We start from the raw sequence: 42,438 nt of genomic DNA on the forward strand, positions 1-42,438 counted from the left end.
AAAAATTTATCATTGGATATTCCCGCCGGCAAAACGATCGCGATTGTTGGTTCCACTGGTTCTGGTAAAAGCACTTTAGTCAAACTATTATTACGCTTGTATGAAGTGCAATCTGGAACAATTACCCTAGATGGCATTGATATCCAAAAGCTGCAATTTCGAGACTTACGCCGTTGCATCGGTTTGGTAAGTCAAGATGTCTTTTTATTTCATGGTACTGTAGCCGAAAATATCGCCTACGGAAGCTTTGACGCCACAGAAGCAGAAATTATCACGGCGGCGAAAGTAGCTGAAGCTCACGATTTTATTATGCGTTTACCCCAAGGCTATGAGACAATTGTCGGGGAACGAGGGCAAAAGTTATCTGGTGGACAACGCCAACGGATTGCGATCGCTCGTGCTATTCTCAAAAATCCACCGATTCTTATATTAGACGAAGCTACCTCGGCAGTGGATAATGAAACAGAAGCAGCAATTCAAAGGTCACTAGAACGGATTACCGTTAACAGAACAACAATTGCGATCGCTCACCGTCTTTCTACTATCCGCAATGCTGATCGTATCTACGTTATGGAATACGGACAATTTATTGAGTCTGGAACTCATGAACAACTGTTAGAGCAAAACGGAGTGTATGCAAGTCTCTGGCGTGTACAATCGGGTTTGAAGTAACCTAAAATCCAAAATATCCAAAATCCAAAATTGACATGATATTCGGTACTACCCAACCAGAATCACCTAACAACCAATGGCGTCGCCAACTAGATCAATTTGTCAAAGCACATCAGCGAGAATTAGCAGCACTAGCTTGGGGTTTGTGGTTAGAAAATGGTGACACTCAGGGTACTATCGGTATTGATCTACAGCCTCAACCGCGATTTGTGTATTGTCCCAAAGAAGCGATCGAAAAATTAAATGAGAGTGTGGAAAATAGACTCCAGGAAGTCCTGGGAATCATAGAACATTATCAACCAGAAGTTGAAGTTGTCATGGTTGGTATTGGCAAAGAGCAAATCAAGCTGATCCATTATGAGCCACAACCAGCACCACCAGAATGTTTTGCAGAAGTCGGAAAAGATGTGGATAGTTTATTGGATATGTTGGAACAGGGTTTAAGCGAAGAATTGCAAGGGTAGAAGGGGAGATGGGGTGATGGGGTGATGGGGTGATGAGGAGATGGGGAGATGGGGGGCTAGGGGTCCCCACTTTGTGGGTTGGGGGGCAATGGGGAGTGTGAGGAGTAAAACAACTAACAACTAACAACTAACAACTAACAACTAACAACTATTGTACAGACGCGATTAATCGCGTCTCTACCCACTAACTACTAACCGCAATTTCACTTTGTGTCTTGGTGGTGAATCACGTTTGTTTTGAACTACCATATTCATAATCAAAAACAAATCCCTACAATATTTATGACTGTAGGGATTTGCTTCTATTTGGTGGCGGGAAGTGGATTTGAACCACTGACCTTCGGGTTATGAGCCCGACGAGCTACCAGGCTGCTCTATCCCGCGTCGCTTCGTCTTCTCTACTATAACAGTAAAGACTAAAAATTGGCAACTATAAAAGTGATAATTCTCCAATGACTTCTAAACGCTTGTATTTACCGAGGTTCATAAACTTTTCTGATAAGGCTTGGGCAACGCTAGGACTAATCCAACCCATCTGCTGAAGCAAGTGAATGGCAGCAGCATATTTTGCCCGCTTGGCTCCATCTATAACTTTTATTGCCAGTCCCATACCTTCACCGAGTCTGCCAATACACTGCACTCCTTCCGCACCGGATTTACTTACCAGTTCTCCTGGAGTTAAACGCATCAGTTCGGTGTCAAATTCTCCATCTCCTGCTACCATCGTGGGGTGATGAGTCATGGCTCGGACTATCCGCTCCATATCCAAATTACTGCGAGAAGCTAGCAGAGCATACAAATACCCCATTTGCGCTAGTTGCATGAGATATGTGGGTGCGCCGCAGTCATCATGAGCGCTGATAAATTCTTCAGCTGGCATTTTTAGCAATTCTGCTATTTTGGTAATAATCAGCTGCTGTACAGGGTGTTTACGCTGTAAGTAGTTGTTTAAAGACCAATTACACTGTTGACATACGGCTAACATTCCGGCATGTTTCCCAGAGCAGTTATATTCTAGGGGGCTACGCTTGCCTTCAGGAGTTGGACATTGCAATGCTGAGGGATCAATATCAGCCCGCCAGAGAATATTGAATACTTGTCGAACTTGCTGAATCGTGCCTTTGTGGGAACTAGTGATGATTGCTAAGTCGCGATCGCTCAAATCATAGCGTTCTAGTGTCCCTGTAGTGGTGACAGCCAGAGCTTGAAATGGTTTGAGGGCAGAACGGACAAAGGTGGCGGTTTCAGCATTGCCAGCAACCGACAGCACCCGTCCCCGTTCGTCGCATACGACTGCTTGGACTATATGCTTTGATTCTATAATGCCTTCGCGCAGTAATCTAACTTCTAATGTGGCGGCTTGGGTTCGTTTTCCCATTGTCATGGGTAATTATCTATGGTGATTTTGTTATTCGTCATCTTTTGTTGGTAGTTGTTTGTTGTTTGTTGTTTGTTGTTTGTTGTTTGTTATAACAACCACCAACTAGCAACTATCAACCCTTCGGGTTCGCCAGTCCCCCATCGTGACGGGAACCGCCTTTTTGGGGGGCTGGACTCACCACCAACCACCAACCAATGACTATTTAAACTAAGTGCCAAACTATCGTACCAACAACGAAGGACACAGCCAAGCCAGCAAAGGTAATTTGTAACCGTTTGATGATTGGTTTAATTTCATAGGTGACAATTAAGCGATCGCGATTGAGTACTTCTAATGGTTTTGTCCAAGTTTGGCCGTCGTACCAGCCCGATTCTTCATAAAATATAATGGGACTGGCAAGGCGATCGCGCACATAAGACCAGCCCAAATATAACCGTAACAGTATCAGTACTACACCGATGCTTCCTCCGGCAGCACCGGAGAGAATAAACTGGAGCGTGTACTTGTGTGGAGTAAAGCTTGCTGCTGCTACTGGTGCTGCGAGTACGCAAGATAAACCCCAAATCCAAGCTATTTTTGTGATGTAGTCACGCCAGTTTAAGGTGCAATCACTAAATAACCAAGAAGATTTTAACTCTTCATACTCATTAAGTGGTTGTTGCTCAGTAGGAACCGGGCAGTTAGAGACTGAAGACTTGATCATGTTGACTTACCCCCACCATCGTCGGATGTTGGAAACTCGACACGTTCTGCATGACCCCAAAAGGCTTCTAAATTGTAAAACTCACGCTCTTTTGGCATCATAATATGGACGATAACATCGGCGTAATCTAGCACTACCCAAGTTCCTTCAGCTTTTCCTTCTACCCGTAAGGGACGTTTTTGCCACTCTTGTTGTACTTGATCTTCTACTGCCTCGGCGATCGCCCTGACTTGCACCCTGGAATAGCCAGTCATGAATGCAAAGTAGTCTGCTAGATAAGATACATCTGCTACTCTCAGTATTAAAATATCACCTGCTTTCCGGTCTGATGCTGCTTCAGCAATGGTTGCGACTACATTTTCACTAGTGTCATTGGTGTCAAATTGTGGGCTTGTGAGCGCACTTTTTTGGACAGTGAGTGATTGTAATGGAAAGTTGGCTTGGAAATAATCAGACATTAAACCTCAGCTGCTTCTTTGTTTATTGACAATTTTTTACAATTACTGACAAATGAGCATTGAACTGCAACTGTAATGAGCTGGTTTTTTTGAATACTAACAAAAAAATAGCAGTCTATACAGTTGTTGCCATAATTGGCTGTTTAGTTCTCGACTTTTGTAAAAACCAATTGCGAGTGGCGATCGCGCGTGGATGAATCAGACTAGGGCTTTCTAGCAAGAATTTGAACATGTAATCGCAGGTTAACCAAACAGCCCGTTCGAGATTTTCAAAACTTGTTTTTCTTAAAGCTTGTAATTGAGCAGAGTCACCCCGCCCTGGTTCGAGAGTATCTGCTAAAAATACGATACAAGAGAGTGGACTCATGCCTGGTCTACCCAAAGTGTGATTGGCGATCGCTTGTAATACTTCTTCATCTTGTACACCAAAAGTCTCTTTGGCAACGATGGCGCTGACATCTGCATGTAACAGATGGGGTGAGGCTACCATCACTTCGTCTATTTCCAACCCAGCTACCTCTGCCATCAGCAAAAGCTTCTTGGATGGAAAATATTTTGCCAAATCATGCATTAGCCCAGCCGTGGCAGCTTTTTCTCGATCTAATTGATAATGTTGAGCTAATTCCACCACCATCTGTTCTACTCTAAGAATGTGGTTGATCCGTGAACTCGGAACATTCTCAGCTAACCAGGCTAAGACTTTTTGGCGCATAATCACTTGACACCCAAATAAGAATTGTGGCAATAAGACGAAGACTTGTGATCAATAGATATTTCTATTGTAACGAATCACGCCAGTCTCCACTTTCAGCACCAATAAAGCAAAGCAGGCACGCTATAAAAATAGACAAAAATAAATTGTCTGCAAAACTTGCTTACAGCAAAAAATTTATGTTATATTCGCAAAAGTGCGGACGTATAGCTCAGTTGGTTAGAGCGCTACGTTGACATCGTAGAGGTCACTGGTTCGAATCCAGTTACGTCCATAAAAAACAAAGCCCGCACAAGCGGGCTGTAAAAAAACAAACAGCTAACAACTACATATAGTCTTAGTTACTACCTTTGTTGCTGTTGCTGCTGGCGTCTTACATTCTCCCGATACTGGTCTAGTTGTTTCTTTTGTTGGGGAGTTAAAACAGCTTCCATCTGCTGTTGTGAAGACACCAAAATTTGCTGCAATTGGGTTTTTTGTTGTGGGGTAAAATCTAGTGCAGCAAAAGCTTGTTGAGGAGGCTGGCCTGATTGCATCGCAGTCTTGATTTGGTCACGCTGCTTCTGTGTAAGCACCTTCTCAATGCTATTACGAGCGTTAGCACGAATTTGGGCAATCTTTTGTTGTTGTTGCTGTGATAATTGAATCCGGGGTGGTTGTAATTGTTGGTTTGCTTGTGCAAGTTGCAAGGGGACTTTCGGAGCGCTTTCTGCTTGCACAGAGCGCTGGGGCATGACTGTAAAACTGAGGGCAGCTGCTGTGGCTATCAGTGATATATTTTTGAGTTTCATTTATTGCCTCGTGGATTTCTCCCTTTCGTTTTATTAATTATAGAAACTGATTGTCCATAACTACGTCCGTAATATTCGCGCCTTCAGTAGAATCTCTTGTAAAGTCTGGCTTGAAAATTAAGGCACAGGCAGAGGACAGAGGGCAGAGGGCAGAGGGCAGAGGGCAGAGGGCAGAGGGCAGAAGAGGTAATAATTTTCATAGCAAGGTTTGTGCCAAAACAGCAGCATGAATGACTATCTTGAAAATAGGGATTGGGGATCAACTTAACAGCAAACCCATAATCCATCGCCTTGCACGGTGTGTATCCGTGTTCGTTGAAATTTCATCCCCTTGTTGTGGGCAATTGCCCGTGGGGGTATAACAAAAGGGTAAAAGCCCCCAGATTTATCTGTAGAACTAATCCGTCTTGAAAAGCTTTGAAGTTCCCTCCGGGACGCTACGTGAACGCCCCAAGCCCTAGCTCAAACTTTTCGCAAAATCCAAAATCTAAAATCTAAAATCCAAAATCAAATGGACACTCCACTAACTTGTCGTAATTATATTGATGGTAAATGGTTAACCGCTGTTGCAGCAGCTACTTTAGAAAGCCGCAATCCTGCTAACAAACGTGAAGTCATTGCTACTTTTCCCCGTTCTGCTGCCACTGACGTAGATACAGCAGTGTTTGCTGCGCGTCAAGCTTACCAAAGTTGGCGATTAGTCCCCGCCCCAGCTAGAGCAGAATATATTTTTAAAGTCGGGGAACTTTTAAGTAAGTACAAAGAAGAACTGGCACAATTAATCTGCCGGGAAATGGGTAAACCCCTAGCAGAAGCACGGGGAGATGTACAAGAAGGTATTGACTGTGCTTTTTATAGTGCAGCTGAAGGGAGACGTTTGTTTGGGCAAACCACACCATCAGAAATGCCCAACAAATTCGCGATGACGGTACGGATGCCCATCGGAGTCTGTGCTCTCATTACTCCGTGGAACTTCCCTATCGCTATTCCCTGCTGGAAAGCCATGCCAGCTTTAGTGTGCGGTAACACTGTTATTTTCAAACCAGCAGAAGATACCCCCGCCTGTGCCACAAAACTAGTAGAAATTTTTGCCGAAGCAGGTTTACCACCAGGAATCATTAATCTAGTGCATGGGGTGGGCGAAGAGGTTGGAAAAGCTTTAGTTGCTCATCCTGATGTAGATTTGGTATCTTTTACAGGTTCTTCCGAAACGGGTGCAGAAGTTGGTTCTATCTGTGGACGCACTCACAAACGCGTCTGTTTAGAAATGGGTGGTAAGAATGCTCAAATAGTCATGGAAGACGCAGACTTAGAACTCGCCCTAGATGGTGCGGTTTGGGGGGCATTTGGTACTGCCGGCCAACGCTGCACTGCTACCAGTCGTCTGATTTTGCATCGAGACATCAAAGAAAAATTTACCACTATGCTCAAAGAGCGTACCAGCAAATTACGTCTGGGTACTGGTAGTGATCCAAACACAGAAGTCGGGCCAATCATCAACGAAAGACAACTGCAACGAGTCAGCCAATATCTAGATATTGCCCGTGCAGAAGGGGCAAAAGTATTAATTGGTGGAGAAATTGCAACAGAGGGAGAACTAGAAAATGGCTACTTCTTTCAACCAACTATTCTGGACGAAGTAACGCCGCAAATGCGAGTTGCTCAAGAAGAAATATTTGGGCCAGTGGTGGCATTAATAGAAGTGAATAGTTTTGAGGAGGCGATATCAATCCTCAACAACACCAAGTACGGTCTTTCTTCCTCAATTTATACCCGTGATATCAACCGTGCCTTTACAGCCATGCGCGATATCGAAGCAGGAATCACCTACATCAATGGCCCTACCATTGGTGCAGAGGTGCATTTGCCCTTTGGTGGTGTTAAACAAACAGGTAATGGACACCGGGAAGCTGGAACTACTGCCTTGGATATTTTCACAGAATGGAAGACAGTGTATGTAGATTTTTCTGGTAGCTTGCAAAGAGCGCAGATTGACAATCGAGAATAACACTAGCTTGAAAATAGGGAACAGAGAACAGAGAACGGGGAACAGGCAACAAGTTAAGAGGTATTTTCATTGGTGTAGACAGTTCATGATGACTATTTATAACCACCAACAAATCACATCCCATTCCCAATTAAAATAAATCCTGCCCAGTAGTAGGGATGGTCGTAAATACCGTCGAGTAATGATAACTGGGCTTTTTGTAAAGCTGCAACTTTGCTAAGCTTATCTTGTTGGAGTGCAGCGTAGAAAGCATTCATAAGTGCTTGCGTACCGTCATCGGAAACTTGCCATAAAGAAGCGATCGCAGCTTTTGCACCCGCCTCTTGCATAACATAGCCAAATCCCAAAATCTCTATACCATCGCCTAACTGTCCTCCTAACCCAGTTTCGCAGGCACTCAATACTACTAAATCAGCGTTAGAAAGATTCCAAAATCGTAAATCCCGAAAACTGGCTGCATTACCGTCACCAAACAAAATAAAAGATTCATCCGGCACACCTGGGACAAAAGCAGCATGGGTGGCAAAGTGGAGAATGGGGTAGTTGCTCATCAGCTTTAAGGTTTCTTGTTCGGTAAATTCTGAGTCAATCAGCTTTGCTGAACCAGGAAAAGCTGAGGTCACATTTTCTACTTCCTTTGCCGCAAAAGGCAGTCCACCCAACTTGAAGGTACGTTTACCAACCTTGATATCGTAATTTCCTCGCGTAAAAGCACCTGCTAATATCTTCAAATTTTGTGGACGTTGTTGTAAATCGGTGAGACTAAGAGCAGTAATATTATTTACTCGATAATTCTGCACTAACCACTGTTTGCCATCATAAAGCGCTGCCAGGGGTATGTAGCGTAACTGCCCATCTGGTGCATAGATAATGGTTTTTGTATTGGCTTCCTTCAGAGCAGGTTCAATTGGTTGGATTAACCAACTATAAAGTTTCTGTCCTGGTTTTTTCGCGTCGTTTGGTGGATTCTCCAAAGCCTTGCGGAATTCCTCAATTGTCCGGTATAGTTCTTGACGCTTGACAGTCACAGAACGACGGATTGGGGGCGTATAAGGAGTAACTAACACTAGTTCCAGGCGGTCTTCTAGAATCAGGGGATAGAGCAAAACCGCATTTATATCTAGTTGCCGAATAAAGTCTTGCAGACGCCTAAGTATTTTAGGATTGAGATTTTCACCGCCAGTAGCCCGGTTGAGTTCTTGGACATGAGCCATGACTTCTGGACTATCACTAAATGCCAAGAATTCTTTTAAACTGTCTCTTTGAGCAGCTTCCAGTTCTTGCCTGCGTGTCTCTTGTTGGGGTGTGCGATCTTTTTCAGGAATCTTTTGCAATTCACTCAGTTCTTTGCCCTGTTTGACCACTAGAGAAATTTCATTGTTAAATTTATCTACAACCTGCTGTTCTGGTTGCAGATATTCCATGCCCTGGGGTGTTTTGGCTTTGTCTCGTACACTATTAAGATAACCATCTAGTTCTTGGACTTTGAGCGAGTCAACAGCTACTTGCGCTTCTACTACACGGTTTTGCTTGAGTAACAAATCAGCTAGGTGGCGATAGGTATTTGTTAACCTGCTTGTATACAACTGTTGAATTTGTTGTTGTGGGGATAGTTTGGAATCAACTTCCATACCCTCCAAAACATTAATCGCTTGCTTGTAAAAAACAATTGCTAACTCTGGCTTTTGTTGTGCTTCTAAAAGAGAAGCTATTTGGTGCAGAATTTCTGCTTGGGCTTGCATGTTATTGGTTTCTTTGCCCATCACCAAAGATTGTTGATAAAGTTCTTGTGCTTTCGCATAAACCCCAGTTTTGTAATAAATTACACCTATGTGACTGAAAATTTCCATTTCCTCAGTCTTGTTATCAGTTTCTTTAGCAATAACCAAGGCTTGCTGATAATAATCTAGGGCTTTGGGGTACTCGCGTAATTTCTCGTAAGTTTGCCCGATATATTTGAGAGTCGTTATTTCGCCTTGACGCTGGCCAGTTGCTTTAAAAATATCTAACGCCTGTGCAAAAGTTCCTAAAGCTTCGCGCAACTTACCTTGATTAAGCTGTTGCAGTCCCTGTTGTTGTAACTGCAAAGCCTCTTGTGTGCGGCGTTGTGTTGTATCTGTTGTCGGAGGCTGGAGAGTCGGGATATCACACGAAACCACGAAAATTAGGCAAAGTATGATAGGAGCAAGGCGTTGGAGAAGGTAAAGCATTGGTAAGCTCTCCAGTTAACAGGAGTGCTAATGATTTATTCAGTTATATATCCTTATTTCTCGGAATCTAAATCGGATTCACACAAAAACATTACCCAGTATTGCACAATGGCATTTTTATATCTAGATTTTGCTGCCCATCGCAATATTACATTGCTTTTATAGCAATCTTAGTTTACAGGCTTGCTCTTAATTTATACAAAATTCACCCGATTTTCTGTCACCAAAGTCAGACTCACCCATTCTCCTTTATCGTTATAGCTACGAATCATGCGTTGGCGGAGATTGGGTGTAATTAACCAACCCACTTCCAAAAATAAGGGTTGGCAAAATTGCACTTTTAATGGTGAAGTAGCAGAAGCGCCATCGGGTAACAGTAAGACTTGTATTTGCTTTTGCAAGTCTTGACTAAATCTAAGAATAGAACCGTTGATTGTAGCGGTGGAAGTAATTGTGCGATCGCCAAACGAAAGACTTTGTACTAAGCCTCCAGAACTATCTAGTTGCAAATGCATTTTGGTAGAGTAACGATCAGGCGATCGCCAATCCGGATATATCGTCACTGCTTCGCCTTGCCATTCTCCTAACAATGCTTCTACTGTTGTTAAAGCAGGGCTTTGTGTGGCTGGGGTTTCGGCTAGATGTTCGCGGATGAGGGTAAATTGTTCTAATTGACCATTTTTATCAAACAATTGCACGAGGCGCAAACGGCGATTTTCATGAATTAACCCTAATTCTGCTCCAAATTCAGAAAATGGCCCCAGCTGAATCGTACCTTGAGAGAAAGCACCATTCTCAAAAAATAATACACCCCGTCCAAGGGAACTGTATTCTAAGACTTTTTCATCTCCACCCAGACGAATAATTTGACGAATTGTTTGATTATTATTTAACCCTTCTAAAGACACAACGCTGGGTGTATCTGCGAGTATTTCCCCTTGGGGAGATACACGAGTAAATGAACCTCGCCATTCACCAAGATTTTTTAATAGAGATTCCCATTGAGTCATTTGTTGGTTGTTGGTTAGTAGTTAGTAGTTAGTGGTTAGTAGTTAATTACTAATGACAATTAACAATTGACAATTGATAATTGACAATTGACTAACTTTTCGCAAATTTTTGCACAGCAAATAAACTTCCTATTAATCCTACGGTTGCACCAAAGTTCAGAAGAATCAAGGGTAATAATAAAGTTTGTAACGGAGTCAGTTGTAAACCATTGGTGAGAAATTTGATAAATTCGGGTTGATTAGCCAGTAAATGTCCCAGAAACTGTTGAATAATGCTAATGAAACTCCAAGCGATCGCACCTCCAACCAAACCAAAAGCAATTCCCTGCAAGATAAACGGTAGGTAAATCCAAGCGGAAGTTGCTCCCACTAGCTGCATAATTTCAATTTCTCGGCGTCGCGCCATAACTATTAATCTGATAGTAGTGGTAGTAACAGCGATCGCTGTTAAAGTCAAAATTATAGTAATTGTCAGTGTCACCCAGCTTAAACCTCGATTTAACTGAGAAATCCTTCTGACTGCTTCATCTACATACTGAACTGCATCTACTCCATGCAACTTTGCTAGTTGTGTTGCTAAGGTTGGCACTACCTCAGAGTTACGTGCTTTCACCTTCAATTCATCTACAAGCGGATTTTCACCTAGCTGCTGAGTAGCACCTTCGATATTAGAAATTCCCAACTCTTTAACTAACTTCTGCCAAGCTTGTTCTTTGGTAATAACTTTTATGTCTGCAACCTCTGGCATTGTTGACACCAACGGTTCAACACTTTCAGTGCGCACACCCGGATCAAGATACACAGATACTTCCAACTGGCTACCGAATTGATAAAGTAATTTTTCTACTTGCCAGGAAGTTTGTAAACTCAAACCGAATAAAAATAGTAACACAGTAACAGTACTGATAGCAGCCCAATTCATCCAGCTACCGCGCTGCAAACCAATCAAGGTTTCTTTTAGCAGATAGTCAAGTTTGGTCAGTATTTTCAACATTATATAACCTATCGTTTATACAAAATAATCAAACTCTATTATTAGTCATTAGTCATTTGTCAATGGTCAATTGTCATTGGTTTAGTGGTTATTGGTTGTACCAGACGCGCTGTTTGAAGCGTCTGTACATTGGTTAGTGGTTGTTATTGACTTCTCACACCCCTCACACTCCCCACCTCCCCACCTCCCCACTCCCTTGGGGGAGTGGGGGCCGGTGAGTTCCCCACCTCCCCACTCTCCCAGAGATTGCTAAGATTGAATAAAGCGGAATCATTTCCAATCCATAATAGGTGAGATAAAAAAGAATGCCTTCGGAAGTCGCTGTTGAGAAGAAAAAGTTACAAAATCCGCCCTTGGAACTGCATTACCTTGGCGATCGCGTTTTGCGCCAAGGGGCCAAGCGCGTTACTAAAGTAGACGAAGAAATCCGCAAACTAGCACGGGAAATGCTACAAACCATGTACAGCCAAGATGGTATTGGTTTGGCTGCACCCCAAGTCGGAATTAATAAACAAGTTATAGTCATCGATCTTGAACCAGATAACGCGGCTAATTCCCCACTAGTCTTGATTAACCCCACTATTAAACAGGTGAGTCGGGACATCTGCGTTGCCCAAGAAGGATGTTTGAGCATTCCAGGAGTTTACATGGATGTGAAGCGTCCTGAAGTTGTAGAAATCTCCTACAAAGATGAGTATGGACGTCCTAAAACACTGAAGGCTTCAGATTTACTGGGACGCTGTATTCAGCACGAGATCGACCACCTCAACGGTGTAGTATTTGTAGACCGTGTAGAAAACTCTTTGGCTTTAGCGCAGGAGTTATCCAAGCACGGCTTCTCCTATCAAGCTGTCAAATCAGTCGTGTAGGATGGTGTGCTTGTGAACGTAATGACTCCCAAGAGTGGTTTATTTTTAGCCTGTTCTTGCATTAGTGCGATCGCAGGAGTAGGTTCTATTTTTGAGCTTACCTCAGGACAGCCTGATTTAGGTACTCAAAATACCGCGATTATTTTAGGGTTGAGCATTCCCCTAACAGCACTATTTTTCTTTGCCGCAGTCAAAGATGCTAAAGCAAATTTAAATAAGTAAACATCAAAAATTATATTTATCAGGAAAAGGAAAAGGAAAAGGAAATATTTATCCTTTTACCTTTTACCTTTTATTTTTCAAGCTTCTGTTTACTTTTTGTCGCTTCACCTATCTGTATTTTCTCAAAACAAGATAAATACTTAACTATAAGTATAATTTAGCCATCCCTATTAATGAATTTTTCTTGGTGTCTTTGTGTCTTTGTGATTCAAGGATTATCTTCTTTACCACCAAGACACCAAGAATTTAATAGTTTTTTGCGCTTGATTTGAGTTCGTTTTTCACGAATTTAAGATTTTATTTATTTTTTTAGAGCAGAATTTTTGCGAAATCAACCAGACAGTTATTGTATTCATGAATTGCGAATGAACTTAATAGTTGTACTTTGTTTACATTTAGCAGCAGATAACTATATTCGTTTGCAACGATTTTAGCTAAAAAAATTACTTGTGAAAAATTGATGCTAAAGTGACTTATCCTGCTAAAATCTTCCAGCAATTGCACTGAAATAGAGGTAAAAATGAGACACGAAAAACTTTCTCCCGGATTGCTACTAGCTTATGAAGACTATCAAAGAGAAGGACAACAAGCTTTAACAACGCACAAGCGATCGCTCGGGATAATTGCCCCGAAAAATAGTATTAAGCCTACCCGTAGTGTCGTTTTTATCTACTGTGATGAAAATGCTGATTTGAGCCATTTGTCACAATACGGTATTGAAATTAACCAAAATACAGGTAGTGTCAGGACAGCATTTTTACCCATAGATAGTTTAGATGTGTTATCTGAAGAATCTGCTGTTGAAAGGATCAAACCATCTCGTAAATTAAAATTGCGGATGGATGTAGCACCAGAGAAAGTAAAACTGCCGGAGTTTAAGAATAATACTGGATTGACTGGTAAGGGAGTAGTTATTGGTGTCATAGACAGTGGTATTGATCCAAAACACCCCGCTTTTGCAGGACGTATCTTAAGAATTTGGGATCAAACCCTACCAGGCCCAGGAGTAGCAGAAGGCGGTTATGGAGCCGAATTAACCGGAACCCAGCTGACAATTTCCCAAGACACAGATGGTCATGGTACTCACGTTGCAGGTATTGCCTCTGGCTTGGATAATACCTATGGTGGTGTAGCACCAGAAGCAGAATTAGTAGTTGTTAAAACTGATTTGCAAGATGCTCATATTGCTGATGGTGTTCGCTATATTTTCCGAGTTGCAACTGAAATGGGACGTCCAGCAGTCGTGAATCTTAGCTTAGGTGGACACGCCGACGCCCATGATGGTAGTGACTCTCTATCAAAAATTATTGATGCTGAATCTGGGCCAGGAAGAATTGTTTGCTGTGCTGCGGGTAATGAAGGTAATGACAATATTCACGGTCAGACAACTGTTAGCAGCAAAACCTTGGGAACCATGCGCTTTAGTGTTCCCTACAATCAAGTAGGTATTGTCTGGTTAAACGCTTGGTATTCCCGTGATGGTCAGTTAGAAATATCTCTACGCAGTCCCAACGGATTTGTAACTCCTTTCCAACCAATCATTTCTGAGGGTAATCCCTCAAAACAATACAACTTACCAGATGCACGGGTGGAGATTGTCACTCCAGGGCCAGATCCAGTCAACGGGGACTATAACTTCTTTGTGCAAATTCGGGGTGGAGGTTTTATATTTAACCAACCTGTAGCAGGTGGAGTTTGGCAGTTACGGGTACGCAACACCTCCGGAAATAACGTACGCCTAGACGTGTGGACATTAGATGACGCAGCGTCGGTATTTTTTACAGGTAAAAGCATATCCGACACGATGAAAATTGGTTCACCAGGTGCTGCCAGCACTGCAATCACAGTGGCTTCTTATACTAGTAAAATTAAATACACTGATATTGATGGTATTGAGCGACAAGTCGGTCTAGAGTTGGATGATATTTCTGACTTTAGTAGCGAAGGTCCACTGCGGAATGGTTCTGAAAAGCCTGATGTTGCAGCACCAGGAGCAATGATTGTTTCTGCTCTTTCGTCTACTGCCAACTTTGATCGCTCAATGATGGTGAACTCTAAATTTGCAGCCTTAGCTGGTACAAGTATGGCAACACCATTTGTTACTGGCTTGGTAGCACTGTTGCTGCAACGTGATCCTAATCTTACTCCAGAGGCTGTGAAAGATTTGCTACGTCAAAATAGTTCTATTCCTGGACAAAATGCAGGAACCTTTGATAACAAATGGGGTTATGGACTAATTAATGTGGAAAATTTGTAGCTTCAAAGGCTTAAATAATACATCTGCCAAAAAGTAGAGAATTCAGCTTTGGCTAGTAGTTTGTGTCATTGGTTTTGATGAGGTGCGAGATCCCCGACTTTTTTAAAAAGTCGGGGATCTGGCCCTCGCAACCCCTGAGAACTAATGACACAGACCAATAGTTAAACACGTTATCCATAAATTAATTCAGTTAAGAGGTAAAGGGTAAAAGGTAAGGATTTTCTCTATTCTTTTAACTCTACCCCTTTAACCTTAGCTCTTTTCACCACAAGAAGTTAAATCTCTAATTAGTTATAGAAAATCAGATCATCGAGTCTACACAAGGGTAGGCGCGTCAAACTTATAAATCTGATAAGTTGTTTTTAGGACAGGTTATTTGAACCTGCCCTTTGTCCAATAAATAAGCTTACTGTAAAAGAATTAATACACTACGAAAGGGAAAAAGGTTAAAGGGCAAAGGGAAGAATATCAATTCCTTAAACCCTTCACCCTTTCTCCAATATGGTGTTAACAGGGGATTTTCAGATGAATTATAAGAAGCTAGACGCTGCCCTTGCTATGGCGCTAAATCAAGTTCAAGATCCAGATCAGCGTAGTTTAGTAGTTTTCATCCACACCCAACCACTAGCAGATAACTCTAATGCCACTGCTATTTTGGAAAATCTTGGAATCAGTGGAATTGCGGGAAACAAAGAAGTATTTTCAGCTACTTTGTCTGTCAATGAAATTGCTAAACTCTCAGAACAGTCTTGGGTACAGTATCTAAAACTATCGCAAAAGTTGCGTTTGGTGGATAGACACTTGGGGTCGAAGAGTATCAGTGTTAACAAATATTAATATTAATTGATACATCTAATTTGATTTTGTAACACATGTCGTACCATTTATCTTCGGCAGCAGTTTGTAAAGTTGACTAAACTTAGTTTTCGATACCCCCTTACCAGCTGCCGCAGACAGTCCTAAACTGTAGTTGAGAGTTGAAAGGCAGTCGGGAGCAAACTTGTGAAAAAAGTTTTAGCAATCATTCTCGGTGGCGGTGCAGGAACCCGCCTTTATCCGCTCACCAAACTACGCGCAAAACCAGCGGTGCCCTTGGCAGGTAAGTATCGATTGATAGATATCCCTGTCAGTAATTGTATAAATTCCGAAATTTTCAAAATATACGTCCTGACACAATTCAACTCGGCTTCTCTGAATCGCCATATTGCTCGTACCTACAGCTTTGCTGGCTTTACAGAAGGGTTTGTGGAAGTCCTCGCGGCACAGCAAACCCCAGAAAACCTTAGCTGGTTCCAAGGTACAGCCGATGCGGTTCGTCAATACCTATGGCTGTTTGAAGAATGGGATGTAGATGAATATTTGATACTATCCGGCGATCACCTGTATCGCATGGACTATCGCCAATTTATCCAACGTCATCGGGAAACTGGAGCTGATATTACTCTCTCAGTTATACCCATTGATGAACGTCGCGCCTCAGACTTTGGTTTGATGAAAATCAACGAGTCTGGCAGGGTTGTTGACTTCAGCGAAAAACCCAAAGGCGAAGCTTTAAAGAAAATGCAGGTTGATACTACTGTTTTAGGCTTAAACCAAGAACAAGCCGAACAGCAGCCATACATCGCCTCAATGGGAATCTATGTCTTTAAAAAAGATGTTTTGATCAAGTTGTTGAAAGAAGCTTCCGAAAGGACTGATTTTGGCAAAGAAATTATTCCTGATGCCGCCAGCGATTACAACGTTCAAGCTTACCTATTCAATGACTATTGGGAAGACATCGGAACAATTGAAGCGTTTTATAATGCCAATCTAACTTTAACTCAGCAACCTCGCCCGCCTTTTAGTTTCTACGATGAACAAGCGCCGATTTACACTCGCGCTCGTTATTTACCTCCCAGCAAACTGTTAGATTGTCATGTCACCCAATCGATTATTGGCGAAGGTTGTATTCTCAAAAATTGCCGCATTGAAAACTCGGTGTTAGGAGTGCGATCGCGCATTGAATCTGGCTCAATCATTCAAAATTCCTTGGTGATGGGTGCAGACATGTATCAGCCATTTGCCGAACGCCAGTCCGACTGTGAACGCCGTAGTATACCTTTAGGTATCGGTGCTAACACAATTATTCGCCGCGCCATCATTGACAAAAACACTCACATCGGCTGTGATGTCCAAATTGTTAACAAAGATAATGTCCAAGAAGCTGAGCGCGAAAGTCAAGGTTTCTATATCCGTAGTGGAATTGTCGTTGTGCTGAAAAACGCCGTCATTCCTGATGGAACGATAATTTAGTATATTTAGTTGTTTGTTGGTTGTTGGTAGTTGTTTGGAATAAACAACAAATTAATTGTTTGTTGGTTGTTGGTAGTTGTTTGGAATAAACAACCAACAACAAGCAACAAACAACAAACAACAAACAACAAATGACTAATGACAAAACTCTTCTTACTAATTGGTCTTCCTGGCAGCGGTAAGTCAACCTTAGCAAAACAATTAGTGACACAATGCCCCCAGAGGCAACTGGTTTCTACCGATGCTATCCGGGGGCAATTATTTGGTAGTGAAGCAATCCAGGGGCCTTGGCTGCTGATTTGGCGAGAAACTGAGCGGCAATTTCAAAGAGCGATCGCTACAAATAGTACAGTAATTTATGATGCTACTAACGCTCAGCGACGCCACCGTCGTGAAGTCATTACCTTAGCCCGCGACATTGGTTTTACTCATATTACCGGGATTTGGGTAAAAACTCCTGTTTGGCTATGTTTAGCACGCAATCAAAGACGGGAACGTCAAGTACCAGAAGATGTGATTTTTCGGATGTATCGTCAATTGCGCGATGCTTCTCCTAGTTTAGAAGAAGGACTAGATTGCCTAATTTGCTATTCGGGGACTTCACAAAGTACGGAAATTGCCCTCACGTTTTCAGCAACAACCGAACTCGAATTTATTAAAGGTTTGTTAATTTAAAATCAGAGTTAATCTGCCTAGAATTCTGCCTAGTGTAGAATACCGAACCCTATTTTTTACAAAAAAACATAAAGGTAAATACTAGAGGAGTATTGTAGATGGCTACAACCGATTTTAAAGATTATTATGCTGTTCTGGGAGTTAGTAAAACTGCTAGTGCAGATGAAATTAAACAGGCTTTTCGGAAATTAGCTCGTAAATATCACCCAGATGTTAACCCTGGCAATAAACAGGCAGAAGCACGCTTCAAAGAAGTGAACGAAGCTTACGAGGTTTTGTCAGACCCAGACAAACGCCAAAAATATGATCAATTTGGTCAATACTGGAAACAAGTGGGTCAAGGAAACCCTTATGGTGGCGGTGTTGGCGTTGATATGGGTGGCTTTGACTTTAGTCAATACGGTAGTTTTGATGATTTTATTAATGAATTATTAGGACGCTTCGGTGGTGGTAGTACTCGCAGTACAAGGCAATCCTATAGTTACCGCACTTCCACTGGTGCTGGACCTGGTGGTTTTGGCAGTTTTAATGACTTTGGTTTCCAGGATGCTGGTGTAGGTACTGCCCAAGATACTGAAGCTATAATTTCTTTGACTTTTTCCGAAGCGTTTCATGGTGTACAAAAGCGCTTTAATCTTGGTAACGAAACTATTGATGTCCGCATTCCCGCCGGCGCTAAACCTGGTACTCGTCTACGGGTGCGGGGTAAAGGTCAAATCAGTCCTCTAACGCAACAACGAGGCGATTTGTACCTAAAAGTTGAGCTTCAGTCTCACCCCTTCTTCCAGTTTGAGGGTGATAACTTGGTGTGCGAAGTACCAATTACACCCGATGAAGCTGTTCTGGGAGCTTCAATAGAAGTACCCACTCCTGATGGTAGCGTGAATGTCAAACTACCTGCGGGAGTGCGTTCTGGTCAATCCCTGCGTCTACGTGGTAAAGGCTGGCCCCAACCCAAGAGTGGACGTAGTGATCAGTTAGTGAAAATTGCGATCGCCACTCCCAGAGACATCAGTCAACAAGAGCGGGAGTATTATGAAAAAATTCGCGCTATTCGTACCTATAACCCCCGCAGTCATTTACAAAATATTAGGCTGTAATTATTGTTGGTGGTTGGTTGTTGGTGGTTGGTAGTTCAAATAACAAACAACAATCAACAACCAACAAGCATCAACCATTAACTCCTCTGAGATTGATACTGTGCCATTAAAGCTTGCATACGAGATTTAAATGCTTCAATCGCTTCTGGGGTAGGATGGGTAGTTTGCCAAGCCGGACGCTGCATTAAGCTTTCTACCCATGCACTTAATTTGGGGTTGTCAATCAGAGAAAAACCCAATATCGGCAAAATAGGCACTGCACTGCCGGCGACAATGTCTGCTAGAGTCAATTGTTCACCACCAAAATAAGGATGATGACCTAACAAGTTTTCAAAAAATTTCAGTACTGTAGCGATTTTCTGGTTTGCCGCTTCTATTTTTTGTGAGTCATCACCACCAGCAAAACCCATCATCCGATTGATTAAAGGTGTCATTGCAGGCATTAGTTCATTAACTGTTACCATTTCCACCATACGTACCTTAGCCAAAGCTTTGGGATCTTTGGGTAACATTGTTGGGGTGGGATATTTTGCTTCTAAATAATCTAAAATTGCTAACGATTCCACCACTGTAAAGTCATCATCTAGCAAAACTGGAATGTGGTGGAATGGATTTAGTGCTAAAAATTCTGGTTGTAAGTGATCACCATCTAATCTTAATTCTACTAATTCAAATTCAAGTTGTTTCTCTAATAATGCTATCCAAACACGACGAGAATTTGCCGAAAGCGGTTGGTGATACAGTTTGAGCATAGAAAATTCTTTTTGCTATTAGCTATTGGCTATTGCATTATATTGCTCTAGCAATTTTTCTACACTAGCATTGTGGTCTAAGAACGAAAACAAGTGCTTATAACGCAGTCTACCTTCTTGATCTAAAACGAATTGTGCTGGTAAAGGCGCTCCCAAAGCTTGCCCGACATTATAGGTGCGAAACACTCGGCAGGTGGGGTCACTCAGTAACGGCATCTTTAAGCCTAAATCTCTTACAACTATTTGACTTTGCCGTTCATCTGTACTAGTAATCATCAAAACTTCTATGCCCCGATTTTGAAATTGTTCATAGTTTTCGTTTAAGGATTTGATGTGTGGAAAGCAAAGGGGACAATATTGTTTCTCTGTAAAAATTCGCGTAAAAGCAAGTAATAGTGGTTGTTTATTTCTGTAATTTGATAATTTGATTAAAGTGTTATTGGTTATATCTGGTAGTTGAAAATCTGGTGTTAAAAATCCTATTGGTATTTGATTGGCAGCAGGAATGGGTAAAAAATTTCGGAAAAAGCGCTCATTAAATAAACCGCTAAAATCATTTGAAATTAACATAATTTTATCCCCAAAAAAATCTCCAAACTATCACATAAACCAACCACAGATAAATTAGAAAATGACACCGATTAATTAATATCTGTGTGCATATCCTGTATATCTGTGGTCACTTTAACTTATTTGACTGATCTGACATCTTGCATCAGATAGATTGGGTAGGCCAGAAGCCTAACACCAATCCAAGCCGGAATAGACATTCCGAATGTCAAATTGTTGATCTGGGAAATCCCGTTATCTAGACAGCAGCAAAGTAAACTTTAGACTTGACAGGATCGGGAACCATTGTCTGATCACCAGGCTGCCAACCAGCAGGACAAACTTCATCGGGGTGAGACTGTACGTACTGAATAGCTTGTAGTGTCCGCAGAGTTTCATCTACGTTACGACCGAAGGCGAGGTTGTTGATGGTCGCGTGTTGGATTACACCATCTTTGTCAATAATGAACAGACCACGCAAAGCTATACCAGCTGCTGGATCAAGGACGTTGTAAGCAGTGCTAATCTCTTTCTTAATGTCGGACACAAGGGGATAGTTAAGATCACCAACACCTCCAGACTTGCGATCGGTCTGAATCCATGCTAGGTGTGAAAATTCGCTATCAACGGACACACCGAGGATTTCTGTGTTAATCTTTTTAAATTCTTCGTAGCGATCGCTAAAAGCTGTGATTTCTGTTGGACAAACAAAGGTAAAGTCTAGGGGATAGAAAAACAAAACAACATACTTACCGCGATAGTCGGAAAGTTTAATTGTTTTGAATTCTTGATCTACCACAGCAGTTGCTGTAAAGTCAGGAGCTGATTGACCAACACGGAGGCATCCTTCTGTAGACATATACTAATTCTCCTTGGAAATTATTTTCGTCTAGTAGTCCGCCAAAGTTTTTTTGGCGGATGGGAAAAGAACATTGGTAATGAGGATTTTTACCCTCTAACCTTTAGCCTTTACCCGACCAATACCCTAAATTTTGGGTTGGCTAAGTACTAGCTGCCCGCTCATTTTAGGTGTACAGGTAAGACTTACCTGTCTACGCCCTGACAGCTTAATTACGAACTGTTACAACTATATCATACTCATAACGATTTTGAGTAGCAAATGGCCGATTTAGATACAAGAGAATGGTTGCTCACGAATGGCTTGGGAAGTTTTGCCAGTGGTACGGTTTCTGATGTCCGCACTCGTACTTATCATGGTTGGTTATTTGCTGCGACTAACTCGCCTTCTGGACGTACCCTACTGTTTTCGCATCTCGAAGCTAGCCTGGAACTACCAAAGCAAGTTATAGCATTGGGGACAAATTTTTGGGGTAGTGGTCAGATTGATCCGACAGGTTACGAACTGCTACGTAATTTTGATACTAATCCGGTTCCTAAATGGGTGTGGGGTGAAGATGACTGGCAGCTAACAAGACAGTTGGTAATGCCCCACTTTTGTGGAGGAGATAGGGAGGTGGGGATTAGGGGCAGTGGGGAGAAAAACTTCACCCCTACCCTACGGGAAGCTGCTGGCGCGTCTACACCCCACCACCCCATCACCCCATCTTCTTGTAATCGCCTTTTAATTCAATATCGTTATGAAGGCAAGGATGAGGGCATTTTGAGGTTACGACTGTTGATCGCCGATCGCGATTTTCACGACCAGCAAAAAGCCACTCCACAGTTACAGTTCTCACAATTACTAGGTCAGGGACAAGTCTGTTTGCAAGGGATCAACTCAGGAGTGTTTGGCACACCTTGGCACTTGCGCTGGACACGAGGCAATTATCAACCAGACGGATTTTGGTATTGGAATTATCATTTACCAGAAGAGACACGGCGAGGATTAAGCGATCGCGAAGATCTCTACAGTCCTGGTTATTTAACAGTTACGCTTTTACCAGGAGATGTAGTCACTCTAGAAGCCAAGGTAGGTTTTCCCGATCTCTTACAAAGCCCCCTCACTGACGATACCTTTGCAGAAGTTGTTGAAGCAGAACAAGAACGGCTCTCTTTAGTGTTTGGATGGGAACAGGAAGAAGTAGGGGGGTGGGGAGAACCAGAGATAGGCAAAACTGGAGGTGGGGAGAACCGGAGGTGGGGAGAAAAAAGCACCCCATCATCTTTCCCTATTTGGCAGCAATTACTAAAGGCAAGCGATCAGTTTGTTGTTTCCCGCTTCTCTACTGCTGAACCTACTGTAATAGCTGGTTATCATTGGTTTAATGACAGGGGACGTGATACCTTGATTGCTTTACCAGGTTTAGCGTTGCGGACTCAGCGGTTTGAGTTGGCAAAAGGGATTTTACAAGGTCTTGGACGTTACTGTCGCCACGGTTTGATCCCCAATATATTTCCTAGTCTAGAAAATGAACCTGTTTACAATAGCATTGATACGGCTCTGTGGTGGATTGAAACCTTAGGGCTATACCTAGAAGCCACACAAGATTGGCTGTTTTTAGCAGAACAATACTCAGTAATACAGCAAATTTATAAAGCTTTCATTGGTGGTACACGCTACAACATTCAAGTAGATTCTACGGATGGTTTAATTGGTTGGGATGCTCGTGGTGTTGCCTTAACTTGGATGGATGCAGTAGTTGATGGACAACCAGTAACACCCCGGCGTGGGAAGCCAGTCGAAATTAACGCTCTATGGTACTCAGCTTTATGCTGGGCTTCTCGGTGGGCAGAAATCTTGAGTGAGCAAGAAACTGTCGCCGAACCAAGTCGTTTCGCGAAGCAGGCTCGACGTTATAGCCAGCAAGCCCAACAAGTAAAAGATTCACTCCAACAATTCTGGAATTCCCAGCTAGGCTACTTATATGACACTATAGAGCCTGACGATCATCGTAACTCTCAGGTTCGTCCAAATGCCGTGATTGCGCTTTCCCTTGCCCACTGCGCCTTTTCTATTCAACAGGGGCGTCAGATATTACAGTTAGCTACTAAACGCTTACTCACACCCTATGGTCTTCGTACCCTTGATCCGGGTGATCCGGAATACATCGGCAAATATACGGGTCATCCACAACGGCGCGATCGCTCATACCATCAAGGTACTGTTTGGTGTTGGCTAATTGGCCCTTTTATCCGAGCTTGGAAACGTTTTTATGCTACAGAACCCTTGCCCTTTGACTGGCAACCTCTGCTAGAACACTTTTTGGCTGAAGGCTGCCTTGGCTCAATTTCGGAAATTTTTGATGGTGATGAACCACACACACCCAGAGGTGCGATCGCTCAAGCCTGGTCACTTGCTGAGGTACTCCGCCAGCTTGAGAATTGAAAATTTCAAATGATTTTTAACTTTTAGTGGCTCAGGTGTGATTCGAACACACGACCTAGGGCTTATGAGTCCCCCGCTCTAACCTACTGAGCTACTGAGCCAAACTTTTATCACCGATTTCTAAATATAGCATACTAGTTTTGTGATCGCTAGTCCTACATACCTAGAAATTTTGCAAATTTTGTTGATAGTTGGTAATCAATACTTTTCGGATAAGCATTCTTTACCTGGCTTGTGGTCTGGGAAAAGGGTAAGGGGAAACCTTTGAGTTTACCCTTTTCTCCTTTCCCCTTTAACCGAAAGGTATTGTGTTGGTAGTTTAGTGTTAGCAATGATCAAACAACAAACAACTACCACCAAAAACTATATGCGTTGTTGTGGCGGCAAGAAAGCCATAGGATTGACTGCGCCCTTACCAGTTCGATGGATTTCAAAGTGGCTGTGGGGTCCGGTGCTGAAGCCAGTACTACCCATTAAAGCAATTGTGTCACCTTGCTCTACTTGTTGACCGACACGTACTAGAACTTTGCTGTTGTGACCGTAACGAGTCAAACTACCATCAGGATGGCGGATATCGACAACGTTACCGTAGCCGCCGTTATTCCAACCAGCTTTTTCTACTACACCACCAGAGGAAGCATAAATAGGTGTACCTGTACCATTAGCAATGTCAATTCCTTTATGCATCCGTCCCCAGCGCCAACCATAGCCAGAGGTGAGGACTCCTTTGGCTGGCCAAATATAGCCTGTAGCTGTAGGTGTGATTTCTTCTATTGGCTTAGGCAGGTATGTATCGACTGCTGCCAATGGTGGTAACTCTGGGGAAACTTGAGTTCCTCGCTTAGCATTAAAAGACTGAGAGACATCACCACCCATACCAGGTGTTGCTACCTTTTGATTTTGATTGGCAGCAAATTCTGGATTGATCGGTTCTTTATTCTGTCTGGTAGTAGTGTAATTTGATCCCCTTGGTCTGGGAACAGGGATTGATACTGCTACTGGATTAGCTTTGGTAACTGAGGTTGGTACTACTACGTTGCTAGTAGGTCTAGAAACTGGAATTGGGATCGCGACATTATTGGGTTGGGCAACTGGAATTTCTACAGCAGCAGTGTTATTGCTAACTTCCTCTACTACAGCTGTATTACCAGACTGTTGAGCGCGGTATTTTGCTCTTAATCTTTCAATTTCCGCTTTTAAGCTGCTTAAGCGTGGATTTGTTTTAGCATTCTTTGATTTGGTAGCATCTTGTTTCCTAGCCAGCTGCATTTCGGTAATCGCTGTTGGGATGGGGGTATCACCACCCATGCCATAGGCATTTTCTGTGGTAGGAACAGTTGCTGTTTTAGTAGTATTTGTTGTGGAATTAGTGGAATTATATTCTGTGTTAACTGTATTGGCTTGAATTTGGTTGTTTAAGGGTGATGACCCAATTACAGAAGTGCTGGTATCAGCAATAACTGAATTAGGGCTAGTATTGGCAAATTTGGAATTATGGCTCAATTCAAAAGCACTGGGCTTAACTGCTACTGGTGCTGAGTTGGCTATTTTGTCTGTCTCAGTAGTAGGAATATTCAGCTTTTGATTGATTTTTAGTTGATTGGGATTACTAAGTTGATTTGCTTTAGCTAGTTCTGAGACTGATGTACCATAAGCGCGTGCGATCGCTGCTAATGTATCCCCTGGTTTGACTTCATAGGTAGCACTAGCTGATGAGGTGACAACTTTTGCTGTTGCTACTGTTGACGTGATAACTGGGGTTGTAACTGTTGGTGTTGCAGCTGTTGTAGGTACATTCACTACATTTTTTTGCTTCAATCTAGACACAAGGCTAGCTTGGCTGGCATCGCTAGTAGTTTGTGACTGTACTGTAAAAGTGCTGCTTGTATTTGTCTGTGAAGTTGGTTTAGCAGCAGCTGATGCTGGTTGAGGTTGATTTGTGACAACTTTGGGTAATTCTGTAGTTCTCTGAGATCGCAGTTGTGCCAGACTAGCTCTTAAACGGTCTGATTTTTCCTGTAAGCGGTAGAGTGCAAATTCCTGCTGCGCTTTCAGTTGGGCATTTACTTCGCTATTGACTGCATTATCTTCTACCACTGTTTGCGGTTGAGCGGCAAAGGATGTGGTTTGATTGTGGGTTACTCCATAACCATTAGATAGTGTTTGTATAGGTGTTTGTGTATTAGTGTTGCCACTGGGAACACTCAGCCTGTTTGCAATTGGAGCTTTGGTTGGTACTACAACTGGCGCATTAGTTGGCACAGCTACTCCATTTGTGACAACTTGCCATTTCGCTCCAAGCCCAGGCACCTGTGAAATTGCTGTTGGTTCAACTAAAACAGGATTTTCAGGCTGGCTGACTGATGAGCGGGTTTCGGACTCTAAATGATTTGTACGAGCAATTTTTAATTCCGCATCAGCAGTAGCAGGAAGTGTTGAGGCTGTATTTTGATTGCCTACTGGTTCCGCTGCAAGGGCTTGATCGCTTTGTCGAGTCACCAAAAGGCTAGTCGCTCCCATTGAGATTGCCAAGCCAATCATGGCGGCTTTTGTGGGTACCAGGCGGTGAATACGTGAGTTAACCAGGTTCTGCTGTTCCACCGGTACTTCCTCGCTTTGGGTGTTTTCTAACACAGCCTTCTCTCTTTTTTTCAATGCTCGTTTCAAAGACGACCTCCTATGAACACTAGCGCTTAACTAACCTCGATATTAGAGTCGAGTACTAGTCAATGATTTAGATCACATCAAACAATAGATCAAGATCACACTGAACAGAGATACTTAGGCAAGATTAACTCGCTTCTTTAATTTAGACAAGTTCACATTTCTAAAATTTAGTAAAAAATTAATTTTTTTGTGACTTGCCTGTTCACTGCTCATAACCCTACAATGTCTCGCTCTTTATAGTTGTCTCAAAACTTACTGTCGGGACTGATTGAAAGAGCGAACAACCGCTGTAGATATCTTTAATCTTCAAAGGTTTTTCACTCAATCTGTATTCACAACAGGAGACTTTACGTTGATTATTCCCTAAAACACAACCGTATCAACTCTCAGGCATTTCTACGCTCCTAAAGCCATTTAACGGTGAGAAAGTTGCTCAAATGGTTGATATGACATCCTTTTAGTTTTTTTGTTCCTCAAACTAAAAAAAATAAATTTACGAAAATCTATCGTTCGATTCCCCAAATCTCTCTTTTGCTATATACAAATTTCTTATATATGATTCTAGCTCTTTCTAGGTATTATTATTGAGTGTTTACCAAGTTTTCAAAAAGATAGTATAAATTTTTACTTTTTTACAAAATTAACTATAGGGGATTTATCTAGAAAATTATGAACAACATTAATTTTTTGTTAACTTGAAAGTATATTTACTTAAAAAGTCAACTTGTATACATCGTGTATTCTGTGATTCATTCTAAATAACCTAACTGGCGACGTGCTTCAAATAAGCCTACTGCCACACTCACAGAAAGATTCAAACTGCGAACTTTGGGTTGACTCATGGGAATGTAGATAGTGGCATCACAACTGTCAATCACTTCTGGTGGTAAACCTGTAGTTTCACTACCAAACAACAGCCAATCATCAGCTCGATATTGAAAGCTTACATAGTTACAACTACCGCGCACACTGAATCCTAGCCGTCTTCCTCCTCGTTGCTCATGTAAGGTTTTAAATGCTTCTAGAGATTCGTGATAATGCAGCTTGACATAGGGCCAGTAATCTAAACCGGCTCTTTTAAGATAGCGATCGCTAATTTCAAATCCTAAGGGGCCAACCAAGTGTAGTTCTGTACCTGTTGCAGCACAAGTACGAGCAATATTACCTGTATTGGGCGGGATGAGGGGATTAACTAGAACTACCTGAGGCATTTTCTGGTGGCTTTACAGTATCTTTAAATGTAAAGTATCAAAAATTTCAAATCTCTCTGTTGATAGAGGCGACTTATAGCTTTTGTTAATAAATTTCAACCTACCACAATTGATTAGAAATTTAAAACAAAACAAAGAATACTCCCAAGATTTTTTCTGAGAGTGAGTACGAGGTTATTTTTGAGAGAATGAATTTTATTCCCAAAGACAGATGCTATTTCCTTTGGAGAGTTTACCAGCTTCTTCAAGCTAGAGAATGGGGTGTCAAGCCCCCCAGTGGAATTAAAGGGGAAGAGGGAAGAGGGAAGGGGAATGGGGAATAATTAAAGTAAAGGGCTTGTACACTTGTCTTTGAGGGACTGATTCTTATTCCTGTTAAGAGTTCCCTCCTAAAGCCAATTGCTCAAGCCACTAAGGAGGCACACAATTTATCTTCTAGTTCTAGTTCACGTTCTCGTATAGCGCGAATAGCTTGAATAATTGTGCTTTGAGTGCTGAAACCAACAGCATGTAGCTGCAACCATTGTTGGGCTTCATTGCCTTCACGGAGAATTTTCTGTAAAGGTGAAAGGAAACAACTAAAGCCGTGTTGCTTAGCTAGCACAAAAACTTCCTGATAAAGTTCAGCAATCCAATCTCTAGCAGTGATTTTTCTGCCATCTTGCCAATGCAACAGTTGGGCATCAAGACTAGAAGTAGCCGCAGCTATTTCGTTGTTAGCAGTCAAGGAGATGAGTTCCTCGGGAGAAAAAGTACTTTGAGTTAAAGGATCAAGATGGGGATTTTCGATGAGCTGTAACAGACGTGCTTCTAGCAAAGCAGTAATTGCTAATAACGATATAGGATCTGTAACCAAATCGCAAATTCGCAATTCCAGCCGATTTAAATCATAAGGACGGCGATCGCCATTTGGTCTTACCGATACCCACAAATGCCGAACATTTTGCATTGTTCCTGCGGCTAGCTGTTGTTCTACCCATTGAATATGATCAGCATGGCTGGTAAATAACGGCACATAAGCGGGTGTTTGTGGGAATACACGCCAACGGCTAGAATGAAAGCCTGTGGTTTTGCCATCCAAAAAAGGAGAAGAAGCGCTCAAAGCAAGGAACAAAGGTGCTTCTACCCGGATCAGGCGACAAGCTCGCATCAGCAGTTCCGGGTCATCAATGCCAATGTTAATATGCACACTAGCCGTAACTACTTTTGTGCTATAGGTTTGCTCGATATAAGTGTGATAAGGATTTGTGGGATCAGAACGAACAAAGCGATCGCTACCACCCAAAGACAACGTGCTACCAGGAATAAGGGTATAATTGCCCAATTGCTGAAGATACTCCCGCAGCCTCAGCCGGGGACGTAGAATGGCACACAATAATTGGTCATAATTACGACTGGGTGCAGTAACATACTCTACATTCCTGCTATCTGGCTCTCGTACATATCCATCTAAAGACGTAGTAATCTTGTCAGAGAGACCGACGATTTCACCACTAGGCGTGCCGGTGTACATCTCTATCTCAAAGCCTTTTAATAGCACTTTATCTTTCTCCTCGGCTCTCCTTGTTTTTAAATTGTATCCAATGAGACGATTTTCTGCATTGCGCCCGTAGGGGGAGATAGTGATCAGTTATTCAGTGATCAGTGATCACTGATCACTGATAAATGAACTACACTCCTCATACTTCTCATACTCCTCACACTCACCCCATCACCCCATCACCCCATCACCCCACTGCCCCTAATCCCCACCAGGGGCCGGTGAGTTCCCCACCTCCCGATCCTTAAAGATGAAAATGCCTATAAACTTCACTCGCAGCCCGATGCACAAGGGAATGGCGATAGACAAGAGACTTTAGATCATCAGCATAACCACCGCCAATGACGCAAGCGACGGAATATCCAGCAGCAATACAGGTACTTAAAACTTGCATTTCCCGACGATAGATACCGGTGTCAGTTAAAGCTAATTTGCCCAAGCGATCGCCGATATGAGGATCGACACCTGCATCGTAGAAAATCAAGTCTGGCTTTACCTCAGACAACAAATCTGGCAAATATGCCGCTAAAGTTTGCAGATAGGCATCATCTTCCATGCCAACAGGAAGCGGGACATCCAAATCACTGTTTTGTTTAGTACCAGGAAAATTGACTTCGCAGTGCATCGAAAAGGTAAAAACAGTGCGATCGCCCTGAAAAATAAATGCTGTTCCATCTCCTTGATGAACATCCAAGTCTACTATCAAAATTTTCTGGACTAGTCCTAGCTTTTGTAAAACACGAGAGGTGATCGCTAAATCATTGAAAATACAAAAGCCAGAACCATAACTGGGAAAGGCATGATGAGTACCACCAGCAGTATTGCAAGCTAAACCGTGACTAAGTGCTAACTTGGCAGTCAAGATCGTACCACCTACCGCTACACAGGTACGATTTACTAGCGCTGGACTCCAAGGTAAACCAATACGCCGTTGAGCTTTTAAGTCCAAGGTTCCTTCATAGTAAGCTTGAACATATTCTGGTGTATGGACTAACTCTATTAATTCTTGTGGAGGACGTTCAGGGGCATGAAATTGGCAGGGATACGCTACACCATCAGCTAACAGTAGTTCATAGAGTTGCTGAAATTTGGGCATCGGAAAACGATGTCCTTCTGGTAGTGGCGCAACGTAATCTGGATGATAAACCAGCGGTAAATCCATTTTTAGCTATCAGCTATTTCTAGAGCTTCGGTATGTATCAAACAGTTAAAATTTAACGCTAAAAATTAAGAGTTGAATGCATCAGCATTAATGAATACTGTCCTTCTGTTTTGATCGCAGAAATGTCCTTGAGGTAAATAACAAACAAGATAATACTAGAACAAACTTAAAAAAAGATATTTGCTTAAGGCGATCGCAACTTAGCCCAAATGAGTCCATCTAGGCAACAGTAAAATTTTTCATAATATCAAAATGGCTAACTGTAGTGCGATCGCTACCTCTGAAAAATCCTTCAAAGTAACAAATAATGGGTAATGGTTAGCGATTGTTAACCATACCCAATGCCTGTCTAATTTTTATTTATTACCCGGAGTGCGTCCACCTTCATCATTGCTACCACCGTGGGGTTGAGAATTACCCGGATCGCATCCTTCAGCACCATTACCAATGCCTTGGTTACAATGGCGACGCTCCCTGAATTTAGCATCATCATCGTCGTCATCATCAGTTTGCTGAACTTCGACATTTTGACCTTCCACGGCATACTGAGAAGAGATATCTACTACTTGACCAGTACTGACTAATGCTTTATATAACAAAGCACATACTTCGGCTCTAGTTGCCACCTTGTTAGTATTGAGAGTTTGGACATCAGGATAATTGACGACAATTCCCCGTTGGGTGAGTGCTGCGATCGCACTGCGGACATCACTGCGAATCATGGCAGCATCGGTGTAAGCTGCTAAAATCGCTTCTGGAGAACCACTGACATTGTAGTTTAGTCCTTCGGCAAAGCCGAGCAATACTTCCAAGCGAGATAGGCTATCATTGGGTTTGAATTCACTACCAGCAACATCTAAAAACCCCATTTGGTAAGCTTCCCGAATTGCCGTATATGCCCAAAATGCTGTGGAGACATCTTTAAATGAAACCGCGCTGCGAACTTTTACCTTGTTAAAGGCTTGATTAACCATCGCTGCAAATTGGGCGCGAGTCAGTTGTTCATCGGGACGAAAAGTACCATCGGGAAAACCTTCGATAATTTCTAACGCTGCTAACTCAGCAATGAATTCTTTTGCCCAGTGATTAGCTGGTACATCATCAAAATTTACTTGGATACCACTAGCTACGCCTACTTCCCGATAATCCATCATTAACTGACCAACATCGTAGGTAGAACTATCATCATCGCTGACATCGGTGATAGATACTAAACTACCAGGAGTAGCTTTTAAAGCAGCTGCTAGGTTGGCACTAGAAACATTGATAGATTGGCGAACTAGAGTAAATTCACCTTGCTTAAAGGAGGTAGGATAAACACTATTGGCAGCCACAGCTGACAAACCTTGGACTTGAAACTGACTCACTTGGACTTCCCGAGAAGTACTGAGGAAGCTAACCCGTTCGCCGCTAACTTGAGTAAAGTAGTCGTAGGTAGTATTACCCGCGTCAATCATACCGTCAGAGTTGGCATCAAGCCCGTAAACGGTGCGAACAACTTTATATTTTCTGGGGTTTGCCGACAAAATCAGGTTTACCATTGTGTTTGCCGACAAGCATTCAAATTCGCTGTAGCCAAGAAAGCGGTTTTGAGTATCATACAAGCGCACAACTACGCGATCGCCTGCTTTTAAACCCTTCACAAATTTTGCTTTGGATTTGATCTTGTATTTGTAGTCGCCCAAAAACCGCTCTTTATGATATTTGTTGCCATGTTTCGACTTAACGGAAACACGGGTAATTACTTCTGAAATCTCACCAGCTGGTTGCAGGATAGCAAGGGTAAAACCAGCTTTCTGACTTTGGACTGCTACACTATTAGCCGCACTAATTTGGGTGCTGCGCTGTACAGTCATCGTACGTTGTTGGACAGTGGTGCGGCTGCTGGTTTGGCGAGTCACAGATTGTACTTTCGTCATAGTCCTGTTGACTATTTGTGTTGACTCTTCATCCAGCTTGGCTAATACTCCAGATCCATCTGTGCGATACACCCACATTTGCCTTTCGCCAGCCACCACAACTTGCCAACCTGGTACTAGAGGTTGAGAGCAAATTCCACTTCCTTTTAAACCCAAGCAACTGTTGGGCCAAGTTATTTTTTCTGCCTTAACAATGCGTAAAGCAGAAACTTCTACATTTGCACGCTGAGAAATATCATCCAAAATCGATGTTTTGACAGATTCTGGCAAATCTACTTCCCTATCATCATCGTCATCGTCATTATCTGCCAGTAAAAGTTGTTGACTTAACAAATCAGTCGGTTTTTGTTCGACGGTCGTAGAGACCCCTGAAACTGCTAACGCCGAAGAGATTGGCGCAGCCATTGCTACACAAGCAGCAGCAAAAATAACTTTACTGAAGAGAGCCGAGTTACTTAGATGTTTGTATCTCATCTCACACCGTCCTATAGGATAAAAATTTATGGTTTACATAAACCCTTATTTATTTATCCCAAGTCACGTATAAAACTAACACTCGGAAAATCTTTTTTTAAGTAAAAATACTACTTGCATAAAGTTGCAAAAAATACTTTTAACTATTAGACCTTTTCACAACTATTTTTTACCTCACACCCCTCCCTCAATTCCGCCGTTCACGCGGGTAAGATTTAATTCCCTCCCCGATTTCGGGGAGGGTTAGGGTGGGGTAAAAAAATATCTATGCAAGATATAGCATTGTTGAGGGCACTCCCCGACATATAGTTAATAGGGTATTTGGATACTAACCTTTTGATTCAAAAACCCACTGCTTGATATCTCAAAAACTTAGTAATTTTTAATCAAATCAGCAGTTTTTTCCGCAATCATGATTGTGGGAGCATTAGTGTTACCACCAATAATAGAAGGCATAATTGATGCATCTACCACTCGTAGTCCTTGGACTCCATGCACTTGGAGTTGGGAGTTAACTACCGCCATAGAATCATTACCCATTTTGCAAGTTCCAACTGGGTGATACAAACTTTCTACAGTGTCTCGAATATAAGCACGAATTGCTTCATCATCCTGTACCTCCAAACCAGGAACAAATTCTTCACCTCGAAAGCTATCAAAGGCTGGCATTTGTGCTAATTTACGTGATAGTTTGACACCTGCTACTAAAACTTCTAAATCAGCTGCTTTTTCCAGATAATTTGGTTGAATGACGGGTGCTTCTGAGGGATTGGTAGAACGTAAAGTAATGCTACCTTTGCTTTGTGGATATAAAAGAGTCGGGCCAAAAGTAAACCCATGTCCATCTGGGCGATTAAAGCCGTGATTTAAAAAGTAAGTGGGGGCAAAATGGAATTGTAAGTCATTCAATTCTGAATCAGGATTGATTTTGACAAAACCTCCCGCTTCTGCAACATTTGTAGTCAGAGGTCCATTTTTAAACAATAAATACTTTAGAACATTTATAAGTTTTTCTGCATTTGCCAGAGATACAGATTTAGTACATGTATAAGCAATAGGCACACACAGATGATCTTGTAAATTTTTGCCGACACCAGGTAAGTTCATGACTACAGGAATCCCCAGAGATTTTAATTGTTCAGCATCTCCAATTCCTGATAGCATTAACAACTGTGGTGAATTAATCGCGCCACTACTTAAAATAATTTCTTTAGCTATTTTGATTTCCTGGTTTACACCGTTATGCATGTAGGTTAAACCAACAGCTTTTGTACCTGAAAAATTTATTTTTATCACTTGGGCATTAGTTTGAACAGTTAGATTTGGTCGTTGTAATATTGGCTTTAAATAAGCAGCTGCCACACTATGACGTTTACCGTCTTTTTGAGTGACTTGATAAAATCCAAAACCTTCTTGTTTTGCACCATTGAAATCTTGATTTAGCGGTAAACCTGCTTGTTGTACTGCTTTGACAAAGGCACGAGAAAGTGGATTAATACAGCGCTGATTGGTGACGTTGAGAAGTCCATCAATACCGTGATATTCATTTTTCAGGACATTCTGATTTTCAGCTTTGATAAAGTAGGGAAGTACGTCTTTAGAACTCCAGCCTGAATTACCTAAATTGTGCCAATGATCATAGTCACGTAAGTTCCCACGAATATAAATCATGGCGTTAATTGAACTGCTGCCACCGATGACTTTGCCACGAGGCCAATATAGTTGACGATTATTTAAGAAAGGCTGTTGTTCTGTGTAATAATTCCAGTCATATTCTGTTTTGAACAACTTAGGAAAACCAGCAGGAATATGAATTTCTTGTTTTTGATCTGGGTTGCCTGCTTCTAATAGTAACACTCTGGTTTTTGAATTTTCTGTCAGGCGATTGGCTAATACACAACCTGCTGAACCTGCACCGATAATTACATAATCGTACATTGTTGGTTGTTGATGGTTGATTGTTGGTTGTTAATTGAGTGACAGCGAAACCCGACCTACCCCAGGGTTATTAGCATTAAATGAACCGTATTGGGTGATATTGGATCTGTTGGCATTGGAATAGTATGTTTTTTAACGCGGAGAGACGCAGAGTCAGCGCAGAGGATCGCGGAGTGGGATTTATGCTGAGAAGTTGATTTGGTTAATTGTCCAATTTCGCAGTGTCTGACGATGGATTTTGCCGGTTAGTCCTTTGGGTAATTCTGGTAAAAATGCGATCGCTTGCGGGACTTTGTAAGTTGCTATTCTTTGTTGGATAAATTCTTACAATTCTGTTTTACTGATAGAGTATCCTTGACACAGCACTACAAAAGCTTGTACAGTTTCTCCCCAAGTTTGATCTGGGCAAGAACAATCTAATTTTTGCTTAAGTAGTAGTAACCCCAGCAAAACACTGCTGTAAATTTTCGGTGTTGCAGAAACCTGAGATCATTAGATACAAGTTCTGGGGTTAACTCTTCCAATCACAAAAGGTTACAATGCAACATCCGCCAGCCTTTTTTGTTTAGCCATAAATGTATTAATGACATCTGTCAAAAGCTAAGGAAGCTATTTCTACCTGAAGTAGGGTTAATCTGGAATATCCAATTTATAAGATTTTGTGAGTGAGGGTTGGCAAATTAACCTCGGTAATTTTAGTTACTCAGTTTTGGTAAAGTAATCGGAGACTTTTTATGACATTTGCAACTGACGAAAGAACCAAAAAAGCTGTAGAACAGTTTCGCAAATTTGACGTTGATACTCAGTTAGCCTTACTTTGGTTCGGCTATCTAGACATCAAAGATCAATTGATACCAGCAAATCAAACTTCTGCCCAAGATACAGCTGCGGCATTGTACGATCAAATCAAAGCATTGCCAGAGGAACAGCAGCTACAAGCACAACGTGACATAGCTAGCCGTGCTAATAGCGATATTAGCCGTGCCTACACTGCTTTAAGTTCCAGTGCCAAGATAGACGTATGGTTGCGTTTAGCGCAAGGAATGGAAGAGGGTGTTGTGATTCAAGTTCCCTCTGACTACAAATTGCCTGAGAATACTAATGATTTTGTCAATACCATCAAAGGCTTGGAATTTGAACAGCGTGTAGACTTCACACGTAGTATTGTGATGGAAATGGGAGCGAAATAAGAAGGTTAAAGGGGAAAGGGTAAAGGTTCAAGGGTTTTATTTTTCCCTTTCCCTTTCCCTTTTTTCCTGTTTTATTCTACCTGAAGCGCCTCCCACTCTGGACGCAGAATGCCATACTGAATCAGGTCAAAGCGCTTTCCTTCACGCTTGATAAAGCTGCGCTGAATTCCTTGTTGACGAAAACCCACTTTTTCATGGGCTTTCATTGACCGGATATTATAGCTAATAGTTGTTGAGCCTACACGGTAGAGGTTTAACTCTCGGAAAGCATATCCTAGAATGATTTGCAGTGCATCTGTGCCATAGCCTTTACCCCAATATTCGCGAGCGCCGATCGCCACACCTAGTGATGCAACCTGGTGCATCCACTGTATCTCAGCTAAACCTACCAAGCAGGCGATACCTAAGTAAATATTAAAGAGATTGTCTTTTTGTAGTATATAGTAATCCTATCTAATTTGTAAAAATCAAGAGAACCAGATCCCCGACTTGTCAAAGAAGTCCGGGATCTTGTTTATGAATGATTTAGGATTGCTGTTGAGTTGTTTAATATGGATTAACCACTAAGGCTAGAAAGCATTAAGAAAACTTGGTGTCTTTGTGATTCATTTGTTGAATATTGGTAAATTATGGTGATTTGGCAAGCTGATTTTTATCATCATCGGCAACAAGATGCAGCAGGACAAGTTTTATGGGAGTTGTTGATTTGCGATCGCGATCGCACTTTTCAGTTTGAAGCAAGCTGTCCCCAGTCGGAGGCCAATTCCCATTGGGTTGCTGTTCAGTTGCAACTGGCTGCTGGTGGAAATTTACCAGATGTAATTCAGGTGTTTCGCCCTCAATCTTTGGGTTTAATTGAACAAGCAGGACGCAGTTTGGGTATCAATGTTGAACCTACGCGGCGTACTTTTGCCCTTAAACAGTGGTTGCAGGAAAAGCAATATCCAACAGTAGTAGACAAACCCCCTCCCGCACCACTACCAGAGAATCTCTGGGGGAAGGAGTGGCGGTTTGCAACTTTGTCAGCAGGTAAGGTGGTGGAGGCGTTTGCACAACAGCCGATTCCAATTTTGGTTATGCCAGAGTTTCTTCAACCTATCAATTTAGGTTTGGCGTCAACGGTGTCGGTTCCCGGTGTAATCATTTATGGGGGACGGCAATCAATGCGTTTGGCACGGTGGTTACAACAAGCACGTCCTGTAGCGTTAAATTATGTTGCAGGTGCGCCGGATGGGTTGGTATTAGAAGCCGATTTGGTAGATAGATGGATTTTGGTGACGTTTACAGATCCAGAAGTAGCAGCCGCAGGTAGAGTTTACGAACAGCGCAAGCAGGAAAGCCGTGGATTACACTTTTTACTAGTGCAACCTGATGATTCAGGGATGACTTTCAGTGGTTTTTGGTTATTGCGTGCTGAAGATTAAAGAATGGTTACTTCCCTTTTTCCCGACTAATACCACGAAATCTATTATGTAATTTCGCGGTTGTAGAATTGAAAATTGTGTCTTAAAAAGTAAGATAGCGCTTTCAAAATTTTACCTAGCAGGAAGTTTTGAAAATAAAAAATTGAGTTATCAGTAGTTAGAAATTGCTTACAATCAAACGCAGAAAATTATTTATATTGTGTCAGCTAAAACACTAATGTTATGCGTCGTGGTGAGCGGTAATAGATTAAAACAATCTTCCCTACCAATTACCAACGACAAAACACGATATCGTAATTAGTTAACCGGAATTGATATTATTTATTCTTCTGTATTTTCAAGAATTATAAGATGTCAAAATATAGTATTGTATTAGACAAAAATGAAATTACACAATTAGGTGCTTCATTGCGAGAAATTCAGCAAAATATTCTCAAACAAGATCCCCAAAGAGGTATAACAAGAATTTGATTCCAAGGAGAAGAACCTTATTTTGATGTCTTTTTTGAACTCCAAGATCATGAGATAACATGGTTTCAATTCACTTTAAGGGGAAAATCGCTATCTTGGGACAGTAAAATTCCTGGATGGCAAACAGGTACTACTAATGAATTAAAAGTTGGTGATGTCAGCTTTTATGCTGCTAGTAAAACTATTGAAAATGATATTGAAATTGATTGGGAATTTGTGAATTTAGTCAAGTCTATTCTTCAAACTAGAGATAAAGAAGAGATTTTTCAAAAGGTTTTATTACTTTTCAAGTACTATTAAATTTAAAATAAATATATCTAAATTCAAAAATCTCAAAATTGCTCGTACTATTAGCCATTACTAATTACCCATTTCTACATCCGTCTTTCATATTCTTTAACTACATAAAGAATGAAAAAAGACACAAGAATACTCAGTAGTCCTAGTTGCCACAAACCACATCCAGCTGTAATCCCTAAGCCTGCGGAAGTCCAAATAGCTGCGGCTGAAGTAAGTCCACGAACTTCTATTCTTGGAGATTCTTTGTCTGAGGTTTCTCGCAAGATTTCTCCAGCACCTAGAAATCCTACGCCTGCGGCCACACCCTGAATGACGCGACTGAGTCCATTGTAATCTTCCGGTTCTATGTCTGTTTGTAAAATAACGATGATAAAAATTGCAGAAGCAACACTCACTAACATATGAGTTCTCAAGCCAGCAGCTTTGCGTCTGCGCTCACGTTCTAAGCCAATTATCCCCCCAAAAAATACTGCTAGGCACAGTCTAAAGGCAATGTTAGCCCAATCATCAGGTGCCAAGAAGAATGTATTTGGTGATACTAACAATGGTAGTGCCATGTGCTAAAAGCGTTATAGTCATCTAAAAAAGCGATCGCCCCAGTACTCAGCTACAGTTGCGTGCCGTCTGCTTGTACTTTTCCTTCTTTTGTGATTGTGGTGTTGTGATAAGATTTTTGGTATATATTTTTTGTTTATAAAATACCCAGCAACCTAACAGTACCAAAAAGTCAAGCTCAAAGATAAGCTATCTACTTGCCTGTTGTTCAGTTTACATATATGTTAACTATGAACATGTGAAAGCTGTGGCAAATTTAGGAGATAATAACGTCAAGTTATACAAATTTAATCTTTAGCATTTTTAAGTATAAACTCAACCGCAACACCACAAGCTAGAAACCCTGTTGACCAGCTGTCTATTTACTCAGCTTAGATAGATTTCTAGAAAATTTAGCGCTAGTCTTAGTAGTACGTAGACGCTGAAATTTAGTTTAGTAGGATTTTGTTCTTTGTCGATTGTTGGTAGTTCCAACGAAAACCGCTAGTACGTCTATGAAACCAACAACTACCAACCGACAACCAACAACTAACAACTAACAACCAATAACTGACAACTGACTAATTGAGTGGACAAACTCTACTGGCTTGAGCAAATTAAACTGCTAGACCGCGCCGAAGTTGGTGATAAAGCTTTCTATTTAAGCAAAATCATGCAGCGTGGTTATCCGGTGCTGTCTGGTTTTGTCATTCCAGCATCAGTTTTGCGAGAATTTCTTGAAAATCTCAACAGTTCAGAAGCATTAATTGCTGACTTGCCAAACTCTTCACTGCACTTGGATGTTGGTAATTGGCGTCAGCTTCAGCAGGTAGCTGAACGATTGCGTCAAGAAATTATTAGTGCGATTGTACCATCTCAGTTATTAAGTGCGATCTCACAAGCAACTCAAAAATGGGAAACTCAATGTCTGATTTTCCGCCCAAGTTTAACACTTCCGACAGTTAAGCCCTTAATTACGAATATATCTGGTTTGTTAGAATCACAAGTTTGTCAGTGTGAACCAGAAGCGATCGCTTTAGCACTCAAGCGGGCTTGGAGTCAATTGTTTCGCGCTAGGAGTCTTTTATATTGGCAACAGGCAGGGATTGATCTCCAACAAGTTAATTTAGCAGTTTTGGTGCAACCAATCCACAATGCAATTGCCAGTGGCTTAGTGAGTACTAACTCTTCTCATTGGGAAATTCAAGCCACTTGGGGATTGGGAATAGCGATCGCCCACGGTGAAGTTTTGCCAGATGTCTACTACATCCAACCAGAAACTGGCGTTGTTCAAGAGCAGCAGTTAGGGTACAAGCCACTCGCCTATTGTATAAACAATGGAAGTTGTGGGGTTGATTTGCAATCCACGTCAATATCATTGCCCAAACTAGATGACTCTGGTTTGCAAGTATATCTGCTCAATGAAACCCAACAACAAGCATATGCTTTGTCAGAAGAATATTTGCAACAGTTGATCAGGCTAACAAATCGACTTGTGAGAGAACTGGGCCCAAACCTCACCCTAGAGTGGACAATTTCTCAACAAATTACATCGGGAATACTTTACATAACGCAAATTAGTACACCCCAATTTGGAGTTTCCAATACTCACTTAATCAAAGGGCTAGGCGCAGCCACAGGACGTGTAACAGCACCTGCTTATGTCATCCATTCTCCCCAAAGACCAGAACAACTACCTAAAGGAGTAATTTTAGTTGCACCAACCATCACACCTAATTGGCTACCAATATTGCAACAAGTAACAGGTATTATTACAGAGCAGGGAGGTATAACAAGCCACGCAGCAATTCTGGCGAGAGAATTAGGTATTCCAGCAGTAGTAAACGCGGCAAATGCTACGACTATGATTCCTAATGGTGAGCGATTGCTAATAGATGGTGATAAAGGAGAAATTTACCGCCTCGGTACAGAGGCACAAGAGGAGGACATTGGCACAAGACAATCAGATCAATTATTGTCTTTTCTCTCCTTTCCCCATCACACGCCACTTTTCAACCAGTCTGCACCTCTACGGAAAGCAGCTAAGCGTTTACAGAAGAGAAATTACTTACATACAGGAGTTTCGCCGCTTTTACAAAATGGCACTGAATCCTCCACAGCTTTGAGCAGTAGTTTTCACCACACCCCAACAGAAAAACAAAACTCTACCTCATCCAAGATTAACTCCTCAACACGTGAATCTATGATTGCTACTCGGCTGCTAGTTAACTTAAGCCAGCCTAGCTTGATAGAGCAAGTGCTTTCTTTGCCCGTTGATGGAGTAGGATTATTGCGCTCAGAACTGATGGTACTCAATATACTGGAGGGACAACACCCCCTGCATTGGTTAGAAAATGGGCATCAGGATGTATTGCTAGAGCGATGGTACGAACAAATTATACAATTTGTCCAAGCTTTTGCACCACGACCGATTTTTTATCGCTCATTGGACTGGCGATCGCGTGAATTACAATCTTTTAGTCACAATTTACAATCTTCACCCCATTCTATGCTGGGGGAGCGCGGTACATTCAGCTATTTAGTCAATCCTGCCGTTTTTGAGTTAGAGTTAACTGCTCTAGCAAGTGTACAGCAAGCCGGTTATACCAATATCCATTTACTCTTGCCTTTTGTGCGTACAGTAGAAGAATTTGACTTTTGCCTACAAAAAGTAGAGGAAGCAAGGTTAACTCAAATACCCCATTTTCAACTATGGATTATGGCAGAAGTGCCAAGTGTGTTATTTTTGCTACCACAGTATGTCAAAGCTGGTGTTCAAGGAATTTCAATTGGAACCAATGACTTGACTCAATTACTATTAGGAGTAGATAGAGAGCAGGGACAGTTCGCAAAAGCATTTGACGAACGTCATCCAGCAGTTATGAACGCTATATCTCAACTGATCCGCACAGCCAGAGAAGTAGGAGTACCTTGCTCTATTTGTGGTCAAGCACCAGCATTGTATCCAGAAATTATCGAGTATTTAATCGAATGGGGTATTAGCTCGATCTCCGTAGAACCAGAAGCAGTATTAAGGACATATCGAGCGATCGCTCGTGCTGAACAACGCCTAATTCTAGAAGCCGCACGGCGACAAATGCAATAAATAGTTAATAGTTGGTTGTTGGTTGTTGGTTGTTGGTTGTTGATTGTTGATTGTTGATTGTTGATTGTTGATTGTTGATTGTTGGTTGTTGATTGTTGGTTGTTGATTGTTGATTGTTGATTGTTGATTGTTGATTGTTGATTGTTGATTGTTGATTGTTGGTTGTTGGCTGTTAATTGTTGATTGTTAGTTGTTGATTGTTGATTGTTGATTGTTGGTTGTTGGCTGTTAATTGTTGGTTGTTGGTTGTTGATTGTTGGCTGTTGGTTGTTGGCTGTTAATTGTTGGTTGTTGGTTGTTGATTGTTGGCTGTTGGTTGTTGGCTGTTAATTGTTGATTGTTGATTTATTCTTTATCAATACCTACTATTTCACCACATTGATTTTGATAGGTTGGCCAGATCCGCGACTTCTTTAAAAGTCGCGGATCTAACCCCTCGCAACTCCTCAAAACTTATGTGGTCGATTACTACTACAAACCAACCCAAAAAGCGCTATGTCTGTGGTGCAAGCGATCGCCTAAAGATATCAATATACTTTGGAGAGAAGGGCGGTTTCGTTTCTCAGGCGCTACCGCCTTTCTCATAATTATTAATGTATTATGTTAGCTATTGTTTGTCAAGCATTAGCTAATGTTTTATATTATAGTCATAGCTGATAGTTTACAAATGAAACGTTAAAACCTATAACTGTGATTTAGATGAAAGTAAGACGAACAATAGAAAAAGAAGTCCCTGGATTAGGTGAAAAGATAAAACAGGCAAGAGAGGCTGACGACCGTTCCCTAGAGGCTATTTGTTCTGAGGTGGGTATATCTCGTGTTTACTGGTATGACATTGAATCAGAAAGAGTCAGAAGTGCTTTGCCAGAAGAAACACTTCGCAAAATTGAAAAAGTATTAGGTGTGGATTTGGGAGTAAAATTCAATGATTAATATCGTGTCTACTTGGATATTGATAATGTTGCATTAGCTGGTAATGGGAAAAACTAATTACTCAGATCTTGCACCTACGGGATAAACCAGGAGTACGCGAATAAAGTGTACAAAAAAATGACATCAGGTTGAGCAAAAGATTACGTAGATGCCTAAAAAATAAA

35 protein-coding genes, 3 tRNA genes and 1 pseudogene are annotated in these 42,438 nt (G+C 41.8%); 18 read left to right on the forward strand and 21 right to left on the reverse strand.

The genetic code is table 11. The features are described 5' to 3' along the window. Positions 1–672, forward strand: a 672-nt coding sequence (locus UYI_RS0114405) for an ABC transporter ATP-binding protein (RefSeq protein WP_016867351.1), incomplete at its 5' end; no start/stop codon positions are given. A gap of 35 nt (positions 673–707) precedes the next feature. Next, entirely contained in the window at positions 708–1,136 is a 429-nt protein-coding gene (gene ccmS, locus UYI_RS0114410; protein ID WP_016867352.1) for a beta-carboxysome assembly chaperone CcmS, read from the forward strand. Positions 1,137–1,443: 307 nt separating this feature from the next. On the opposite strand, the gene UYI_RS0114415 is transcribed toward ccmS, so the two are convergent. The 5 genes from UYI_RS0114415 to yqeK form a co-directional block, all read right to left on the reverse strand. Continuing rightward, positions 1,444–1,520, reverse strand: a tRNA-Met gene (locus UYI_RS0114415). 46 nt (positions 1,521–1,566) lie between these two features. Then, positions 1,567–2,520 (reverse strand): asparaginase, encoded by a 954-nt coding sequence (locus tag UYI_RS0114420; protein ID WP_009455612.1) that lies wholly within the window; start codon positions 2,518–2,520, stop codon positions 1,567–1,569. Positions 2,521–2,719: 199 nt separating this feature from the next. Next, positions 2,720–3,220, reverse strand: coding sequence for a CGLD27 family protein (locus UYI_RS0114425; protein ID WP_016867353.1), 501 nt, complete (start codon positions 3,218–3,220; stop codon positions 2,720–2,722). Further along, positions 3,217–3,678, reverse strand: a complete 462-nt coding sequence (gene rsfS, locus UYI_RS0114430; RefSeq protein ID WP_016867354.1) for a ribosome silencing factor — start codon at positions 3,676–3,678, stop codon at positions 3,217–3,219. The genes UYI_RS0114425 and rsfS overlap by 4 nt, the downstream gene beginning before the upstream one ends. A gap of 115 nt (positions 3,679–3,793) precedes the next feature. Beyond that, complete coding sequence (yqeK, locus tag UYI_RS0114435) at positions 3,794–4,390, reverse strand: bis(5'-nucleosyl)-tetraphosphatase (symmetrical) YqeK (protein ID WP_016867355.1); 597 nt, start codon at positions 4,388–4,390, stop codon at positions 3,794–3,796. A gap of 200 nt (positions 4,391–4,590) precedes the next feature. On the opposite strand from yqeK, the gene UYI_RS0114440 reads away from it, so the two are divergent. Continuing rightward, positions 4,591–4,664, forward strand: a tRNA-Val gene (locus UYI_RS0114440). A 70-nt stretch (positions 4,665–4,734) separates the two neighbouring features. Here the strand turns inward: UYI_RS0114440 and UYI_RS0114445 are convergent. Further along, complete coding sequence (locus UYI_RS0114445; protein WP_016867356.1) at positions 4,735–5,181, reverse strand: hypothetical protein; 447 nt, start codon at positions 5,179–5,181, stop codon at positions 4,735–4,737. 511 nt (positions 5,182–5,692) lie between these two features. On the opposite strand from UYI_RS0114445, the gene UYI_RS0114450 reads away from it, so the two are divergent. After that, on the forward strand, positions 5,693–7,189 hold the full coding sequence (locus UYI_RS0114450) for an aldehyde dehydrogenase family protein (protein ID WP_016867357.1): 1,497 nt from the start codon (positions 5,693–5,695) through the stop codon (positions 7,187–7,189). 113 nt (positions 7,190–7,302) lie between these two features. Here the strand turns inward: UYI_RS0114450 and UYI_RS0114455 are convergent, their stop codons facing one another. The 3 genes from UYI_RS0114455 to UYI_RS0114465 form a co-directional block, all read right to left on the reverse strand. Further along, positions 7,303–9,399 carry a CHAT domain-containing protein gene (locus UYI_RS0114455; RefSeq protein WP_016867358.1) on the reverse strand — a complete coding sequence of 699 codons (2,097 nt, stop codon included), beginning with the start codon at positions 9,397–9,399 and terminating at the stop codon, positions 7,303–7,305. 194 nt (positions 9,400–9,593) lie between these two features. Next, positions 9,594–10,409: a DUF3598 family protein gene (locus tag UYI_RS0114460; RefSeq protein ID WP_016867359.1), complete on the reverse strand. Its 816-nt coding sequence runs from the start codon at positions 10,407–10,409 to the stop codon at positions 9,594–9,596. A gap of 91 nt (positions 10,410–10,500) precedes the next feature. After that, a complete protein-coding gene (locus UYI_RS0114465) occupies positions 10,501–11,403 on the reverse strand; it encodes a cell division protein FtsX (RefSeq protein ID WP_016867360.1) in 903 nt (300 codons plus the stop codon). 305 nt (positions 11,404–11,708) lie between these two features. Here UYI_RS0114465 and def point away from each other — a divergent pair, with 305 nt between their 5' ends. The 7 genes from def (at position 11,709) to UYI_RS0114500 (ending at position 18,818) form a co-directional block, all read left to right on the forward strand. After that, positions 11,709–12,272, forward strand: coding sequence for a peptide deformylase (def, locus tag UYI_RS0114470; protein WP_016867361.1), 564 nt, complete (start codon positions 11,709–11,711; stop codon positions 12,270–12,272). Positions 12,273–12,293: 21 nt separating this feature from the next. Continuing rightward, positions 12,294–12,494, forward strand: coding sequence for a hypothetical protein (locus tag UYI_RS0114475; protein ID WP_016867362.1), 201 nt, complete (start codon positions 12,294–12,296; stop codon positions 12,492–12,494). Between the two features lie 520 nt (positions 12,495–13,014). Beyond that, the gene (locus UYI_RS0114480; protein ID WP_016867363.1) at positions 13,015–14,751 is read left to right on the forward strand and encodes a S8 family peptidase; all 1,737 of its coding nucleotides are present in this window, start codon (positions 13,015–13,017) and stop codon (positions 14,749–14,751) included. 525 nt (positions 14,752–15,276) lie between these two features. After that, positions 15,277–15,588: a hypothetical protein gene (locus UYI_RS0114485; protein WP_026085955.1), complete on the forward strand. Its 312-nt coding sequence runs from the start codon at positions 15,277–15,279 to the stop codon at positions 15,586–15,588. Between the two features lie 165 nt (positions 15,589–15,753). Then, positions 15,754–17,043, forward strand: coding sequence for a glucose-1-phosphate adenylyltransferase (locus UYI_RS0114490; RefSeq protein WP_016867365.1), 1,290 nt, complete (start codon positions 15,754–15,756; stop codon positions 17,041–17,043). Positions 17,044–17,181: 138 nt separating this feature from the next. Then, positions 17,182–17,718, forward strand: a complete 537-nt coding sequence (locus UYI_RS32625) for an AAA family ATPase (RefSeq protein WP_081589230.1) — start codon at positions 17,182–17,184, stop codon at positions 17,716–17,718. Positions 17,719–17,816: 98 nt separating this feature from the next. Further along, complete coding sequence (locus UYI_RS0114500; RefSeq protein WP_016867366.1) at positions 17,817–18,818, forward strand: DnaJ C-terminal domain-containing protein; 1,002 nt, start codon at positions 17,817–17,819, stop codon at positions 18,816–18,818. A 77-nt stretch (positions 18,819–18,895) separates the two neighbouring features. Here UYI_RS0114500 and UYI_RS0114505 read toward each other — a convergent pair whose 3' ends face one another. The 3 genes from UYI_RS0114505 to UYI_RS0114515 form a co-directional block, all read right to left on the reverse strand. Beyond that, positions 18,896–19,570 carry a glutathione S-transferase family protein gene (locus UYI_RS0114505; RefSeq protein ID WP_016867367.1) on the reverse strand — a complete coding sequence of 225 codons (675 nt, stop codon included), beginning with the start codon at positions 19,568–19,570 and terminating at the stop codon, positions 18,896–18,898. A gap of 18 nt (positions 19,571–19,588) precedes the next feature. Next, positions 19,589–20,140, reverse strand: a complete 552-nt coding sequence (locus UYI_RS0114510) for a peroxiredoxin family protein (protein WP_016867368.1) — start codon at positions 20,138–20,140, stop codon at positions 19,589–19,591. Between the two features lie 238 nt (positions 20,141–20,378). Further along, a complete protein-coding gene (locus tag UYI_RS0114515; protein WP_016867369.1) occupies positions 20,379–20,978 on the reverse strand; it encodes a peroxiredoxin in 600 nt (199 codons plus the stop codon). A 261-nt stretch (positions 20,979–21,239) separates the two neighbouring features. Here UYI_RS0114515 and UYI_RS0114520 point away from each other — a divergent pair, with 261 nt between their 5' ends. After that, on the forward strand, positions 21,240–23,405 hold the full coding sequence (locus UYI_RS0114520) for an amylo-alpha-1,6-glucosidase (RefSeq protein WP_016867370.1): 2,166 nt from the start codon (positions 21,240–21,242) through the stop codon (positions 23,403–23,405). 27 nt (positions 23,406–23,432) lie between these two features. Here UYI_RS0114520 and UYI_RS0114525 read toward each other — a convergent pair. The 4 genes from UYI_RS0114525 to gshA form a co-directional block, all read right to left on the reverse strand. Continuing rightward, positions 23,433–23,506: transfer RNA gene (locus UYI_RS0114525), tRNA-Met, on the reverse strand. Between the two features lie 262 nt (positions 23,507–23,768). Next, on the reverse strand, positions 23,769–26,072 hold the full coding sequence (locus UYI_RS0114530) for a peptidoglycan DD-metalloendopeptidase family protein (protein ID WP_026085956.1): 2,304 nt from the start codon (positions 26,070–26,072) through the stop codon (positions 23,769–23,771). A gap of 749 nt (positions 26,073–26,821) precedes the next feature. Beyond that, positions 26,822–27,283 carry a tRNA (cytidine(34)-2'-O)-methyltransferase gene (locus tag UYI_RS0114535; RefSeq protein ID WP_016867372.1) on the reverse strand — a complete coding sequence of 154 codons (462 nt, stop codon included), beginning with the start codon at positions 27,281–27,283 and terminating at the stop codon, positions 26,822–26,824. Between the two features lie 403 nt (positions 27,284–27,686). Next, positions 27,687–28,823, reverse strand: a complete 1,137-nt coding sequence (gene gshA / locus UYI_RS0114545; RefSeq protein ID WP_016867374.1) for a glutamate--cysteine ligase — start codon at positions 28,821–28,823, stop codon at positions 27,687–27,689. A gap of 125 nt (positions 28,824–28,948) precedes the next feature. Here gshA and UYI_RS39685 point away from each other — a divergent pair, with 125 nt between their 5' ends. Then, a complete protein-coding gene (locus tag UYI_RS39685) occupies positions 28,949–29,071 on the forward strand; it encodes a hypothetical protein (RefSeq protein WP_258003626.1) in 123 nt (40 codons plus the stop codon). Here the strand turns inward: UYI_RS39685 and UYI_RS0114550 are convergent. The 3 genes from UYI_RS0114550 to UYI_RS0114560 form a co-directional block, all read right to left on the reverse strand. Beyond that, a complete protein-coding gene (locus UYI_RS0114550; protein WP_016867375.1) occupies positions 29,068–29,985 on the reverse strand; it encodes a histone deacetylase family protein in 918 nt (305 codons plus the stop codon). The two genes, UYI_RS39685 and UYI_RS0114550, sit on opposite strands and share 4 nt — an antisense overlap. Before the next feature lie 356 nt (positions 29,986–30,341). Further along, positions 30,342–32,378, reverse strand: coding sequence for an S-layer homology domain-containing protein (locus UYI_RS0114555; RefSeq protein WP_026085957.1), 2,037 nt, complete (start codon positions 32,376–32,378; stop codon positions 30,342–30,344). 372 nt (positions 32,379–32,750) lie between these two features. Beyond that, complete coding sequence (locus UYI_RS0114560) at positions 32,751–34,316, reverse strand: GMC family oxidoreductase (protein ID WP_016867376.1); 1,566 nt, start codon at positions 34,314–34,316, stop codon at positions 32,751–32,753. A 734-nt stretch (positions 34,317–35,050) separates the two neighbouring features. Between UYI_RS0114560 and UYI_RS0114570 the strand changes: the two genes are divergently transcribed. Further along, positions 35,051–35,506 (forward strand): orange carotenoid protein N-terminal domain-containing protein, encoded by a 456-nt coding sequence (locus UYI_RS0114570; RefSeq protein ID WP_016867378.1) that lies wholly within the window; start codon positions 35,051–35,053, stop codon positions 35,504–35,506. Between the two features lie 71 nt (positions 35,507–35,577). Here the strand turns inward: UYI_RS0114570 and UYI_RS0114575 are convergent, their stop codons facing one another. Beyond that, a complete protein-coding gene (locus UYI_RS0114575) occupies positions 35,578–35,898 on the reverse strand; it encodes a GNAT family N-acetyltransferase (protein ID WP_258003628.1) in 321 nt (106 codons plus the stop codon). 237 nt (positions 35,899–36,135) lie between these two features. Between UYI_RS0114575 and UYI_RS0114580 the strand changes: the two genes are divergently transcribed. Beyond that, entirely contained in the window at positions 36,136–36,930 is a 795-nt protein-coding gene (locus tag UYI_RS0114580; protein WP_016867380.1) for a Tab2/Atab2 family RNA-binding protein, read from the forward strand. A gap of 351 nt (positions 36,931–37,281) precedes the next feature. Continuing rightward, positions 37,282–37,701: pseudogene (locus tag UYI_RS32630) on the forward strand (hypothetical protein). A 74-nt stretch (positions 37,702–37,775) separates the two neighbouring features. Here the strand turns inward: UYI_RS32630 and UYI_RS0114590 are convergent. Next, complete coding sequence (locus UYI_RS0114590; RefSeq protein ID WP_016867382.1) at positions 37,776–38,258, reverse strand: MgtC/SapB family protein; 483 nt, start codon at positions 38,256–38,258, stop codon at positions 37,776–37,778. Between the two features lie 566 nt (positions 38,259–38,824). Between UYI_RS0114590 and UYI_RS0114595 the strand changes: the two genes are divergently transcribed. Both UYI_RS0114595 and UYI_RS0114605 read left to right on the forward strand, forming a co-directional pair. Continuing rightward, positions 38,825–41,341 (forward strand): putative PEP-binding protein, encoded by a 2,517-nt coding sequence (locus tag UYI_RS0114595; protein WP_016867383.1) that lies wholly within the window; start codon positions 38,825–38,827, stop codon positions 41,339–41,341. Between the two features lie 699 nt (positions 41,342–42,040). After that, positions 42,041–42,274, forward strand: a complete 234-nt coding sequence (locus UYI_RS0114605; protein ID WP_016867385.1) for a helix-turn-helix domain-containing protein — start codon at positions 42,041–42,043, stop codon at positions 42,272–42,274. The last annotated feature ends 164 nt before the right edge of the window (positions 42,275–42,438 follow it).

It is taken from the genome of Fischerella muscicola PCC 7414, from assembly GCF_000317205.1.
GTDB classification, from domain to species: Bacteria; Cyanobacteriota; Cyanobacteriia; order Cyanobacteriales; family Nostocaceae; genus Fischerella; species Fischerella muscicola.

What these genes read in the sequence shown, in the direction of transcription:
- ccmS (WP_016867352.1), top strand. Translation starts at nt 708, where the DNA reads ATGATATTCGGTACTACCCAACCAGAATCACCTAACAACCAATGGCGT.
- UYI_RS0114420 (WP_009455612.1), bottom strand. Translation starts at nt 2,520, where the DNA reads ATGACAATGGGAAAACGAACCCAAGCCGCCACATTAGAAGTTAGATTA.
- UYI_RS0114425 (WP_016867353.1), bottom strand. Translation starts at nt 3,220, where the DNA reads ATGATCAAGTCTTCAGTCTCTAACTGCCCGGTTCCTACTGAGCAACAA.
- rsfS (WP_016867354.1), bottom strand. Translation starts at nt 3,678, where the DNA reads ATGTCTGATTATTTCCAAGCCAACTTTCCATTACAATCACTCACTGTC.
- yqeK (WP_016867355.1), bottom strand. Translation starts at nt 4,390, where the DNA reads ATGCGCCAAAAAGTCTTAGCCTGGTTAGCTGAGAATGTTCCGAGTTCA.
- UYI_RS0114445 (WP_016867356.1), bottom strand. Translation starts at nt 5,181, where the DNA reads ATGAAACTCAAAAATATATCACTGATAGCCACAGCAGCTGCCCTCAGT.
- UYI_RS0114450 (WP_016867357.1), top strand. Translation starts at nt 5,693, where the DNA reads ATGGACACTCCACTAACTTGTCGTAATTATATTGATGGTAAATGGTTA.
- UYI_RS0114455 (WP_016867358.1), bottom strand. Translation starts at nt 9,399, where the DNA reads ATGCTTTACCTTCTCCAACGCCTTGCTCCTATCATACTTTGCCTAATT.
- UYI_RS0114460 (WP_016867359.1), bottom strand. Translation starts at nt 10,409, where the DNA reads ATGACTCAATGGGAATCTCTATTAAAAAATCTTGGTGAATGGCGAGGT.
- UYI_RS0114465 (WP_016867360.1), bottom strand. Translation starts at nt 11,403, where the DNA reads ATGTTGAAAATACTGACCAAACTTGACTATCTGCTAAAAGAAACCTTG.
- def (WP_016867361.1), top strand. Translation starts at nt 11,709, where the DNA reads ATGCCTTCGGAAGTCGCTGTTGAGAAGAAAAAGTTACAAAATCCGCCC.
- UYI_RS0114475 (WP_016867362.1), top strand. Translation starts at nt 12,294, where the DNA reads ATGACTCCCAAGAGTGGTTTATTTTTAGCCTGTTCTTGCATTAGTGCG.
- UYI_RS0114480 (WP_016867363.1), top strand. Translation starts at nt 13,015, where the DNA reads ATGAGACACGAAAAACTTTCTCCCGGATTGCTACTAGCTTATGAAGAC.
- UYI_RS0114485 (WP_026085955.1), top strand. Translation starts at nt 15,277, where the DNA reads ATGAATTATAAGAAGCTAGACGCTGCCCTTGCTATGGCGCTAAATCAA.
- UYI_RS32625 (WP_081589230.1), top strand. Translation starts at nt 17,182, where the DNA reads ATGACAAAACTCTTCTTACTAATTGGTCTTCCTGGCAGCGGTAAGTCA.
- UYI_RS0114500 (WP_016867366.1), top strand. Translation starts at nt 17,817, where the DNA reads ATGGCTACAACCGATTTTAAAGATTATTATGCTGTTCTGGGAGTTAGT.
- UYI_RS0114505 (WP_016867367.1), bottom strand. Translation starts at nt 19,570, where the DNA reads ATGCTCAAACTGTATCACCAACCGCTTTCGGCAAATTCTCGTCGTGTT.
- UYI_RS0114510 (WP_016867368.1), bottom strand. Translation starts at nt 20,140, where the DNA reads ATGTTAATTTCAAATGATTTTAGCGGTTTATTTAATGAGCGCTTTTTC.
- UYI_RS0114515 (WP_016867369.1), bottom strand. Translation starts at nt 20,978, where the DNA reads ATGTCTACAGAAGGATGCCTCCGTGTTGGTCAATCAGCTCCTGACTTT.
- UYI_RS0114520 (WP_016867370.1), top strand. Translation starts at nt 21,240, where the DNA reads ATGGCCGATTTAGATACAAGAGAATGGTTGCTCACGAATGGCTTGGGA.
- UYI_RS0114535 (WP_016867372.1), bottom strand. Translation starts at nt 27,283, where the DNA reads ATGCCTCAGGTAGTTCTAGTTAATCCCCTCATCCCGCCCAATACAGGT.
- UYI_RS39685 (WP_258003626.1), top strand. Translation starts at nt 28,949, where the DNA reads ATGAACTACACTCCTCATACTTCTCATACTCCTCACACTCACCCCATC.
- UYI_RS0114550 (WP_016867375.1), bottom strand. Translation starts at nt 29,985, where the DNA reads ATGGATTTACCGCTGGTTTATCATCCAGATTACGTTGCGCCACTACCA.
- UYI_RS0114555 (WP_026085957.1), bottom strand. Translation starts at nt 32,378, where the DNA reads ATGAGATACAAACATCTAAGTAACTCGGCTCTCTTCAGTAAAGTTATT.
- UYI_RS0114560 (WP_016867376.1), bottom strand. Translation starts at nt 34,316, where the DNA reads ATGTACGATTATGTAATTATCGGTGCAGGTTCAGCAGGTTGTGTATTA.
- UYI_RS0114570 (WP_016867378.1), top strand. Translation starts at nt 35,051, where the DNA reads ATGACATTTGCAACTGACGAAAGAACCAAAAAAGCTGTAGAACAGTTT.
- UYI_RS0114580 (WP_016867380.1), top strand. Translation starts at nt 36,136, where the DNA reads ATGGTGATTTGGCAAGCTGATTTTTATCATCATCGGCAACAAGATGCA.
- UYI_RS0114590 (WP_016867382.1), bottom strand. Translation starts at nt 38,258, where the DNA reads ATGGCACTACCATTGTTAGTATCACCAAATACATTCTTCTTGGCACCT.
- UYI_RS0114605 (WP_016867385.1), top strand. Translation starts at nt 42,041, where the DNA reads ATGAAAGTAAGACGAACAATAGAAAAAGAAGTCCCTGGATTAGGTGAA.